The following is a 45,658-nucleotide window of genomic DNA, read 5'->3' on the forward strand; positions in this document are numbered from 1 at the left end:
TCTTACCTGGAAGTAATATATCGAGCTGAGAGACCACCTTACTCATCGATAGATGCCGATAAAGTGACATTCCCACGACGCTCCACACCATCAGTTCCATGGGGAGCCTACGCTTTCGAATCGTCGTGACGCCTGTGTCTTCAAGGCATTGATTAATGAGAGCGGGGCACAGGAGATCTGATAGGCCATTGAGTTGGTCAGCAGAAAATTGGTGTATTCGGTCGAGGGCTTGTCTTAAGAACATAAAAAAATCCGAGTGTAGAAATACACTCGGATTTTGCCAGCCTCTCAGGATCGTTCAACCGATCATTTTTTGCTTAACTGATCGGCATTACCTTTAAGGGCGTTTTTCTTTTCTAACCATGATCTTGGGTTATCGCTGAGAAGGGAACAGAGAGAACAGCGTAGTATCTAGCCATGTCATGACTTTGTCCCAGCCGCGCGCTTTACGTTTGATAACGCTCAGCGTGTATATGGGTGGGCTGGACAGTTCTTGTGTAGAGATGATTTTCACTTGGCCATGGTGCCATTCATACTTTGCAATGTGCTCAGGTACAAATGCCCAGCCGACGCCTCGCATGACCAAGTTAATGATGTAAAAGTAGCTATCAACGTGCCAATAACGCGGTGAAATGGGTTGTTCTTGTGAATACCCTAAACGGTCTCTGATGGCGAGCTGCCGATAGGTGATTAAATCATCTTCTTGAGGGTGTTCAATTTTGCTCAGCGGATGATCGCATGGCGCGATCATGACTTGTTTGAGCGTTGCTAAATCATACCAGTCTAACGATTCTGATAGCGGCTTCATGCGGAATATAAACCCAATGTCAGCACGGCCTTCGTTCACCCAAGTTGCAATGTCGTCTTGTGAACCATTGAGTATGGTGAGCTTCAAGTTCGGGAAATTATCAGCCAGCATTTCGAATAAGGTTTCGAACGTCTGAATAGGGACTGCTTCATCCATGGCGACGTTGAAAGAGACCGGGTCTCCTTCGGTGACAGCCATCGCACGAGAATTCATGCGTTGGCATTGGTGCAAGATGGCTTTTGCATCCACCAACATTTCTTTTCCCGCCTCTGTCAGCACGGGTAATTTGGCGCTGCGGTCGAACAATTCAAACCCTAAATCCACTTCAAGGTTCGAGATGGCAGTACTGATCCGAGACTGCGCTTTGCCCAAGCGTCTTGCTGCAGCAGAAAAAGATCCACTTTCAGCCGCTTCAACGAAGGCCTTTAATTGATCGAGTGTCCAGTTCATAACGGTAACCGAAGGAGTAATCCTAATAAGACAATGACTTAATCTATCTGATTTTCGGATAGTTTGTAACTTTATTCTATCAGTTTAGAAGAGATAATAGCCGCCTCCTTTTTTGATGAAACTTTTATGCATACTTCTTCTTTAGAACACAACGGTTCGATCAGTGGTACATTCTGGCGATATACCATTCCAGCGATTGCAGCAATGATCGTGAATGGCCTCTACCAATTGGTCGATGGGGTTTTTGTTGGCCACTACATTGGTTCAGAGGGATTGGCCGCGATCAATATCGCGTGGCCAGTGATTGCGCTAGTGAGCGGATTTGGCCTTCTGATTGGCATGGGTTCAGGCAGCCTTGTTTCCATTTATCGTGGTGAGGGAAAGATCCCTGCCGCTAGAACCGCCATGTTTACCGGCCTCATGCTGATCATCGTATTTGGTGTATTGGCATCCTTGTACCTGACATACCTTGGCAACCCCTTGATCGGTTTGCAAGGCGCGCAAGGCATGACTCAAGCCTATGCTGAGGATTACATCGGTGTGTTTTCTTTGTGTGCGGTTGCAACGGTAGCGTCGGGTGCATTGCCGTTTCTTATCCGAAATGATGATAGCCCAATTGTGGCAACGACCATGATGGTGGTGGGTGCGCTGACCAATATTGTTCTCGATTATCTGTTTATTGGCATACTGAATTGGGGACTAGCTGGGGCTGCCTGGGCAACCGTGATTGCCCAGTTAACAACGGTTGCCATGGCGTTTGTCTACTTGTTGTCGCGCCACTCTTACTTATCCGTCTTTTCTCATCCTCTGCAATTTAGCGTGAGTGATGCAAGAAAAAGTGTGGTAATGGGGGTGTCTTCGCTTGTTATGTACCTGTATTACGGTGTGCTGGTGGCATTCCATAACCGCTTATTTGTGGAATATGGCTCGCCAATCAGCATCGCGTCGTTCGCCATTGTCGGCTATTTGATGACGCTGTATTACGTGGTTGCAGAAGGCATCGCTGAAGGTATGCAACCGCAAGTGAGCTTCTATCACGGTGCTCGACAGTTCTCGAACATCGCTAAGGTTGCGAAACTTGCCACTGTGGTGTCTTTGGGGGCGGGATTGTTGTGGTTAGGTGTGTTGAATGCCTTCCCTGAACACGTCATTGGCTGGTTTACCACGGGTGATCCTGCGCTTGTGAGCGAAGCCACCCTAGGTATTCGTTTGCACCTTTCTGCAATGTATCTCGACGGGCTCATTATTTTGGCGTCGATGTATTTCCTGTCCGTTGGAAAGGGTGGAACGTCGCTCAGTATTTCCGTTGCAAATATGTTGGTTCAGTTTCCATTCCTTGCGATTATGCCAAAACTGTTCGGATTGCAGGGTGTGTGGATGGCGATGCCGTTATCAAACATTGTGCTGGCATCCGTTGTCATCCCATTGATGTGGCGTCATATCCAGCGTCAGCGTCGGGTTGAAACGCATACCGTGACGGCGTCACTTGCCACCGTTGGCTAGTGATTCAATAAATTAGCCAGTAAGTCGTCAATCAGTGATTCAATAAAAAAGAGGGAGCATTACGCTCCCTCTTTGGTATAAATTCATCGTTTAAAATTCATCCCACTCAACGTCGTCATCTTCAACACTCGGTCTTGTTCGTGTGACCGGTTTTCTCTGCGGTTTGGTTTTTTTCTTAAAGATCGGCGTTTTGATTTCTTCATCAATTTGAGTGACGGTAAAGAATTCCATCATCACATTCATGTCTTGCGCTTGTGAGAGCATGCTTTCGCCTGCGGTTGCAGCTTGTTCAACCAAGGCCGAGTTTTGCTGCGTCATGGTGTCCATTCTGGCTATGGCGATGTTCACCTGTTCTATGCCTGAGCTTTGATCTTGTGCTGCTTCGCTGATCTCGGCCATTTTGATGCCGACTTCTTCCACCATATTGACGATTTCTTGCAAGGTATCACCGGATTCGATGACCAATTCCGCGCCGTCTTCAACCTTTTTGTTGGTATCGCGGATCAGCTCTTTGATTTGCTTGGCGGCTTCTGCAGAGCGTTGAGCAAGGTTTCTAACTTCACCTGCCACCACCGCAAAGCCTCGGCCTTGCTCTCCTGCACGAGCCGCTTCTACGGCTGCATTGAGTGCCAGTAGATTGGTTTGGAATGCGATTTCGTCGATCACGCCAATGATGTCTGAAATCTTGTTGCTCGCTCCGCTGATTTGATCCATCGCCGTGATGGTGCGCATCACGACATTGCCGCCTTCACGCGCTTTTACGCGGGCCTCTTCACTCAGTTTGTTGGCTAGCATGGCGTTGTCCGCGCTTTGCTTCACGATCTCCGTCATGTTCTCCATGCTGGCTGCTGTTTCTTGCAGGGATGTTGCTTGATCTTCCGTTCGCTGGCTAAGGTCGCGGTTGCCAGATGCAATTTCGTTCGATGAACTTGAAATGGTGCTCGATGCTTGCCTGATATTGCTGATGACTTGGGTCAGTTTTTCGATGGTGGAATTGGTATCGATCTTTAACTGACCAAACCGACCTGTATAGCTCTTTTCAATGCGTTCGGTGAGGTTTCCGCTTGCAACAGAACCAAGGATTCGCTGCATGTCTGCCAAGGCTGTGTCTGTGTTTGATGTGAGGTTATTCAAACCTTGTGCGAGGTTAAGGAAGAAACCCTGCTTGTCTTGCAAAGAGAGTTGTTTGGTGAAATCGCCACGGCTTGCAGCGTCGACCATGCCATCGATTTCATGCTCGATTGCCACTTCTGCTGTGCGGTCTGTCCACTCAATCACCGTACCGATACGTTGGCCATCATCGTCAATGATCGCATTGGCAGCAATGGCCATTGTGCGCGTGCCTACGGGCAACTCGATATGATGTGTGCCATCTAGTTGGTCTAACATATTACGCTGATGCGCTGGGTTTTTATGGAAGAAGTCGATGTTTTGCCCAAGGATCTTGTCTGGATTAAAACGAGGCACCAGCGTGGCGAAATCGGCTTTGGCACTTTCCATTAACTCATGGGCTGTGCGGTTTAAGTATATGATATTGTAGTCTTTATCTGCAATCATGGTGTTAGTGGATACGTTATCGAGTGCCTGTCGAACACGCACGTTTTCCTCTGCCCGTATTTTGACGGTTTGTTCCATTTCTGCACGCAGGTTTTCAGAATGTTCAACGTTAGCCAGAGACGTGTTCGTCGCTTCTTTTATTGACAATAAATCCCCCTGGAAATCTGCTTCAATACGGTTGCTAAAGTCACCTTTCGCAAGGCCTTCCATGACTTTGTTGATTTCAGATAATGCTTGCTGTGTGCTTTGCATAAAACTATTGAATGCATCTGCAGATTGCCCTATTTCGTCTCGGCTTTTCACTTCCACGCGCGCAGAAAAATCGCCACTTACGGCAACAGTTTCGAGGTTTTTAGTCAGCTCGATAATCGGACGGGTAACCGATCGCGTAAAGACTGTGGCGATCACTGTGATGATCACGACACCGCTGAGTAGAATAAACCCAAGCAGCCATTTTAGGGCGATGATGGTACCGAAGGCTTCGGATTCATCTATCTCTGCTATCAATGCCCACGATGTATCCCCAAACGAAATGGAGGTGTATGCCGACAACACAGGAATATTTCGGTAGTCGAAAACCACTTCGTAGGCAGAGAGGCCGGCCAACGCATTGTGGGTCGCAACGGTTTTAATATTGCCACTTTCCGGATTGGCAAAAGAGGACATCACCGAGTGAGTGCTCTCTGCAAGGTAGGAGTCTGAACGCATCAAATAATCAGGGCCGACCAAATAGGTTTCGCCGGATTCTCCCATTCCGGTGCGTTGAAGCATGATCTTGTTTATTTCATCGACAGAGAGTTGAAGCACGGCGACGGCCAGTGTGTTTCCGCTTAAATCAACGATAGGACGACCGATGAAGGCGGTGGGGGCGTCGTTTTGTGGCGCGTAGCGCTGGTAATCTTGAACATGTGTTTCTTTTGACGCGATTACTTTTCGAAATAAAGAGGCGAGAGGGCTGTCTTTCAGTTCACCCGTTTTGAGGTTAGCGCCGAGGTCGCGGTTTCTGTTTGCTGAGAAAACCACATGCCCGCTGTTAGCTTGAATAATGAACACATCGGAATAACCATACACATTCACGTAATCACTCAGGGTGCTGCCTTGTGAACTCCATATTTCATCGTACTCATAGGTATCAGTAATGAAGGGGTCATTGTCGCTGATCTCTTCATCAACGGCGTAAAACTGGAGCAGCTTTTGAATTTTTTTGGTGTCTTCACTGCCCGCCAGAATTTGAATGTCGTCATAAGCGCGTTCAATAAAGGATTCAATTTGTGTTTTCTTGACTTCTCGCATGCTGACGAGCTGTGCAAAGGCTTGGCTTTGCATGGCTTCACTGGATTTAGTGAGTGCAGCATAACCGACAACCATGATCGGTACGCCCCCGATGAAAAGGAAGATAAGCAGCAGTTTTGTTCTTAACTTTCCAAACATGGTTAACCCTTCTTTCTCATCAAGCAGGGAGCGGATGCGCTCCCAGACATGGTTTTATCGTGGTGACTGAACGAATGTCTGCGTTCTTTCTAGCGAACCGACCAGTGATCATCTGACACTTCTATTTCCCAAAGCGGCATGTTTGCCATGCGGTACGGGGAGTACGTCACCTGTTTGTTGACGGCTAACACCTTGTTAGGCGTGGGCACGAACAACATGTATCCGTTGTCATAGACGTGGTACATGATCTTTTCTGAAACGTTGTCGAAAGCAGGAGAACCCACTGATTCACGGAACATCTCTTCCACGTAGTTATTAAGTTGCGGATCCGGTGAGATGGTGCTCCAGTAGTTGTGGGTGCGATAGACGAGGAACGCTGACCAAGGGTGGTTGTAGTACCAATCATCATCCCCCCAAGCGAGTAAGTCCCATTTTTTGGTGTTTTTACCCGCATTGGTACTGAGCAACTGCCCGAACACATCTTTTTCGCTGGTCGTAATGTCGAACTTGAGCTTTACGCCTACCTTACGCAGATCGCGATCGATACCTTTCCATATGTGCATGTACCTGTCTTGGGTATAAACGTTCAGCACTAAACCATCGAGGGTGCGCTTGAGTTGATCGCGAATGGCCTTTGGGTCTTCAACCTCTGAATAGGCTTTGAGTTTTTTGACGACTTTATCAACGCCGGGGTAGAGCGGGGCGGCGAGAGTCGGTTTGATTTGTCCTTCGCCATCGTAATATTTGCTAAGTAAACGACGTTGGTCGATGGCTTTATTCAGGGCGACACGCACAGCTCTGTCTTGCAGGCGTTTGTTGCCTGTAATCATGTTGATGTGAATAGCGATATTGTCGGTAGACGGCGCAGTCACCAACTTCGCGTAAAGTGATTCATTGACGCGGCGTTTCTCCGACACCGGGATTGGCATGATATCTAGTTCGCCGTCTCTGTCGATGGCCCTTTCTAGCGCGACTTTACTGTCAAGCTCAGTGTAGACGGTGACCTTTTCAATTTTTGGATACTCAGGGTTCCAATAGTTTGGATTGGCTTCAAGCACTGCGTTCGGCGTTTGTCGATCGCCTTCAATGTAACCCTCTTTTAAGATGTAAGGGCCAAGGCCATATGGGCCAGGCTCAGCCAAATTTGGGCACGTTGCTTTGCCGTTCCAGCCGAATTTTTCTAAGTACGTTCGGGTATAGAATTGAATCCAAATGGCATCATTTAAAAATTGACCGTATTTCTGCGTTAAATGAAAACGCACGGTGTAGTCATCAATCTTCTCTGCGCGATCAAATACCGTGTCTATTTTGGTGAAGAGAAAAGGGGCTTTTTTGAAATGTTCCATATTTAACAGCACGGCATCTGCATTAAATGGTGTTCCATTTTGGAACTTAACGCCCTTTCTTAATGTGAACTCGTAAGTGCGTTCGTCAATGACTTTATGGCTGGTTGCCATGTCATATTCCCAGCCCTGCTCGTTGTTTGCGGGGCGAAGAAGTGCGGCATTGATGGAGTGTGAAATATAGATATAAGGCAAGCTGGGAATAAAGACTTTTAAGTGCGACCCAGACACAGGCTTTGCCCAAACGATGCTAGGAGCAAAGACGAAAAGAAAAAAGATGGCGCTGACAAACCTGAGCAATATTTTCATAACGACAACCGTGTTCCTTGATTGTGAGTTCGAATTATTAGGAAGTTGCTGTTTAGTCATTGAAAAGTGTAGTTAAGTATTGACTCACTAATGAGACGTTTATTTCCAAAGTGAGGATGTGTACGGTTATATCTTTATAAACAAAGACTTTTTATTTTCTGAAGGCCGTTTTAATTTAAAACACGCAAAACAAAAATCGGTATTTTGTTAATAAAAATGCCACAAAAACAACCGACTGAGCAGCGGTACTGGCATGGGGCGATGGGAGTGGTATGCTGGCAGGGATATTGGTGAGGCATCACCTTTAAACCTTCAAGGAGAGAAAATGAAAGTATTGGCGTTTGCAGCTTCGAACAGCACCGAATCCATCAATAAACAATTGGTGACGTATGCAGCCAGTCTGGTTGATGGCGCAGAAACGGAAGTGCTCGACCTGAATGATTATGAATTACCGCTGTTCAGCGTTGATCAGGAAAAGGCGCTGGGTCAGCCTGATAAAGCAAAAGCATTTTTCGAGAAAATTGGTCAGTCTGATGCGTTAGTGATTTCTTTTGCTGAGCACAATGGCTCTTATTCTGCGGCTTACAAGAACCTTTTTGATTGGGCATCGCGCATTAACCAAAAAGTGTTCCAAGGCAAAAAAACGGTCTTGTTGTCAACGTCTCCGGGTCCAGGTGGTGCGCGTAACGTGTTGGCTGCTGCGACCACCTCTGCACCGCATTTTGCCGCGGACGTAACGGCCAGTCTTTCTGTCCCTTCTTTCTATGACAATTTCGATATGGAAACGGGGTCGTTGAAAGACGAAACGTTGAACAATGCATTGAAAACTGCCATGGCATCGCTGGCGTCGTAAAACACTACCTTTTCAACATGGCGGCAGAGAGGTCGCCATGCTTCTCTTTTAGACACATTTCGTCACACTTCTTCCTCACTTGTTACTGATTCTTTGCGTTTTTTGTTTGGCTGTACAGCTAACAGAAAGGATCGCTTGTCATACTTCTGCTGTCATGGCCGTATTTTCCAACATTCCTTATTTGTTTGTTATCAGTATGTGCAATCATGTGCATTTTTAGGCCACAAAGAATGTCGGCTAAACAATGACTTGAAGCACATTAAACGGCCTCAAGTGAAATGCGTTTTTATAAAGTAATCAGTAAACCTTGGTATTCATCCCATTAAGGGAGAGTGTTAAGGAAAAGGAGAGAAAAATGGTCAACCGGAAGTTACTGCTTCCTGCGCTGATTAGCGCAACACTATTGGTTGGTTGCGGCGGTAAAGAAGCACAACAAGGCGGCGGGTTTGTTCCTCTGGTGTCGGTCGAAGCTGCACAAGTGATTGATTATCAAGCGCGTCAAACCTTCGTTGGGCGAACGCAGGCCGTTGAAGATGTCAGCATTGTTCCGCAAGTGTCTGGTTACCTGAAAGAACGTTTTTTCAAAGAAGGTGAGTTGGTTTTTCAAGGTCAAAAACTCTATCAAATCGATCCTTCTTTGTATGAAGCCAAAGTGGCGAGCGCGGATGCCGCGATTGCGCAGGCAAAGGCAGGCGTAACCAATACTTCTTTGGATTGGGAACGCGGAAAAGATCTTTTGCCTAAAGGTGGCATTAGCCAGTCTGAATTTGATCGATTAACCGCGGTGAAACTGCAGGCAGAAGCGGCGCTAAAATCTGCGGAAGCGCAGTTGAAAGGCGCTGAAGTTGATATGGCCCATACCGAAATAGTTGCTCCTTTTACCGGCCGTATCAGTGAAAGTAATGCCAGTATTGGCGACTTGGTTTCACCATCAACGGGTGTGCTGACAACCATCGTCAGCCTTGACCCTATGCAAGCGGCTTTCTCCATGAGCGAGAAGCAGCGTCTAAACATGGGTGCAGATTTGATCTCGGGCAGTGGCGAAGGGCGCAGTGGAAATGCAGAAGTCTTCCTGAACCTTGGCAAAGGGCATGACTATAAACACGCAGGTCACATTGACTACATTGGTAACCGTATTGATCTAAAAACGGGCACCATTGCCCTACGCGCGAGCTTCCCAAACCCTGAATTTCGCTTGTTGCCTGGCCAATATGTGGAAGTCGAAGTGCGCGATAAGAAAGCCACCCCTAGCATTGTGATCCCACGTCTGTCGGTACAAACCGATCTGGAAGGGGATTACGTCATGGTGCTGAAAGAAGCGAACATTGTTGAACGTCGTAACGTGGTGTTAGGTGTGCAAACTGACGATGGCGTTATCGTCAAAGACGGCTTGCAGACTGAAGAGCAAGTGTTGGTGAAAGGTCTGCAACGTGTTCGTAACGGCATGACTGTACGTCTCCAAGATCAGGGAGCGTAATCGACGATGTTGAGCCGCTTTTTTATTCAGCGTCCAAAATTTGCGCTGGTTATTTCGATTATTCTGACGCTGGCGGGGGCAATCGCATTGCTCAATCTGCCCGTCGCAGAATACCCAAGAATCAGCCCGCCTTCCGTTAACGTGTCTGCGATTTATTCAGGTGCAAGTGCTGAAGTGGTAGAGCAGGCCATTGCCGATCCGATTGAAACCTCGGTCAACGGCGTAGAGAACATGATTTACATGTCCTCAAAAAGCGCCAATGACGGCTCATACAGCTTGAACGTGACGTTCGACATCGGCACTGACCCTGACATGGCACAGGTGAACGTGCAAAACCGCGTGGCGCAGATTGAATCTAAACTGCCGCCAGAGGTGCGCCAGGTTGGCGTGACGGTGAAGAAACGTTCTCCTGACTTGTTGATGGTGTTGAACTTCTATTCTCCTGAAGGGAAGTATGACGACCAATTTCTGGTTAACTACATCAATCTCAACGTGAAAGACCAACTGGCGCGTGTAAAAGGCATCAGTGAAGTGAACGTTGTGGGCGGTGGTGAATACGCCATGCGCGTATGGTTGAACCCAGAGAAAATGGCCAACCTTGGCATTACCACGTCTGACATTCGTTCCGTGCTTGCGGAACAGAACGTGCAAGTGGCTGCGGGTGATATTGGTGCTCCGCCATTTAACGACGCACAGGAAATGACCTTTAAACTCGTGACACAGGGCCGCCTTGGCTCCGTGGAAGAGTTTGAACAAGTGGTTGTGCGTGCTAACACCGATGGCAGCATGGTGTATTTGAAAGACGTTGCTGATATCTCTCTTGGCCGCAAGTTCTATTCGGGTAACGGTAAATACCGAGATCGCCCAGCATCTATCGTGATTTTGAACCTCCAGTCTGACGCGAATGCGCTGGAAAGTGGTGGTCTCATCATGGAGCGCTTGGACGATCTTTCAGAGAACTTCCCTGAAGGCATGGCGTATGAAGCCAGCTATGACACGACCTTGTTCGTTGCGGAATCCATCAAAGGCGTGGTCAAAACACTGATTGAAGCCGTGCTCTTGGTTATCGCCGTGACTTACCTGTTCTTGGGCAGTTTCCGTTCGACCTTGATTCCTGTCATTGCGATCCCCGTATCACTGGTGGGCACGTTTGCCATCATGTTGGCGGCGGGTTTTACCATCAATACCGTGACTTTGTTTGGTTTGATATTGGCCATCGGTATCGTTGTGGATGACGCCATCTTGGTTATCGAGAACGTTGATACCAACATGGCGAAAGACCCGAGTCTGACACCGCGACAAGCCACGTTGATCGCGATGAAGGAAGTGACGGGCCCGATCATTACCTCCACCTTGGTATTGTTGGCGGTGTTCTTGCCTGTGGCGATGCTACCGGGTATCACAGGTATCATGTATCGTCAGTTCGCACTGACTATCTGTATTTCAGTACTGATTTCTTCTATCAATGCGTTAACGCTGTCACCAGCACTGTGTTCTCTTGTCTTGAAACAAGGCGAAGACAACCATGCGCGTTGGTTTAAGAAGTTCAACCGTGGGTTAGAAAAAGTCACAAACAAATACGGCTCGGTCGCGGGTTTCCTCGTTCGAAAAACCGTGGTGCTAGGTACCTTGTTTGTTGTTGCTGTTGGAGCCGCGGGTTATTTCGCGAAAACCACATCAACTGGCTTTGTACCGCAAGAAGACAAAGGCGTGCTATTGGTCAACATTCAGTTGCCAGATGCTGCCTCTTTGTCGCGCACGGAAGAAGTGACACGCAAGCTGACGCAAATCGTGAAGAACGAGCCGGGCGTCGATGGTGCAACCGTCGCGAACGGCTTTGCGTTCTTAACGGGTGCTGCGGCATCGAACGGAGCTTCCATGTTCATCAAGCTAAAAGACTGGGAAACCCGTCAGGCGCTTGAGTGTGAGCATGATGCGTTCTCTATCACCAATCGCATTAACGGCGCAGCGGCAATGTATTTGCCTGAAGCGATCGTGTTTGCGATGGGGCCGCCAGCTGTTCCAGGAATGGGGGCCGCATCGGGTTTTGAGTTTGTGTTGGAAGACACGTTAGGCCGCAGCCGAAGTGACCTTGCCATGTTGATGCAGCAGTTGATGGTAAAAGCGAATGAGCAGCCTGAGATTGCGCGTACCTTCAGTACATTCCGCGCAAATGTGCCGCACTTTTATGTGGATATTGACCGAGAGAAAGCCAAGCAGTTAGGTATTCCACTTTCTGAAATCTTTACCACGCTTCAAGGTAACTTGGCGTCGATGTATGTGAACGATTTCAGCATGTACGGTAAGAACTACCGTGTCACGATTCAAGCAGACTCGGATTACCGTAACGACCTTGATTCCTTGGGTCGATTCCACGTGCGTTCAAACTCGGGGGATATGATCCCTCTCAGCACCTTGATTGATGTTGAGCAAGTGTTTGAGCCTGATGTGGCATGGCGTTACAACATGTACCGTTCAGCTGTCATTCAAGGCTCACCCGCTCCGGGTTATTCATCGGGTGATGCGATTGCTGCGATGGAGCGTGTTGCGGCTGAAATGCTGCCACAAGGCTACCAGTACGAATGGACTGGCATGGCTTATCAAGAAGTTCAGGCCGGTAACCTTGCTATCTATGCTTTCATTCTGGCACTGATCTTCATTTACTTGTTCATGGTGGCGCAGTATGAAAGCTGGAGTATTCCGTTAGCGATCATTCTCGTTGTGCCCGTCGCGACGCTGGGTTCCTTCCTTGCGCTTGCAATGACAGGCACACCGCTGAATTTGTATGCGCAGATTGGTTTGGTTCTCTTGATTGCACTGGCTGCGAAGAACGCGATTCTTATCGTGGAATTCGGTAAGTATGAGCGTGAAGAGAAAGAGATGTCGATTGCAGATGCGGCAGTGGAAGGCGGTAAGCTTCGTTTCCGCGCGGTGAACATGACGTCTTGGTCATTTATCCTCGGTATTATGCCGTTGATTTTTGCAAGCGGTGCGGGACATATCAGTCAGAACTCCTTGGGTATTTCTCTAACGGGCGGCCTGTTGTGCGTCTTGTTGGCCGGTACATTCCTGATTCCTGGCTTCTTTGCTTTGATTCAGCGCTTACGTGAAAAGCACCACGGCGGTTCGACGAAATTGGTAGAGTTAGACGACTAATCTCGTCAAAACGAAACAACATTGAAAAGCACCTTCGGGTGCTTTTTTTTGTACCCAGTTCGGTAGTTACAGAAAAAGGGCGTGTTCAGAGGGGTGTTAATGGCTTGTGGTTTAGTGCCAACGTGTGGAGAAACTGAAAGGTTGAGAAGGCGTTTGATGTGATTTTCTTCCAAATCTGGATTGATAATTTGGAATGGGACCTCAAAGAGTTAAGCGATGAACATCTCAGGTATACCCCATATCAATCTTCTAGCCGAGCGTGCTCACCAAAATGATGTTCATTGGCAACATACTGTCTTTATGTTCTCTCCGTCCAAGAACAAAATTATAAAAATCACAAAACGGCATGTTGCGGAACGTGTTTGTTTTTGATGCGAAATCATCTCATTGATACGATCAATAGATTCATCAATGGCTGATTTATTCATCAAGTTGAAAATCATTGTGTGTACTTTGGGGGACTGCTAGATATCTGCTTCTCTTTGATTCTTTGTGTGAATCAAAGAAGGAAATGACACGTTATGGACTGAATCTTTCCACGGTGTCCATAAGCCTTCGTGTCAATTTTTGTTTATGGAGAAGCATGAATGACAACGCTCTTTAGCTTGATAGTGATCTTTGCTGTCGGCTACCTCATCGTAAAACGTTACAACCCACAAACGACACTGTTTATCGGCGGTATGATCCTCATGGTCGCCGGCATTTTCTTCGAAACAGGCATGCCGTTACCTGAATCAGCATCAAGCGGCTCTGTTGCCCTCGATATATTCACCTTTGTAAAACAGACCACGAGTAAAACGGTTGCAGGTCTTGGCCTCATCATCATGGCCGTGGGTGGTTTCGCGCACTACATGGATCATATCGGGGCTTCCCGCGCGCTGGTGAGCATTGCGATTAAACCGCTGGAGTACTTCAAAGCACCCTATTTAGTGATGGCTTTGGGTTACTTGATAGGTCAATTCCTCAATATCTTCATACCGAGTGCATCTGGGCTTGGTTTGTTGCTGATGGTGACTTTGTATCCAATCTTGGTTCGCTTGGGCGTGAGCAAAATGTCGGCGACCGCAGTGATTGCGACTGCGGCCTGTTTGGACTTGGGGCCAGCTTCAGGGAACGCAAACCTTGCCGCTCGCACGGCAGACATGCCTGTGACGGAATACTTCATTTCTTATCAACTTCCCGTCGCGCTAATCACCATGGTCACGATTGCAATACTGCATTTGTTTGTTCAACGCTGGTTCGATAGACGAGAAGTGGAGAATAACGACACTGAAATCAGCGCAAGCGAAAGCGAGTGTAACCCTCCGATTTGGTATGCTTTGCTGCCCGTTATTCCTTTGGCGTTGTTGCTGATTTTCAGCCCGATGGCGATTGAGTCCGTGAAGATCGATGTGGTGACAGCAATGTTCGTCTCGATTGCAGTTGCGATGTTGTGTGAAACCTTCCGTCGTAAACCAAAATCTGTTTTCAGCGATATTTTGGTGTACTTCGATAGTATGGGTCGCCAGTTCGCTCGCGTTGTTACCCTTGTTGTTGCGGGTCAAACGTTCGCACACGGCCTGAAAACCACAGGTTTGTTGAACACCGTCATTGATGGTGCGTTGGCGGCAAGTGTTTCTCCTGCACTGATGGTTATCTTGATGGTACTGATCATTGCACTGGCTGCCATCATCATGGGATCGGGCAATGCGCCATTTTTCTCCTTTGCTGCTATCGTGCCTGACATCGCGGGTAAAGTGGGAATTCCTGCCGTGGCGATGTTAATGCCGATGCAGCTTGCGTCTGGTATTGCGCGCTCAATGTCGCCGATTACGGGTGCTGTTGTCGCGGTGGCGGGAGTGGCAGGTGTATCACCGTTTGAACTGGTAAAACGTACTGCCATTCCAATGGTGGGCGCGTTGATCGTCTCAACGGCAGCGTCACTTGTCATTGGCGTATAATGTGATGTAGCGATTACAGATAAAACGGAGAAGCCCAGTGGTAGTTCACTGGTTTTTTTTTCGTCTTTTTTCTGTGAGTAGTTCAAGAACAAAAAACGTGTGGTTTTTTGTTTATTTCTCTAAAGAGTTAATTCAACTGTAACGATAATGAGCCGGAATTCTGTATTTACTAAGAAACAGTAAAAATTATAGACGTGTAATTTTCGGTGTATGTGTGATTCTTTTAATTTTTCACGTTTTAATTTTCTTTAATTTAATTGCTAATGGTTGTTTAATTAAACCATTTTTAAATATATTTTCATTCTTTAATAATGTTTCTTTTATAATTTTTTGGGTGTGTGGGTAGGGGGTGTGTTTGTTTTTAATAATTCTCGTAAAGTGGACATGAGGCAATGGTAAGTTTACGTTTACCATGTGCGGGTGAAAATAAAGGTCTGAATGAAGAGGTGTGTTTATTCCTTCCGGGATTGTGCTCTTTTTTTTGAGAATGATAATGGGAGAGGTGCATGTTACGCGCAGTCAATGTCCTATCTGTACCTAAAATATTTTTAGACTCTCTTAGAGAAGCAGTGCTCGCTCTTCTTCCTTTTATGTTTTTGCGCTCCGTTTGGATATTGTTCAATATTATCAATGCGCATTTTTTGTTTATGGAACCCAGCATGGCTGGCTTGTTGTCACAGCTATTTGGGCTTGTTTTCCCTCTGTTGTTGACGATATCACTGGCTTATCACCTTGCGCTCGGTTTTTCTTATGAACGGATCCACGCCACTATTTTAACCTTGCTGTTGTTTCTCAAGTTCTCTGGGTACATTCAATTTTCAGAAGACGGTATCGCGCTTTCCAGTGACTTCGTTTTGCCACAAGCGATTGCTATTCCCGTCTTTGTGAGTGTGTTTTATGTCGTTCTACGTCGTGTTTTCACTTTTACTATCGATCGAAAAGGGGTCTTGAATCGGTCTTTAAAACGGCATATCGATGCGACGTTGCCGTACATCGTTATCTACCTCATTGCTTTGTTAATAGCGCCTATCATGCACCACTTTTCGCTTACGCCATTTGTCAGTTGGGTCGCTGAACTCTCTATGCAGTGGCAAAGTGTGTTGTGTAACTTCTTCATTCATTTGTTCTGGTTGGCGGGTATTCACGGGGCTGCCGCATACTACACCTTCTTTGACGCCCAATTTGTCACAGACATTTACGTTTCGAATATTCCGTTCACTCAGTTTTTTGATTTGTTTGCCGTACCAGGCGGTGCGGGTGGTACTTGGTCTTTGATCTTGGCGTTACTTCTCTTTTCACGTAATCAACATGGCCGTGCTATCGCAAAAATATCGCTGCCTTTTGCACTGTTGAACATCAATGAAATTTTGCTGTTTGGGCTGCCTGTCATTTATAACCCCATGCTTGCCATCCCTTTCATTTTAGTGCCGCTTGTTAATCAATTCCTGGCATTCATGCTGTTTTCTGTGTTCCCCATTAGCGTTGTGAATCTCGACCTTAGTTGGATTACGCCAGTGTTTGCGAATGTGTGGTTGGCGACGGATGGCAATGCCATGGCGGTGTTGGTGCAAGGTTGTCTTATTGCAATTGGCGCACTGATATATCGGCCTTTCATTCGGCGTTTTGAGGTGGACAGCAATGAAATGCTCGGCGATAAGCTTGCGCGGCGGTTGCGTCTTAATGGCAGAGTGTTGGCACACGGCGACATGCTGCTGAACAAAGCACAGAACGAATTGGGCGAGCAAGTTGCAACGGTGAATGATCACATGAAGCAACTCTTAGAAGGGGATTTGAAAGTCTACTATCAACCGCAATACAACGTGAAAACGGGCGCGTTGTCAGGGCTAGAAGCCTTGTTGCGAATTGAAAAAGATGGCGTGGTAAGTAGTCCCGCTTTTTTGAAAGACTTCATTTCTGCAGGTATGGCCAGTTCCATTGATGTGTGGGTCTTGGAGCAAGTGGCGTTGGATATGAAAGATTGGAAACAACGCGGCCTTCTCCATACCAAAGTCAGCATGAACCTGACGGTGGAATCGTTGTTGGATTCAGAGCATATCGACAATATTAAGGCGATGTTAGGTGGCCTTCCCTTAGTGGTTGAAATTACCGAATCGGGCTACATCCAAAACCAAGTTGAAGCACAATCAGTGATCTTACAGCTTCAAAAGCAAGGTTTTCATGTGGCCATTGATGATTTTGGTTCCGGCTATGCCAGTCTCTCTATGTTGGCAAAACTGAAGGCTGATTTCGTTAAACTCGATCGTCAGTTCTTAGAAAACGCCTCATCACCTGAAGGTAAGATTTTGTATCACCACATAAGTAGCGCACTGAATGAAATGGGATACACCGTGATTGCAGAAGGCGTGGAAAGTGAAGAAGAAAGGGCGTTCATTCGAGAGTGTGATATTGAGTTTGTACAAGGGTATTTTTACCAGCCTGCGCTAAGTAAACAGCACATTGAAGAAGTGCTTGAAGGTGCGGGTAAGGGGTGAAAGTAGCGCGAGGCCTGAACGTGGATTGGAGTGCGAAAGTGTAGCGGAAACATTGATATAGCGCAGAGACCAAGAAGCTCGACCTCAAGCGCTTATCGATGTTGATTATTCATGTTAATGCTGGGGTAAATCTGGTTTCGGCCTTACTGTCACAAGACCCTCGATAATGGTGATCGCCAGACCAAACCAAATCAGGCCAAAACTCACGGTTTTTATGCTATCAAACGCTTCGCCAAACAGAACCACTGCCAATACAAATTGCAGACTGGGTTCAATGTATTGCATGAGACCAACCATCGACATTTTGGCGTGTTTCACGGCTTCAGAGAAGAAGAACAAAGGCAAAAGCGTGATAGGCGCAGCCCCTAAATACAGCAAAAGTGTCGAGAAATCCCCAGATACCGCAACACTGGTGCCAGCGCCGATTTTGTAAGCCATATATATGGCGGCAATCGGGAACAGCACGATGCATTCAACGAACAAAGACGTGATCGCATCATAATTCACGTAGCGTTTGCACCAACCATACATCGCAAAAAATATCGCCATTAGCATGGCTGCAATAGGTACTTCACCGTACTGGACAATCTGATAGCTCAAACCGAGTGCGCCAAAAACCACGGCGGCTTTTTGACCGAGTGTCAGTGTTTCTTTGAATGCGAGCACACCGAGAGCAATCACTAAGAGTGGATTAATGAAAAAACCCAAACTTGCGTCTAACACGCGATCGTTGGTCATTGCCCATGTAAATGCACTCCATGAGATACACATCATCAAAGAAGCAATCGCAGAGAAGCTAAAAGAACGTTTGTCTGCAGTAAGCGTTTTCCAATTCGGCGTTTTGCCTTTCCGACACTGCAGCATTAACAAGAGGAAAGGCACCGATGCAGCGATTCTTAGGGCAAGCAGCTCATCCATAGCGGCGTTAGGCATAAATTGGTAGTAAAGCGGCATGGCTCCCCATAAAAGAAACGCTATCGCTGCCATCACGTTACCAAAACGTGTCGGATTCATTGAAGTACCTGAATGGAAAATAGTCAGAAGATGCGGGATTCTATAACCAGAACGGCATTTGTAAAGCGATAAGGGTAGAATAAAAACGCTGCCATGCTCATTGTTTTTTCAAGTGATTGAAAAAACACCTTATTGTGAGTGCTTTAAATGTATTTATTGCATTAATACAAGGTTTTAATAGCATTTATTTAACATTTATTCCGGGCGGAAAGTGACAGTTTTATTTGGCGGATACGGCAAGACTTTACAAATTAACAATGAGAAATTGGCCACGCTTTATCTTAACGTGACCAAGTGGTGGTTATGGCAAGTTTTTAATATTGTCAGCCATACTGATTAGGCGGTCTAAAATTCTCTCGCCATCTGCACGAAGACCATTGTGTTCATACTCATTGGTGATCCATGCGCGGCTCTTCGGAATGCCTTTGAGTGTCTCGCACGAGTAATCCATTTCTACATACATATCATCTGCATACACCGCACAAACGACAGGTACGGTGTTGCTGGCCAAAGCATCAACGTCATACAGTGCTGGCCAATCTGCTTTTGATGCCAATCGATCTGCAGCGCCTTTCAATGATGTTAGGTTCTCCATCTGATCAAACATCCACGGATACACCATCTCACCGGTAAACAAGAAGGGTTTGCCTTGTTCATAGTTGAACTCTGGGAAAGCGTGGTGACGAACGCGGTGTGCAGACCAATTTGACGCATCGCCTTGGTTATAAATAGGCTCATGCAAAAAGGCATAGATAGGATTGGTTTGATAGCTTTGCTCGGCAAGCATGGCGTGCAAGAAGGTATCGCTTAGTATCTTGCCCTGCGCGGTCTCAACAAATGCCTCTTCAAGCAAATAGTACATGGGCAGGTTGGCGCCGCTGCGACCCAGATTAATCCCGATCTGCTGGAATTGCTCCACGGTAAAGCGTTGCCCATTGGCAAGCGTGACATGATTATCCATCAGGTAATCCGCGATTTCCGCGCAGCGCACTTGTGCAGATGGGAATTGCGCAAACAAGGCGTGGTTTTTATCGAGTACTCGCTGATAGGTGGCACGATATACATCGTCAGCAGGGCGCGTTAGAGAGGGAACACCCCCCGTGATATAGGCACAGGTAAGGCTTTTGGGATAGAACGATAGGTACGTCAACGAGCAAAAGCCGCCAAAGCTTTGCCCAAGGGTTGACCACTGTTTCACGCCGAAGGCTTCACGGATCGTTTCTGCATCATGGACAATGTTATCTGCGCGGAAATGCGAAATATAATTCGCTTGTTCTTCGTCCGTCATATGAGCAAGGGTCTGATGGGTCAGTGGTGAGCTCAACCCTGTGCCACGTTGGTCTAGTAGAAGAACGCGATACTGTTGTAATGCGCGTTTTAGCCAACCGCTTCGTGCATCAGGGCGTGGAGAAGGAAACCCCGGACCGCCCTGGAAATAGACTAACCAAGGGAGTGTGTCTCCCTCACGATCGAGATCGACCACTTCACGCGCGAACACAGAAAGCGTGGCACCATTTGGCTGTGTGTAATCAAGGGGAAGATCGAAAGTATGTTGGCGAAAAAGCAAATCACCGTCGATAAATGTTTTCTGCATGAGGGTCTTACTGCCATTTGTGAATATGACACCACGTTAGCAGATCATGACGTGGATTTACCGAAAAAACATCATGCGACGGTGCTTTCAAGCTGGTCGTAGATATCGGTCAACTCTGCCTGTGCCAGTAAATGCGCGATGGCTTCGCGAATGCGGTGAGGCGGCTTTTCACTGAAACACACGCCAAGTTGAAGGCCTTCCCCGCTGTTTTGTAAGTTAGCGATCTCACCGGAAAACGCGAGAGGCGAATCAAACAGCTTGTTGAACACCACACGAATGGCTTGGCCTTTTTCGACGAACAAACTGCTGGTGACTCTAATGCCACAGCCTGTGAGCGAAATATCGGATAGCTTTGCAATCGTCATGCGATCATCCAATTCAATCTGAACGATGCGAGAAATCGAAAAACGTGGATTCTTCCGCATTCTATGTATGCCAATAGATGGTGGGATCGCAATCGCGAGCATTTTCTCGGGGCGATGCATAACGCTCAGAATATGACTTTGGAATGCGAATATATCGCCAAACTTAGATGCTGATAATCCGCGAACCACGACATGAAACATCGAAGGATCTTCCAGCAGTTTCCCCAGCTCGCGATCGGCAGGCATTTCAATCAATACATATTTCTTGTCACGATAACCAATCACACGCGACGCACCGCCAAAGGCCTTGGATTGGTCTTTGTATCGAAGCTCAAGCGTCAATGGCGTGCCAACAGGGAGCATGGGCAGGAATTGTGAAGGGGTCAGGGTATCGGTCGTTTTCATGTCTATTGCAAACGGTAATTATTGATGGTCGCCGTCTTACGCTTTTCGTTGATCGTGTTATAACGCGATTGATAAATGACAAAGCAATGCGGCGGGATTCGCTAAACAAGGATGGTGCGACTAATCAATAATTAAGTCAATAATTTAAGCCATAACAGCGTGTTAACTGAATACCCATTAATCAAATCAGGTTAAAATCCTCGTCAATTTGGTCATTTCGACGAAGAGCGAGGAAGGTCACACGCACCTTTGGTGCAAGGCTCACAGCGAGATTTTCCTGTGAATAGGAAAGAAATGCGGTAGCGATTGCGCGCAAAGAACAAATACGCGTGATCAGCAAACCAGCGAATAAAGGGCCAGCGTAACACGCCAATCCAACGCTTTTTACCCACCAAAGCCCATGCCTTGTGCGTGACGTCTAAACCCAACAGCAATCGTTCGTTTTCGTTGGGAGTATTACTTTCACTAAGAATGCCATGAAGGACATTACTCGCTGCCACAGGGTCGATAGTTGGATAACGCGATGGAAAGTCAGGCGCGAGAATGTCTTCAAACCGCAGATGATTGTCAGTGTTCAGGGCGCGAAGCTGATCCATTTCTGCCACGCAAAGAGGGCAGCTACCATCGTAGAAAACTGTGAGCGTCATTCAACAAGTTCCTGTAACGTTATTTATTCACTAATACGTGGTTGAATTCATTTCAGATCGGCAGAATATCACTCGTTGAACAAGAAACAATCAGAAGGGAGTGAAAGTATGGAATTTTATCAGGCGTTTTTAACCTTAACGCTGGTGCATTTGCTAGGCGCAGCTTCGCCGGGGCCAGATTTCGTGATGGTGTCACAGCAGTCTTTGGTGCATGGCCGCCGGGCAGGGCTACTTGTTAGCCTCGGTATTGCACTTGGTCTCTCTGTACACATTGTTTACTCCTCTATTGGCTTGGCGACGGTGATCAGCGAATCGTCTGCGATTTTGACCGTCATGAAATATCTGGCGGCTGCTTATTTGATTTACCTAGGATGGAAGGGCATTCGTAGCAAAGCCTCGGTCGGTGATGACGAGCAACAAGCCGATATCAAACCGCGTTCTGCGGGCAAACTTATCTCGATGGGATTTGTGTGTAACGCACTCAACCCTAAAGCGCCACTTTACTTCCTTTCTGTGTTTACCCTTGTACTTTCTCCTGATATGCCGATTATCGAACTGGCATTATTGGGCGCATGGATGATGTTTATACAAATGGTGTGGTTTGGGTCTGTGGCCTTGGTGCTTTCGAAGCCATCAGTGCAAGCGAAGTTCAAGAAAGTCGGCCACTGGGTTGATAGGGTGTTGGGTTCAGTGATGTTGGTGTTTGGCTTGAAACTGCTTTTCACAAGCACAACAAAATAGAGTGACAAAGACGTTCACTCACACACTGGCACAAGCAAAAACGAAAGAAAAAGGGAACATCACAGCGCCCTTTTTTGCGTCCAAAATGCAGTGATGCGTCTTAATAAGGCGCAGTACCACGGATGGGGTAGTTGTTGTCTGGGTTGCGTATCCACGTCAAACCGTTTACTAAGGTCTGTAAGTCTGGTCGGGAGAACGGGTTATTGGCGATATCGACCACTTGCACTGTGCCTTGTTCATTGATGACAAAGAGACCAGGTTCCGCGAAGTGATGGTCTGTTTCCTGCTCTGAACGCGGCAGCGACACATACAAGCCTAACTCACGCATTTGTACTTCGGTTAGGCCATAGACAAACGGAAACGATACCTCCATGCGAGACAGGTGTTCTTCAAGCTGTGCTTGACTGTCGCCAGAAACGGCCAGAATGTCCACCCCAATGTCGGCAAGGGCCGACTTGAAGGTTTCGAGCTGATTAAGGTATTTGGTACATAAGGGACAATGGCGACCTCGGTAGACCACCACCATCTGCCATGTTGCGCCTTCGCGCGGCTTTCCTAAGGTGTGCGCATTGCCATCCAGATCTGACAGTGTGATGGCCGGGAATGCGCCACCCGCTTGAAGTTTGTTGGTATAGCTCATTATCAGGCTCCTCGTGTAATTGTTATCGCTGTTTTTGATTTTCTTGCGAGCTTGGGTTTCACCTCTTTTCCCCACCTACTTTGTTGTTGAACTGCTAGGCTGTCAATCAGTGTACTTTTTGTAACCTAGTTACTTTTTTCGCAAGCCGACAACATAGGCTTCTCCAGAGTTATGTCTGCGATTGAATATGTCTTTATCTCGCCAAGTATCAAAGAGAACCCTAAATTAGCTCTTTTTTTAGTAGTCCCATTTTTGCGACGACATACTTTTCAAAAAACCGATATAAATCTCTGACTTTACTCGTTCTATTTGTTTTCAGTGATTACCTAACTTAACACTGAGTACCAATGTGTGTGGTTGAAAATTGAGCGGCCCCTTTGTTACCATTGGTTACATATGTTAACCAGGTTACTTTTAGTCACCTGTTGGTTGAGCAAGGTGTAAAGGTAACGATGACGGGTAGGCATGAAAAAATGGGAAATACGAAAAAAGTGCATGCTGAAATAGCGGCAAAAGCGAAACCTGCCGTTTGCTTAGAACCCTGCCCCATAGAGCGGGGTATGCGGATTATTGGCGGAAAATGGAAGGCGTCTATCTTATGGCATTTAAAAGATGAGCCTGTGAGGTTTAACGACCTTTGTCGCCAATTGGGGGGTGCGAGCAAAAAAATGGTCGACCAACGGCTCAAGGAAATGGAGCAATATGGATTGGTCAATCGCAACGTACTGAGTACTCGCCCAATCGCAGTGAGTTATGAAATTACGGATTTTGGCCGCTCTGCACTGTGTGTGTTGGAAAAGCTGAGAGACTGGACGGAAGAATATGGGGTCTAGTTAACCCCTGTCACAGCCATGTTTTTTATGCGCCTGCCTTGCGGGGTAGACAGAGTAAAAAGACATCTAGCGTGATGTAAAAAGGACAAACCATGGAAAACGATAAAAATAATGACCTCGGCACGACACCTAAGAAGGTGTTGGTGCTATTTGCACATCCCTCGCTGCGCCGCTCTGAAGTAAATGCACCTTTATTTAAGGTGGCTCAACAAGCAGAGGGTGTCACCGCTGTCGATCTTTATGCAGAATACCCGACGTTACACATTGATATTGATCGCGAGCAGAAGCGTTTGTTGGCGAACGATATCGTGATCTTCCAATTTCCCCTCTACTGGTATTCGACACCTTCTATTTTGAAAGAGTGGCAGGATTTGGTACTGGAATATGGGTTTGCGTATGGCTCTCAAGGAACCGCGCTTCACGGCAAAACCTTTATGTGCGCGATTTCTGCCGGTGGTAAAGAAGAGTTTTATAAAGCTGATGGGTATAACCACTTTAAAATTCGTGAGCTTTTGCATCCGCTAGAACAGATGTCGAATCTCGTGGGTATGCGTTATATGGCACCGTTTTCTTTATTCGGGTCTCGCACTGCGCTAGAGGATGGAAAAGTTGCCAGCCATACCGAAGGCTATCGCCAGCTGTTATCGGCCTTAGTGAGTGACACGCTGGATCTTGATGTTGTCGCGAAACGTGAAAAAGTGACGGCAGCCAACCTCAGCACCATGATGAAAGGAGCGACATCATGACGGGTATTTTTCTGCAAGCGTTCATCTATTTGGTCGCAGCTGTTATCGCAGTACCAATCGCAAAACGCTTGGGCTTAGGCTCGGTACTGGGCTATCTCATCGCAGGCGTGGTGATTGGCCCTGTTGTGGGTCTTGTGGGGGATGAAACCACCACCATTCAGCATTTCGCAGAATTCGGTGTGGTGATGATGCTGTTTTTGGTCGGCTTGGAGCTTGAACCAAAAATGCTGTGGGCGATGCGTAATCGCTTAATGGGATTGGGTGGCCTGCAAGTCGGTTTAACGACGGTAGCGGTCATGGCCATTGCGCTTAGCTTTGGTTTACAGTGGAGTATCTCTCTGGCAATTGGTTTGATCTTCGCGCTGTCTTCAACAGCGATTGTCCTTCAAACGTTTAATGAGAAAGGGCTGACCAAGACAGAAGGCGGACGCAATGCGTTTTCTGTTCTCTTGTTCCAAGATATTGCCGTGATCCCAATGCTGGCGTTTATACCGCTACTCGCGCTGCCTGAGCTGGTGGCTGCGGCGCAAACGGCAGCAGCAAACGCAGCAGAACACCATGAAGAAATGAGTTTGGTTGCGGGCCTACCGGGTTGGGCGATGGGCTTAGTGATCACAGGCACCATTGCGGGGGTTGTGGTCGGTGGACATTTCTTGAGCCTCCCATTGTTCCGCTTTGTAGCAAGCTCCGGCCTTCGGGAAATATTCACGGCAACCGCATTGATGCTGGTCATTGGCATCGCGGCTTTAATGAGCCTTGTGGGGTTGTCGCCAGCTCTAGGTACATTCCTTGCGGGTGTTATCTTGGCGAACAGCGAATTCCGTCATGAATTGGAATCTAACATCGAGCCGTTTAAAGGGCTGTTGCTAGGGCTCTTCTTCATCACGGTAGGTGCGGGCATCAACTTTGGTATTTTGTTCGAAGATTTCTTCTTGATCATTGGCCTCACCATTGGGTTGATGGTGTTGAAAGCCCTCATTTTGTTGCTACTGAGCTTTATTTTCAAAATCAAAGGGAGCAGCCGTTGGTTGTTTGCATTGAGCCTTGCGCAAGCGGGTGAGTTTGGTTTTGTTCTTTTGAGCTTCACTACACAAAACCATGTGTTGCCGATGGACATCGCTCAGTTGCTATCGCTGGTGGTCGCAATCTCTATGTTCCTAACACCTGGGTTGTTCATCTTGTATGACAAAGTCATCTTGCCACGCTATGAAAAAGCGTCGAATAATCGGGAAGCGGATGAAATTGACGAGCAAGGCACTGCCATCATTGCAGGTGTCGGTCGTTTCGGTCAGGTGGTTAACCGCTTGCTGACGGCAAATGGCGTAAAAACGGTTGTTCTTGATTACGAAGCCACCCAAGTGGAAAACCTTCGTCAAATTAACATTAAGAGCTTCTTCGGTGATGCGACACGTCCTGATCTGCTGCACACCGCGGGCATTGAAGAAGCGTCGTTGTTGGTGGTGTCTATGGATAATCAAGAAACCACGACCGAGCTGGTGAGATATGTGAAGCATACGTATCCACATGTGAAGATCATTGCGCGCGCGTTTGACCGTGGGCATTCCTACATGTTGAGAGCGGCGGGGGCAGATCATGTCGAGAAGGAAACATTCCACTCCGCGATTGAAGTCGGTGCAACGTCACTGCGCTGCTTGGGTGTGCACCCGTTTTTGGTCGAGCAGCAAAAAGCCAAGTACCTTCGCTTAGAAAATAGCAGCTCTGAAATGTTGTATGAAACTTGGATGGGCGGCGAAGAAACAGAATCGTACGATAACCACTATCAACATTTGTTTATCCAATTGGAAGAAACCATTCGTGATGCCATGGATGAAGATCGTATGGATCGACACGGGTTGACGGAACGTGAGTGGACGCCACCGCCGAAAGATTACCTTGATGATTTTACCGATCACCCATTGGACAAAGTGATAGATGATGCCGTGGATGATGAGGATGATATTTCCGGTAGTGAGAAGCCAGCATAATGGAGCTTGTGCCCTTCAGTGAAAATGATGCGGCGCAGCTTTGCGCTTGGATCCCTGATGCCAAGGCAAATTTTCAGTGGGGTGGGCCAGCGTTTTCTTTCCCACTGACGCCTGCTCAGATCTGTACGCACATTGCGCGTGAAGAAGTAGCAGCGTATTTGGTAAAGCATCATCAAGAAGCGGTGGGCTACATCGAGCTGTTTCGTGTGTCGGACAATGAGTACCGTTTGTGTCGTGTGCTCATTGCTTCACCGACGCAAAGAGGTAAAGGTTTAGGGCACCAATTGGTTGCGCTGGCGTTGGAAAAAGCGCGGGTGATTCCGAACGTGTATAAAGTCTCCTTGGCGGTGTTTGCGCATAATACAGCGGCGATTTCCTGCTATTCCTCTTTGGGGTTTGTCGTATTGCCTGATCACACCAAGACACGTTTCTTTAACGGAGAATCGTGGACGTTACTCCGTATGGAACGTTGGCTGTAGTCGGCACCTATACAAACCAGTAGGTAGACAGTCGCCATTAACAGATGGTGTTGAAATCAAGGCTAAGTGAAAGAAAAGCCAGACATGCTGTCCAGTATGTCTGGCTTTTTCATGTGTAATCAATAGAGTATGAAATATCGCCACACTGCTTGATATGTCATCAATGCAGATTGCGCACACCTTGAGTTAGTGTGATTTAAATCACATTTATGGATCTGTGTGCTGTTTGTATGCAGTAAATGTTTGTCTCGACGCGTTTTCTGAATACTCTGGCGACCTTTCCACAATCATCGGCAAACTGCTTGAAAAAGCAGGACGCAAAGCTTCCGGTCTAAGGGCAATTACCCAATAAGAGGTAACAGCTTACGACAGCGGGGCCGCCATTTTCTGGGTTCACGAAGAACCTGCTCGTTAAGACGCGTTTTCGTAGAAAGCGATGTTCCACAACACGAGTCTCCGAGAAAATGTTCCGTTGCGACATTTGTCAGTGCTGTGGGTGAATTTATAAACACTCAGGAAGTACAAACATGCTCAAACTACGATCGACACTTCTTCCCCTTTCGGCTGCATTGTTTAGTGCGGGCGCGATGTCTCATGGTTATATCAGTGCGTATGATGGCGGCGTGGCTGCGGGTCGTGCTGCTTTGTGTAAAGCGGCAACCGCTGATACAGGCGAACAAAACGCGAATTGTGGACAAGTACAATGGGAGCCTCAAAGTGTTGAAGGCCCTGAAGGATTCCCGGAATTTGGCCCAGAAGATGGCAAGCTTGCAAGTGCTGGCCTGATCCAATTTTCTCCGCTGGATGAGCAGACGGCATCACGCTGGGTTAAGCGTCCTATTACTGCGGGCATGAATGACTTCGAGTGGACGTTCACCGCGAATCACGTGACCCGTAGCTGGAAATATTACATCACCAAGCCAGACTGGAACGTCAATCAGCCGCTTTCCCGCAACCAACTCGACTTAACGCCTTTCTGTGTGGTTGAAGGCAACATGCAAAAGCCACCTAAGCAGGTCCTTCACGCGTGTGATGTGCCTGTACGTGAGGGTTACCACGTTATTTTGGCCGTATGGGATGTGGGCGATACTGCAGCCGCGTTCTATAACGCGATCGACGTACAGTTCGATGGCGACCAACCTGTATTACCTGAGTGGTCAGTGGCGGGACAAATTTTCCCTGGCATGAATTTGGCGAAAGGTGACAAAGTGTTCACCCGGGTGTTTGACAACGAAGGCGAGCGCCCTGAATTGACCACACGCCTTGAAATCAACTCTGAAAAAGCGGGCATTGCGAACAATTGGTCGCACGATCTTGCCGCTAAAATTAACGATTCAAACAATGACGCGATCAAAGCAGGTCAGCCTGATGGCAAAGGTAAATTTGTCCCTGTTTACGGTGCAAACCCGATTTACCTGAACGCTGACAGTGGGCTAGCGCGCGTTGAAGTGGGCTACGAGATTGCCTCACCAGAGCCTGACTACAACATCACGATTGAGGGCCTGAAAAACGAATACATGATAGGCAGCAAGCCCGTTATGCTAGATCTTGCAGTGACAGCATCCGGTGATCTAACGGTTGAAATGACCGTGTATAACCATGCTCAAGAAGCACTAGCAAACGAGCGTTTGGCATTGAAAGATGGCGCAACCGCCTACGTTGATATGGTGCTAAAGAACCCGACAGCGGGTCATCACATGCTGGTATCTCGCCTGAAAGATAAAGACGGTAACCTGGTTGATCAACAGTTATTGGATTTTCATTTGATTGAGCAGAGTGATCAATGTGGTAGTGATCCTGATGCGGTTAACTTCCCTGTGTGGAATACGGCCAGCATTTATACAGGTGGCGACAAAGTCAGCTACAACGGCTTGGTATGGCAGGCGAACTACTGGGTAACAGGTGCAGAACCTGACAACAGTGATGCGTGGTCGCTTGTGAGCAACATGCCTGTGCCATGGACACAAGGCAAAGCCTACAACGGCGGCGAGCAAGTGATTTTCGATGGTGAGCTGTATCAAGCAAAATGGTGGGTGAACAGTAGCCCTGCATCTTCCCCAGAAGCGTGGGAGCACAAAGGTGCGTTTGTTTGTGAATAATCGCGATTTGCTGTGAAGATGCAGAGTGTAGAACTCTGAATACCATCGTAAAAACCACACGCTAAAAGAATGAAAAAAGCCCGACACGGGGATGTGTGCATCGGGCTTTTTTGTTTTGCTCTTTCTCGTGTCGATTGACCACTATTTTGTGACGTACTTAGTGATGCATTTTGTTGTGCATTTTTTCAACCAATGCCTTTAGTTCGCTGGCAGCGAGCTTGGCAAAGGTTTGTAGATTTGTTGCGTTGTGTTCAGTGTCTTCGTAAACCGCTTCAAGGTTATCGATCATTAAATGTTGCTCACGTTCGATTTCCGCTGCGACTTCGACTTTCTTTTCTTTGTTCTTTTTTGCCGCTGCTTCGAGTTCAGAAAGCAGCTTGCGCGCACGACTGATTTCTTCCATTAACTCGTCATACGATAATTTTGAATCTGGCATCTTGGCCTCCTAGCTAAGCAAGATTAGGAATAATGGGACAACGAAGAACACAAACACGATGTAGGCCAAAGGATATAGCTTGCTTCTTGCTGCGAGATCGCCCATGTAGGCGGCGCCTTTGAGTGGTATTTCCCGTAAGAACGGAATACCAAATATGACGGCCACGGCTAATACATTATAGACAAGGTGTACCAGTGATATTTGGAGTGCAGCATCCGCGAGCTCACCACTCACCGCGGTAGCAGCCAGCAATGCGGTCACACAGGTACCGATGTTTGCGCCCAAGGTGAAAGGATAAATCTCACGTACCTTGAATACCCCAGAACCTACCAATGGAATCGCAAGGCTGGTCGTGGTCGAGCTAGATTGCACAAGAATCGTCATCAATGTACCGGAGAAAATGCCTGAAATGGGGCCTTTACCGATGGCATTGTGAAGCAGCTGCTTCGCTCGTCCTACCATCGCGACCTTCAGCAATTTTCCGATGATGGTGATGGAAATGAAGATGCACGTGATGCCCAACAAAATCATGATGATGCCACCTGTTGGCTCACCCAAAGATTCCAATGCGCCTTTCACTGAATTGATCACAGGTTTGGTGATGGCTTTCATGAAGTTGAAGCTGCTCAAACTCATGCCGTCAGAACCTGATAGTGGTGACACCATCCATGCACTAACCTTCTGCAAGAAGCCTGTCGCGATTTCTAATGGCAGGAAGATAACAACCGCCATTAAGTTAAAGAAATCGTGAATGGTGGCTGCTGAGAATGCACGTTTGAATTCTTCTTTGTCACGCACGTGGCCCAAGCTCACTAAAGTGTTAGTGATGGTTGTACCGATGTTGGCACCCATGACCATCGGGATTGCAGTTGCGAGAGGCAAACCGCCTGCAACCATGCCCACGATGATGGAGGTTACAGTGCTCGAACTTTGAATGAGGGCAGTACATACCGTACCAATAATGAGGGCAGTAAAAGGGTTTGAAGCAAATTCAAAAAGTTCTTTAGCTTGTCCGCCTGTGGCCCACTTAAATCCTGAACCAATCATGCCGACGGCTAAAAGTAACAAATAAACCAGACCTACGATCTTAATCCAGACCATAAAGTCAGCGCGTTTACCTGTTTGTTTATTTTCGGCTTCTAACTGTGCCATATCCTTTCCTTGTGATGGAAACCAACATATTTATCGTTGTGGTTTTCTGTACGCACGCAGAAGGTAGGATCGAAATATGACATTTATCTTACAGCCAGATGACAGTCACTACTGATGGGGTGCAATATCAAAATTGAGACGAATTTGTAACTGTTGCACTTTTGTTGCGCTAAATTCTGAGGTGGGGCGTCAGTAAATATAATCATCCAGTCTGGGAATGTGTGCATCTTGTGTTCAGTGAAAACAAGTGAGTATCCGCGGGTTTTGCCGAGCACAAAGGGGAAGTCGTAGAGGAAATTTCGGGGTAAACGGTTAGGAGAATAGGGACTATGAATTGCGGCCTGAACAGAGGCAGAGAACGAGAGTGAATAAAGAGTGACTAAATGAAGGCGTGACTATAGAGGGCAAGGCCCTGCACCTACCAGAGGCGCAGAGGCTACACTACCATTCTATTTCAATGGGGGTTCCTATGTTGACCAATGCCAAGAACTCATCCATCTCTTTGTTTGAAATTGCAACGCAGCCGTCAGTCCAATCTTTGCCTCGGTTCAGGCTTGGGTGCGGGCCGTTACCGTTCTTTTGCCCGTGTATCATGATTTGACCTCCCGGCGGAAAGCCCAGTAACTCCGCGCGCGCGAGATCATCTTTACTCGGGTAGTTGATGCGAATTGAACGGTAAAAGCGCGATCGCTCGTTAATCAAATCCAACGTGTAGCGGCCTTCAGGTGTGCGCTTGTCACCTTCCCGTAATTTATGGCCTTTAGGGTTCGCGCCTAGTGCAATGCCATAGGAAGCTACCACTTCTTCCCCTTTGAGCAGAAACATCTTTCGCTTTGATTTGTCTATTTTGACCAAATCGACTTTTGTCGATGCTATCGGTTCGGGTGGCTTTTCAGGCACCGTGTGCTTGTTGTCGGTTGTGGCGGTGTTTGTGTCAGCGCGTTGGCTTTTTCCCAAAATCTCATCGATGGAAGAGCGGGAATAACGCGCGGCAGATGATGACGTGGAAATGATGCGGCGCACGGCATCAATGGACGACGTATCGCTGGCTTGCGATACCGACGGAAGTGCGGTTGCGTCTGTCTGATCATCGCTAAACGGTGCGATAGTGTTTTTCGAGGAGGTAGACGCGGTCAGTATCCCCGTCTGCGCTGAAAGTAAGTTTGCAGAGGCTGTGCTTGTTTGCGGTAGCGCCCACAACATGGTTGCGGCTATCGCAATCCCAAAAAACGTTTTCATGAATGTCCTGCTTTGTTTCTGGTGTCCATACCGTTTGTCTTTCAATCTTGTGTTTATTCTGCCCGACACGTTTCTTCGACGCGTCTACTTCATCCCTCTCAATCGATGTCGCCCCCTCGATATGCGCTCGCTATTCTGAATTGCAATGCTTTTTCTGAGTGAACAAGTCGGCGGAGATATAAGTAAGTATTGGCGATGAACACTAGTAGAACGGGATTTTTCAGGAATTTTTGTTTCATAACTGAAAATTCAATTGATTAGCGCTTCTGGATTCTCAATTTTCCACGAATTTGACACCAACCCCGATTTTACAAGGGTTTCCGAAGATCTATGCGCGTGGAAACAACGACATAACAAATTAAAATAATATATCACTTCGACAAGAAAACTTGCTCTTTGTCGCAAAAATCTCTGATTGGAGGTGATTTAGGGGCTTCCGTATACTCGGGTCATCTTTGAATTTTTAGTCACTGATAACACGTAAAATTACAGATCGTGTAGAGAGCCCTTATGATTGATTTTTGGCCATTGATTGGCATTGTGATAATAACGGTGGGCTTAGCATTAAAGCTAAACACCTTGTTGGTAATTTTGGTTGCGGGTGTTGCGACTGGCCTGGTCGCAGACATCGCGGTAATGGATATTCTGTCTACCTTAGGCCAATCCTTTACGCAGAACCGCTACATGTCCCTGTTCATCCTTATCCTTCCTATGATCGGTATTCTTGAGCGTTATGGCCTGCGCCAACGTGCAGAAGCCTTGATCGGTGCAATGAAAAAAGCCTCTGTTAGCAAGATCTTGATGACATATTTGCTACTTCGCAAAGTGACCAATGGCATGGGGTTGAGCATTGGTGGTCACCCATCCATGATCCGTCCTCTGATTGCGCCTATGGCGGAAGCGGCTGCAGAGAAAGCCTCGCCAAATCTATCTGATGAAAAACGCCAAGGCATTCGTGCGTTATCCGCAGCCAGTGAAAACTTCGCCAATTTCTTTAGTCAACTGCTGTTTATTGGTACAGGCGGCATCTTGCTGATTAAAGGTGTAATGACCGATAACCAATTGGATGTAAAACTCGAAACCATGGCACTGTGGGCACTGCCGACCGCGATTGCTTCTTTTGTTGTTTTCGTGATTTTCAGCAAAATCATGGAAACCCGTTTGTTGAAAGCGGGTGCATCGTCTGCTGCTGTAACAGCAAACGTTCAAAAAGAAGGGCAGTAAGCGATGCTAGAATACATTTACCAAACCACAGGCTTGCTGTTGCTGGCATTCTCCCTGCAAAGCTTCCTTGATAAAGACAACCCAAAACGCATCGGTTCCGGCTTGTTTTGGATGATCTACGGCATCACCTTTATCTTTGGGTCAATGATCCCGAACTGGGTAACCGGTGTGATGGTGCTAGCGCTAACGGCGTTAGCTGCTGGCGGCTTCATGGGCGTGGGCAACTATGGCACTACCTCTGAAGAAGAGCGTCATAAAACAGCCTCTGTGCTAAAAAACAAACTCTTCATTCCTGCGGCCATTGTACCTGTGGGTACGGTTGCGATTAGCCAATTCACCTCACTCGGTGCGCTGGTGGGTCTAGGTTTAAGCTCCATTGCATCCATCGTCGTGGCATTGCTACTGACCAAAAGCAAGCCAATGCACAGCTTGAACGAAGGCCGTCGCTTGATTGACTCCATCGGTTGGGCTGCCATTCTTTCGCAATTCCTTGCTGCACTGGGCTTCTTGTTCAATCAAGCGGGCGTGGGCGATACCGTGGCGCAAATCGTAAAAATGATGATCCCTGAAAACATGCTGCTGGTGAACGTGATTGCTTACTGCGTGGGCATGATGATCTTCACCGTGGTAATGGGCAACGCATTCGCCGCCTTTGCGGTGATCACGACGGGTATCGGTATTCCACTGTTGGTGATGGAATACAGCGGAAATGCAGCAATCATCGGTGTAGTGGGTATGCTTTCTGGCTACTGCGGTACGCTTATGACGCCAATGGCAGCCAACTTTAACGTTGTACCTGCGGCCTTGCTTGAATTAAAAAACAAACACCATGTTATTTTGATGCAAGTTGCCCCCGCGATGATCATTCTCGCGTTTAACATCTTCATTATGTACAGCTTTGCTTTCTGAGAATCCCAATGAAAAAAGTACTGATTACTGGTTTTGAACCTTTTGGTGGCGCTGCCATTAACCCTGCACTAGAAGCCGTAAAAAAGCTGGATGGCGTGAAGCTAGATGGCGGAGAAATCATCATTTGTGACGTGCCAGTAACACGTTATGAAGCCATTGATGCGGTTATAGCAGCGATTGAAACGCACAAGCCAGATTACGTTATTACGGTGGGCCAAGCGGGTGGACGTTTCGCCATCACGCCAGAGCGTGTCGCGATCAACATGGATGATTTTCGCATTCCAGATAACGGCGGCAACCAGCCTATCGACGAGCCAATCTATGAAGATGGCCCAGATGCGTACTTCTCTACCTTGCCAATCAAAGCCATTACTGCGGCGCTGCAGGCGAAAGGCATTCCTTGCCAAGTGTCTAACACTGCCGGTACGTTCGTGTGCAACCATCTGGCTTACGGTGTTCAGCATTATCTGCGCGATACAAACATTGGTCATGGTTTTATTCACATTCCATTGCTGCCAGAACAAGCTGCAACGGGTGATCAAGCATCTATGGCGTTGGACGTGATTGCAGAAGGCTTGCGACTTGCAGCCCAAGCCACCCTTGATAACCAAACCGACATTGCAGTCGGTGCAGGTAAAATCTGCTGATTGCATGGTTAACGCAATGAAAAGCGCCGAGCATTGCTCGGCGCTTTTTTACATCCATTTATTTTTTGCTTTTATACCCAAGTAACCTGAAATCGAGCATCTTCAGGCTACTTGGGTATATCGTTTTATTACGCTTCTTCAACGAGCACATAGTCATCTTCATACCATTCCAGTTCTACAGGAGCATTCAGGCCTAAGAATGGCAAAATGGCCGGATGAAGTGCTGCTAATTTTGACGCGCTATACAACACGAAGTTTTCTGCATTATCAACAAACTCTTGGGTTTCTTCACCAGTGAAAAATCGCCATCCACTGTCTTCGCTACTGTCAGGTGTTTCACGATAGAAATAACCAATGGATTTGCCGTCATCAATGAGTTTTTTATTCACAATGACATAGCCAAGTAGGATAGGGGAATGGCTACTATTTCCATTCAATTCTGTGTGTTGCGTCATTTCTACGTCCTGTTGAAATCGTATGCCGATGATTCAATATCAACGGCTTAGTTTTTCTTTGAGTATACCCAAGCAGCGTCAAATTACAGGGTGAACTCGCCATATTCGCACTCATAGAGCCAATGTCTTATATCAATGAATTTGTGTTAGAAAATAGCAAATCCAACGCTTGAAAAACCACGTCGTTGTTACTTTGAACGATAGTAAGGTAAGTCGCGCCAACTGAGGGCGTATTTACGTGGAGGGATAGCCATGGAGACGCGTATTCACAGCGCTTATAAAGGTGAAGTATACGGCATTTCTTTCTTCACCTACTTTGCTGATCATTATTCAGATTCCTCTGCTAATGTCGCAACAGAAAATGCACGAGAAGCGCTTTGGGAAGCGCTCGTTCTTGTCGAGGCACTCACGGCCGATTTACTGGAAGAAACGCTCAAAGCGCGCGGTGTGAGCTTTGATCGAAATGATGAAGAGATGCGGCGAAAAGGTGAGGAAGATGCCCATGCATGGGTAGTGTTACCCTGGAGTGAATTGGTAAAAACATTGATACATTGGGTTGCTCCTTGGGAGCTGAAATATCGCGAATGGCTAGACGATGCTCCCGCCGATTGTCATGCCGTATTTTTATTGATTGCTGAGCATGAAACGGCAATTTATCAATGCTGGGAAGCAGAGCAACGTGGTGAAACTGGCGTAGACATTCTTAATGACTTTATTCGGAAATACACCGCTATTTAGCCAATATTTTTTACAGCCTGTCTCATTATGAATTCAGATTCAAAGGTGTGAGCCTCGGTAGAATTGCAGAAGAAAAGGGATGTTTTGCAGTCTTTCGAGGTGAGTATGAAAAGGTCTTTCTTTTGCGTGGCGTTAGTGTTGTTGAATGGTTGCGGTGGCAGCGGAAGCGATACCAATAGCAACAATAGTGGAAACAGCACAAGTGCCACAGCATGTTTTAATGCAGATCTTAATGCGATTGGTGCGGATGTAACGGTGGTTAATACTCGGGTGGTCAATGGACAAAGCGAACCGAATTACACGGAGCGAGACGTGGTCAGCGGTCAAGTCACGTACGAAGGTTATACTAACGCACGTGAAGTCTTGTTGTATGAAGATTCGGTGGTGAATAAAGCCTACATTGTGTCCGACGAGAGCCAACAACAGGTTATCACTCTTGGGCAGATTATTGATGGCGAAGAGATTATCTACAAGCCCAATGGTATCCAATTAGATTACAACTTGCGTGCAGGAGAAACGCGAGAGTATCCGACGGTATCAGTGCTTACCAATGGCACGCAAACGGCAACTTACGATATTTCCTTTACGTTTGAAAAGAATGAAACCATTACCGTTCCAGCAGGTGAATTTAATACCTGTTTAATGACATTAACCTTTGATGTTGTCGAAAACGGTGTATCAACAAACGCGGTGTTTACTCAAAATATTGGGGTAAGCAACGGGTTAATGATTCGAGAGGAAACGAACTCGACAGCAGGCAATAGTACTTTCACAGAGGTCAACGAGTTGGTGTCCGCAACGATCAATGGCGAAATTGTCCAGTGATTCTATTTCCATAAAGAAATACTCACTCGCAGTATTCAACTGCTGGATGTTAGAAAATGCGCCAAGTTTTAGTTACTTGGCGATAATCGAGCAAAAATGGAAATACTAAATGGCGGGCGTGATAACGCCATCTTCAAACAAGGCAACCATGTGTTGAGGCCATTAAATCCATGGTCGCCTTCTGTTCATCAACTGCTCACGTTCCTTTATAACAATGGATTTCATGCCTGCCCAGAGGTTATCGGCATTGAAGGCGGACAAGAGATACTGCGCTTTGTCGAGGGTGATACCTCGAATTATCCGTTAGCTGGTCCGATTGCCACTGATACAGCCTTGATGTCGGCAGGTGCTTTGCTGCGTGATTTTCATGATGTGTCGGCACAATTTCTCGTGTCTGAATCCGCACAACACCTACCTTGGATGCTGACACCTAGACCACCTTTTGAAGTGATCTGCCACGGTGATTATGCGCCTTATAACGTGGCGTTAGACGGTGAGCATGTCGTGGGAGTCTTTGACTTTGATACCGCACACCCTGCGCCAAGACTTTGGGATGTGGCGTATGCGGTATATTGCTGGGCACCGTTCAAAACCAACGAATACGACAAGTTGGGTGATATAAATACTCAGGCCAAGCGCGCTGCATTGTTCTGTGACGCCTACGGATTATCGGCACCGGAAAAGGCGGGCTTGGTTGATGCCATGATTGAGCGCCTGCAAGCGCTGGTTGATTTCATGATGGGGGAAGCCGAGAAGGGCAATGCCGCTTTTGCAGACAACATCGCGGATGGACACCATCTCAGTTATTTGGATGACATCGCGTATCTCAACACGCATCGAGAGCAGATTGAGGCTGCACTGAAGTAACAAGGCGTGAGTAGAATAGAATGCCGTAGACAATAAAAAACCGCTCAATTGAGCGGTTTTTTTAGTTTACAGCGCGGGCTTATTCGCCAGTCTTCAAACGTAGGAAGTAGTTTTCGTACTTCTCAGTCAGCTCGCCAACGGCATCTTGCCACTCACCACGATCAAGGTCATCTTGTGGTGGGAACAGAGCTGGGTTGTCTTTGTACGCGGAGTTTGATTTCTCAACGGCAGTTAGGTAACCCGTGTCAGCACTGATTTTCGCTGCCACTTCAGGACGCAGAAGGAAGTCGATCATCTTGTGTGCCGCTTCGACGTTCTTCGCGTTCTTTGGAATAGACAGGCTATCTACCCAGAAAATGCCGCCTTCTTTTGGCCATACCAATTCAATTGGTAGACCTTCTCGTTGTGCCGCTGCCGCAGAACCGTTCCACAGCATCCCTAGGCCAACTTCGCCAGACATGTATGGGTTGGCTGGGTTATCAGAGTTAAATACCAGTACGTTTGGCATCAGTTTTTTCAACTCTTCGTAGGCTTCATCGATCTGCTTAGGATCGGTCGAGTTACCCGAGTATCCCAGCTTACGCAATGCAATGTGGAAGACTTCGCGGGTGTCGTCCATCAGCATGATTTGACCTTCCAACTCTGGGTTCCACAGATCAGCCCAGCTGGTGAAATCGTCAGGGTTGTACATGTCAGTGTTAACGGCCAAGCCCGTCATCGCAATAACGTGAGGGATTGAGTAGTCATTGTTTGGGTCGAACGGCTTGTCGAGGTAGTTTTTGTCTAGCTCGTTAAAGTTGTTCAACTTAGAAAGGTCAAGCTTCTGCAACATACCTTCATCGCGCATTTTGGCAACGAAGTACGTTGATGGCACCACAAGATCATACCCTTCAGGGTGCGTCTTCATTTTTGCATACAGGGTTTCGTTTGACTCATAGGTTGAGTAAATAACCTTGATGCCCGTTTCACGGGTGAATTGCTCAAGCAGTTCGGTGGAGAGGTAAGGTCCCCAGTTCGCGAAAATAAGTTGATCGTTTTCTGCTTTCGCAGGTGTGGTGAACATAGCAACTGCACATGCAGCGCTGGCCAGAATTGCAGACCATTTCTTCATTGGTGTTATCCACTCCAAGTCCCGTGTGTCGGGAGCATTCATACAGCGAAAGGAGATCGTTCTCTTTCGCTTAGTGTTTGAAAATGACAGCCATTTTCGTTAGTTGTTTGGGCATAAAACCCTTCGCATCGCGTACCAGTTGGGCGCTGTGGGCGAAAAGTCGCGGGATATTACCCATGAAATTCTGTTCAGGCAATACAAAAGCAACACGGTAAAGAACAAATTTAAGGGAAATGAAAAAGGGAGACGGATTATTACCAATGAGTAAGGGTGATTTATCAGAATTGGCGATTATCTCGCCGATGAAAAAGACTACAATTTGACCACCAAATGAGGGAGGTATCGCTGATGAATCAAGACCGCGCAGAGAACCTTTACTACTTCCTGCGAGAACAAAACACGCCCCAAGCCGAAATCAACACGGTGATTGAACGCTTATTCGACACCCACGGCATTGATTTGAGAAAACTGGATCTGCATTACCGCATGAGCCGTGGCTATTCCCCAAACCGCTTCGATATCAACACCTATGGTGGCGCAGGGTCGCGCACCATGAATCAAACCAGACAGATGCAACGGACTGAACGTTAAGTCATCGTCATGTAGGTTGTGTACCGAAGACACAGAAAACGCCGAACACAAAAACAAAAAGAGGATCACGGTTTACCCTGAGCCTCTTTTTTTTGGAGCGTCCGCTTTAAACAGCGCTAGTGATCCAAATAGAGGTAGTTCTGCCAGCTCTTCATTCTCAGCAACACTTTTCGCATGATAGCCAAATGTTCAATACTGTCGGAATACACAGCGATTTCGGCATATGCACCATCGGGTAGGGCGTATTGGCGCATGTCTTCGTTGATTTTGAGGGTCACGAGTGCGCGACCTTGCTTATCAAGCAATCGGCTGCCGTACAGGGTGCCCTGTGCCTGACTTTCACCAATAGCATGCAGTACTTCAACGATTTCACCTTGGAATACTCTGCCAGGAATGGCTTTGCTGTTTCATAAGCCGCGTTCAGTTCTAGAGATGATTGCTTCGCCGACTGGAGCGCTGCTTTACCTTCTTTGCCATGGGGGTCAATCATGCATCGGTTTTCAAAAATCCAATTAACCCTTCACTCAATACCTGTCATCAACCTCGTTACATCTTGGTTTTGTTTCGGCTACGAAGTGTCGAAATTGTGTGCTGAAAATCTGATTCAGAGACATCGCTTTTTTTGAAAAGAAGGAGTGTGAGATGTTGTTTAGAAAATATTGAAAGATAAGCGGAAAATACAAATAGCCATAAATTTTAAGAGGTTATTGGTATGTTGTACTTGGAATTTTTATTCCTGCTGTTAATGCTTTACATCGGTTCACGGTATGGTGGTATTGGCCTAGGTGTGGTCTCGGGCATTGGTCTGGTGATTGAAGTCTTCATCTTCAAAATGCCGCCAACATCGCCACCTGTTACCGTTATGCTTATCATCCTTGCGGTGGTCACTTGTGCGTCGATTCTTGAAGCCGCTGGTGGCTTAAAATACATGTTGCAAGTTGCTGAGCGTGTACTGCGCAAGAACCCAAAACGCGTCACCTTGATTGCGCCATTCGTGACCTATGCAATGACGTTCCTGCTTGGTACTGGTCATGCTGTGTATTCCATTATGCCAATCATTGGCGACGTGGCGTTGAAAAACGGCATTCGCCCAGAGCGCCCAATGGCGGCATCGTCTGTCGCATCTCAAATCGCGATCACTGCATCACCGTTGTCTGCGGCCGTGGTGTATTACTTAACGCAGCTTTCTGGCATTCAAGCTGACATTACCTTGCTTTCAATCTTGCTCGTTACCGTGCCTGCAACCTTGTTCGGTACGTTACTGATGTCTCTATACAGCATGAAGCGTGGTAAAGAGCTGGATGACGATCCTGAATATCAAGCCCGATTGAAAGACCCAGAATGGCGAGAGCGTATTCTCAACACCACAGCAACGTCGCTGGATGAAGTGCTTCCTAAATCAGCACGTAATGCTGTGCTTATCTTCCTTGCTTCTATCGTTACTATCGTTGTGATTGCGATGGTGCCTGAAGTGCGCACCATTACTGAAGGTTCAAAGCCTATCAGCATGTCTGTCATCATCCAGATGATGATGCTGTGTTTCGGTGGTGTGATTCTGTTAGCGACCAAAACTGACCCGCGTGACGTGCCAAACGGCGTGGTATTTAAGTCAGGTATGGTGGCAGCGATTGCGATTTTCGGTATTGCATGGATGTCAGACACCTACTTCCAATATGCCATGCCGCAGTTCAAATCGGGCATTGTTGGCATGGTGACAGACTACCCTTGGACATTCGCACTCGCGCTGTTCATTGTTTCTGTGGTGGTGAACTCTCAAGCAGCAACCGCACGTATGATGCTGCCTGTTGGCCTGGGTTTGGGCTTAGACCCTGCATTGCTGATCGGTATTATGCCGGCGGTATACGGTTACTTCTTCATTCCTAACTATCCATCAGACATCGCGACTGTGAACTTCGATACGTCGGGTACAACCAAAATTGGTAAGTGGTACTTCAACCACTCATTCATGTCTGTTGGCCTGATCGGTGTTGTCGGTGCATGTTTGCTGGGTTATGTGCTTGGTCAGATGATCATCGCATAATCACTTTCGGCATAAGTCAGACTTTGAAGCCCTCTTTTAGAGGGCTTTTTGGTGCGAGTTGAATATAGAGTAAAAGAATGAGGATTTTTCCTTGGATTTTTCTTTACCTACCCATCTTTATCGTTTTAACCATTTATTTTATAAATAATCATTTAATATCACATGGATACAACGGTATCTGAGGTTTTTTTGCGTGTTGGATAAAGTAACGTAATTACTCTAAACACATTGTTTCTGTAAAATTAAACGACACATGTGTTTTGTATGTGAGTCGTTAATTCTTTAAAGAACACATTTGTACTTTTAAAAAATCACATTCTGGTCAAAGCTAAAAGCGTAGAAAGAAAACGCGATTATTTAATAGGGGAAATAATCGTGTTTTATAAGAACATTGGGTTTCCACTCCTTTTCCTGATGTTCTTTATATTTGACGGCAATTGGCTAGGTTGTCTTTCTGCGGGGAATGGCTCTTTTTATTTAGATTCAAGCTTCATATTAAAAGAAAAAAATAAAAGACCAGTAATACTGGTCGACAATAGGACAAATGAAAAACAAACGATTGCTTAAATATCATCGTTCACTGGGGAGTGTTTCCCATGCAAATGATAAAGTGTGTAATAGTACCATTGTTAGGGTTAGCAATTTCTGCATGTGTTAATCAGGATGGCGTTAAAGAAGACAAACTGAACGCGACATTGAAAATTGACGGGTATTACCATTCAGAGTTTGACCAAGATTCAACACTGGCGAAGGAAACGCTGCGGTTTGTTGATAAGGTTAATCGAAGGGTTGTTGTATCCAAAGTGTTGATGATACCAGGCGCGGGGGAGTCCGGGCTGCATGTTACAAAGACACAAGAATCTGGTAACTATCACATAGATTGTCGGCAAGGTCGTCAGTTTTGTTTCTTAACCATTGATGGCGAGCTGGATGGAGACGAATTTAAATACACTTATCGACTCAGTTATAGCGGTGCATTGGTTAGGGGAAATGGTATCAGGAAAAGGTTTATCTCTGACACGTTAGATAATATTTAATGTATGTAGACAGAAAATAGTTACGTATTCAGTTTTGGACAGGCATATAACAGCAACAGCACGACTCCATTTTGTCTGTCCATTTTTATTCATTAAACGCACAGTGCGTTTAATCTACAGAGTTCTCGTTGACACGGATAGTCAGAATGTGTGTGTTCTCAAGACACATTTGAAATAGGTTTTTCTGAGTGATGCAGTGTAGTGTTTACCTATTTCATCTTTTATATAGAATTGTGCTTGTCGGCAGCGAGCAATATAGCCCTCTTTATGAGGGCTTTTTTTTCATTTGATGATTATTTTCTGCGTTAGTTTGCGACGCCACCTTTCGTGAGTGCTGTTGGGTCAAGCAGGCGCTCAAGTGTCGCTCTGTCTAATTCCGTCTCTTCTTCAGCCACATCAATGATCGCACGCCCTTCTTTATAAGCTTTCTTCGCGATTTCAGCGGCTTTCAAGTACCCGATCACAGGGTTGAGTGCCGTGACTAAAATCGGATTTTTTGCCAATGCGATGTTGAGGTTGTCCTCTCGCACGGTAAACGTCTTGATGGCTTTGTCAGCCAATGCGTTTGCGCTATTTGCCAGTAATTCAATACTTTCCAGAATGTTATGCGCAATAACAGGCAGCATAACATTGAGCTGGAAATTACCTGATTGCCCAGCAACGGTAATGGTTGCATCATTACCAATCACTTGTGCAGAGGCCATGGCTGCTGCTTCCGGTATGACAGGATTCACTTTCCCTGGCATGATCGACGAACCAGGCTGCAAAGCTTGGAGTTCAATTTCCCCCAGACCTGCCAGCGGGCCTGAGTTCATCCAACGTAAATCATTGGCGATCTTCATGATGGCGACAGCGGCGGTTTTTAATTGCCCTGAAAGTGCCACAATGGCGTCTTGGCTGCTGAGATTAAAGAAGAAATTCACGCTCGGTGTGAAAGATGCCTTCGTCAGTTGCGACAAGTTGTCTGCGAATGTTGCTGCAAAACGAGGGTCTGCATTGATCCCTGTACCGACGGCAGTACCACCTTGGGCAAGGGCGCGAACCGCAGACAAGCTCTGTTCAATGGCACATTTTGCATGGTCAATTTGGTATTGCCATCCTGCCAGTTCTTGGTCGAACGTCACGGGCATTGCATCCATTAAATGGGTGCGACCTGTTTTTACGGCATCGCCAACTTCAATGCGCTTTTCACTTAAGGTTGAAATCAAATGTTCTAGGGCTGGCAGTAGCTGTTTTTCAACGCTCAATACGCTGCTGATTTGAATCGCCGTTGGAATGACGTCGTTACTGCTTTGGCCCATGTTGACGTGATCATTCGGGGAAACATCGCCACCCAAGGCTTTGCTCGCAAGGGTAGCGATCACTTCGTTGGCGTTCATGTTCGAGCTCGTACCAGAGCCGGTTTGGAACACATCAATCGGAAATTGATCCAAATGCTGGCCGTTGATGATGTCTTGCGATGCTTCCGCGATCACTTGTGCAATATCACCTTCCAGCAGACCAAGCTGCGCATTGGTCAGTGCCGCCGTTTGTTTGATGTAGGCGAGTGCTTGAATAAATGAAGCTGGCATTGTGTGCTTACTGAACGCGAAATTGTCTACAGCACGTTGAGTTTGTGCCTGATAAAGCGCATTTTCTGGGACTTTTACATCGCCCATGCTGTCTGTTTCTGTGCGGAATGTTTGCGTCATGTCCTTTCCTTTTGAATCAATCTAGCGGTGCTTGAAGGCGTTGTAGCATCAGCTGAAGTTGGGCAAATTTTCTCTCGCCGTCCGGTACTTGTACGTAATGACGTTGCAATGCGTAGAGCGGGCTATGCACCCCATCTAGGCAGACTCGACGAAAACTGTGGGTTCTGTAAGGGCTTTGAATCGCATCAAGTAGCTTAAAATACACCTGACGAAGAAAAAGTTCGTTCAGCAACACGCTTTCGTTCTCGGCACCAAGCTCGTGGTAAGACGCCAGCATTAATCCTGTTTGCACAAATCCCTGCACGATATCAGGCTCGTAACCAAATGCACTTCTGTCCTCATCGAACTTATCTTTCGCTTTGAAATAGGCATTATAGATGTGTCGTCTGGAATCCATAGCCAACCCCTTGTATGTATGATTCGCCGTGTAATGATAATTATTACCATTTAGTGCGTTCTATAACAACCCTGAGTTTGCTATGCCTACTGGTTTGCATACGTAAGCGTTAGAAAATAATAAAGGGCACATGATGCCCTTTATTGGTTTGTGTTTTTCAAGGGTATAACAACCCTCACGGAACATTTACACAGCTTCATCTAACCATGCCGTGAATTCTGACAGTGGCAGTGCACCGTTGATCTGCTTCACCATTTTTCCTTCGTTAAACACCATGATGGTTGGAATGCTGCGAATGCGGTATTTCGCCGCCAGCGTTTGCTCTTCCTCGGTGTTTATTTTTACAAAGATCACATCATCAGCTTTGCTCGAAGCAGTCGCTTCAAAGACGGGTGCAAATCCTTGGCACGGGCCACACCACGGTGCCCAGAAATCGACAACAACAGGCTTTCCTGACGACAACAGCGCATCCATATTCGCTGCAGTGCCTTCAACTGGTTTGCCATTCACTAACGGTGACTTACACGCGCCACACTTCGGCTGATCATCAAGGCGTTCAACCGGAAATTGGTTGTTTTTATGGCAACTTGGGCAACGAACAGTAATTGAACTCATAATCTTCCCTTTGTTTTTTTATTCTGTTTTTCTTTGTTGATTGAACAGTATTACGGATGAAGGGAAAAGGCTATGTGGTTCTGGCTATTGGTGTGATTGGTAGGTGCGATGGAAAGGAAGGAAGGGCAGGAAGAGCAGGGGCGAGATAAGAGAAAGAGCAGACTTGCTTATACCCTCACCTAGAAAGCCCGCCCTTAAACCCATTAACAGGGCGGGTGATCTGATTACTTATCAACGTCGCCAATCACGCCTTCATGAGAAAGGTCGCCAGAAAGCTCCGCTTTAATTTCTGCAAGGCTTTCTTCTTCAGCCGCAACGATTTTGCCGCTTGCGGCGTCGACTTCCACTTCATACGCTTTTTCGCCTGACTTAACGAATACATCCCACTGCGAGTCTGGCTCGTCAAAACGGATACCAAGCACTTCTACGCCGACTTCTGCCAGTGCTGCTTTGATCGCGTCTTGCTCGCTGATGATGTTGGCGTCTTTTACTGCGAAACTTGGAACACTGAATGCACTCAACGTCGTCAATACAACACCACTTAAGATCATTTTTTTCATTTGTCTTTCCTTAACATCAGAGTAAATGTGTACCTGTCACCCTTTCAGCCTTGTCATTGTTGAGTCTGAAAGAGCCGTCGATCTCAGGCTGATAGCGTAAGGACTGTGATGTCGAAAAAATGTGAACGCGAAATGTGATGTGCTGTTTACGTCTTTTTGGGTGTCATTGTCATTGAATTTTTCCTTGAAAGCATCGACAAGAAGACCACCATGTTTTGCTTTGTCTGCTTTGTCTGCTTTGTCTGCTTTGTCTGCT

At 46.9% G+C, this 45,658-nt stretch carries 40 protein-coding genes, 1 pseudogene and 1 riboswitch; of the genes and pseudogenes, 21 read left to right on the top strand and 20 right to left on the bottom strand.

Annotated features, from left to right (window positions below; genetic code table 11):
- Both BM082_RS00005 and BM082_RS00010 read right to left on the bottom strand, forming a co-directional pair.
- Positions 1–244: transposase domain-containing protein (locus BM082_RS00005; protein WP_208862506.1), on the bottom strand; the 244-nt coding region annotated here is incomplete at its 3' end.
- A 129-nt stretch (positions 245–373) separates the two neighbouring features.
- Entirely contained in the window at positions 374–1,258 is an 885-nt protein-coding gene (locus BM082_RS00010) for a LysR family transcriptional regulator (protein WP_017011408.1), read from the bottom strand.
- 126 nt (positions 1,259–1,384) lie between these two features.
- Here BM082_RS00010 and BM082_RS00015 point away from each other — a divergent pair, with 126 nt between their 5' ends.
- A complete protein-coding gene (locus tag BM082_RS00015) occupies positions 1,385–2,761 on the top strand; it encodes an MATE family efflux transporter (RefSeq protein ID WP_074924770.1) in 1,377 nt (458 codons plus the stop codon).
- Positions 2,762–2,851: 90 nt separating this feature from the next.
- On the opposite strand, the gene BM082_RS00020 is transcribed toward BM082_RS00015, so the two are convergent.
- Positions 2,852–5,749 (bottom strand): methyl-accepting chemotaxis protein, encoded by a 2,898-nt coding sequence (locus BM082_RS00020; protein WP_017016547.1) that lies wholly within the window; start codon positions 5,747–5,749, stop codon positions 2,852–2,854.
- Between the two features lie 89 nt (positions 5,750–5,838).
- Positions 5,839–7,401, bottom strand: a complete 1,563-nt coding sequence (locus BM082_RS00025; protein WP_017016546.1) for an ABC transporter substrate-binding protein — start codon at positions 7,399–7,401, stop codon at positions 5,839–5,841.
- 325 nt (positions 7,402–7,726) lie between these two features.
- Here BM082_RS00025 and BM082_RS00030 point away from each other — a divergent pair, with 325 nt between their 5' ends.
- From BM082_RS00030 to BM082_RS00050, 5 genes are all read left to right on the top strand, one after another.
- The gene (locus BM082_RS00030; protein ID WP_017011412.1) at positions 7,727–8,254 is read left to right on the top strand and encodes an NADPH-dependent FMN reductase; all 528 of its coding nucleotides are present in this window, start codon (positions 7,727–7,729) and stop codon (positions 8,252–8,254) included.
- A 355-nt stretch (positions 8,255–8,609) separates the two neighbouring features.
- Positions 8,610–9,731 (top strand): efflux RND transporter periplasmic adaptor subunit, encoded by a 1,122-nt coding sequence (locus tag BM082_RS00035; protein WP_017016545.1) that lies wholly within the window; start codon positions 8,610–8,612, stop codon positions 9,729–9,731.
- Between the two features lie 6 nt (positions 9,732–9,737).
- On the top strand, positions 9,738–12,887 hold the full coding sequence (locus tag BM082_RS00040) for an efflux RND transporter permease subunit (protein ID WP_074924772.1): 3,150 nt from the start codon (positions 9,738–9,740) through the stop codon (positions 12,885–12,887).
- Positions 12,888–13,474: 587 nt separating this feature from the next.
- Complete coding sequence (gene dcuC, locus BM082_RS00045; protein WP_017016543.1) at positions 13,475–14,827, top strand: C4-dicarboxylate transporter DcuC; 1,353 nt, start codon at positions 13,475–13,477, stop codon at positions 14,825–14,827.
- Positions 14,828–15,486: 659 nt separating this feature from the next.
- Positions 15,487–17,319, top strand: a complete 1,833-nt coding sequence (locus BM082_RS00050) for an EAL domain-containing protein (protein ID WP_074924774.1) — start codon at positions 15,487–15,489, stop codon at positions 17,317–17,319.
- A gap of 114 nt (positions 17,320–17,433) precedes the next feature.
- On the opposite strand, the gene rarD is transcribed toward BM082_RS00050, so the two are convergent.
- From rarD to BM082_RS00070, 4 genes are all read right to left on the bottom strand, one after another.
- On the bottom strand, positions 17,434–18,333 hold the full coding sequence (gene rarD, locus BM082_RS00055) for an EamA family transporter RarD (RefSeq protein WP_074924775.1): 900 nt from the start codon (positions 18,331–18,333) through the stop codon (positions 17,434–17,436).
- A 301-nt stretch (positions 18,334–18,634) separates the two neighbouring features.
- The gene (locus BM082_RS00060; protein WP_074924776.1) at positions 18,635–19,927 is read right to left on the bottom strand and encodes an alpha/beta fold hydrolase; all 1,293 of its coding nucleotides are present in this window, start codon (positions 19,925–19,927) and stop codon (positions 18,635–18,637) included.
- A gap of 71 nt (positions 19,928–19,998) precedes the next feature.
- Positions 19,999–20,697: a PilZ domain-containing protein gene (locus tag BM082_RS00065; RefSeq protein WP_074924777.1), complete on the bottom strand. Its 699-nt coding sequence runs from the start codon at positions 20,695–20,697 to the stop codon at positions 19,999–20,001.
- Positions 20,698–20,909: 212 nt separating this feature from the next.
- Positions 20,910–21,344, bottom strand: coding sequence for a thiol-disulfide oxidoreductase DCC family protein (locus BM082_RS00070; protein ID WP_017015325.1), 435 nt, complete (start codon positions 21,342–21,344; stop codon positions 20,910–20,912).
- Positions 21,345–21,452: 108 nt separating this feature from the next.
- On the opposite strand from BM082_RS00070, the gene BM082_RS00075 reads away from it, so the two are divergent.
- Positions 21,453–22,085, top strand: coding sequence for a LysE family translocator (locus BM082_RS00075; RefSeq protein WP_017011421.1), 633 nt, complete (start codon positions 21,453–21,455; stop codon positions 22,083–22,085).
- A 100-nt stretch (positions 22,086–22,185) separates the two neighbouring features.
- Here BM082_RS00075 and BM082_RS00080 read toward each other — a convergent pair whose 3' ends face one another.
- Entirely contained in the window at positions 22,186–22,725 is a 540-nt protein-coding gene (locus BM082_RS00080; protein WP_017016536.1) for a redoxin family protein, read from the bottom strand.
- 473 nt (positions 22,726–23,198) lie between these two features.
- Between BM082_RS00080 and BM082_RS00085 the strand changes: the two genes are divergently transcribed.
- The 5 genes from BM082_RS00085 to gbpA all read left to right on the top strand — a co-directional run bounded on the left by BM082_RS00085 (position 23,199) and on the right by gbpA (position 28,867).
- Complete coding sequence (locus BM082_RS00085; protein ID WP_198928626.1) at positions 23,199–23,558, top strand: winged helix-turn-helix transcriptional regulator; 360 nt, start codon at positions 23,199–23,201, stop codon at positions 23,556–23,558.
- Positions 23,559–23,650: 92 nt separating this feature from the next.
- Complete coding sequence (locus BM082_RS00090) at positions 23,651–24,304, top strand: NAD(P)H-dependent oxidoreductase (protein ID WP_017016535.1); 654 nt, start codon at positions 23,651–23,653, stop codon at positions 24,302–24,304.
- Positions 24,301–26,289 carry a monovalent cation:proton antiporter-2 (CPA2) family protein gene (locus BM082_RS00095; protein WP_074924778.1) on the top strand — a complete coding sequence of 663 codons (1,989 nt, stop codon included), beginning with the start codon at positions 24,301–24,303 and terminating at the stop codon, positions 26,287–26,289. The genes BM082_RS00090 and BM082_RS00095 overlap by 4 nt, the downstream gene beginning before the upstream one ends.
- Entirely contained in the window at positions 26,289–26,768 is a 480-nt protein-coding gene (locus BM082_RS00100; RefSeq protein ID WP_017016533.1) for a GNAT family N-acetyltransferase, read from the top strand. Before BM082_RS00095 ends, BM082_RS00100 begins: the two co-directional genes overlap by 1 nt.
- 282 nt (positions 26,769–27,050) lie before the next feature.
- A riboswitch (cyclic di-GMP riboswitch) is annotated at positions 27,051–27,153 on the top strand.
- 142 nt (positions 27,154–27,295) lie between these two features.
- Positions 27,296–28,867 carry an N-acetylglucosamine-binding protein GbpA gene (gene gbpA, locus BM082_RS00105; protein ID WP_074924779.1) on the top strand — a complete coding sequence of 524 codons (1,572 nt, stop codon included), beginning with the start codon at positions 27,296–27,298 and terminating at the stop codon, positions 28,865–28,867.
- A 157-nt stretch (positions 28,868–29,024) separates the two neighbouring features.
- Here gbpA and BM082_RS00110 read toward each other — a convergent pair whose 3' ends face one another.
- The 3 genes from BM082_RS00110 to BM082_RS00120 all read right to left on the bottom strand — a co-directional run bounded on the left by BM082_RS00110 (position 29,025) and on the right by BM082_RS00120 (position 31,694).
- On the bottom strand, positions 29,025–29,303 hold the full coding sequence (locus BM082_RS00110; RefSeq protein WP_017016531.1) for a hypothetical protein: 279 nt from the start codon (positions 29,301–29,303) through the stop codon (positions 29,025–29,027).
- A 9-nt stretch (positions 29,304–29,312) separates the two neighbouring features.
- The gene (locus BM082_RS00115; RefSeq protein WP_017016530.1) at positions 29,313–30,455 is read right to left on the bottom strand and encodes a Na/Pi symporter; all 1,143 of its coding nucleotides are present in this window, start codon (positions 30,453–30,455) and stop codon (positions 29,313–29,315) included.
- 441 nt (positions 30,456–30,896) lie between these two features.
- The gene (locus BM082_RS00120) at positions 30,897–31,694 is read right to left on the bottom strand and encodes a L,D-transpeptidase family protein (protein ID WP_017016529.1); all 798 of its coding nucleotides are present in this window, start codon (positions 31,692–31,694) and stop codon (positions 30,897–30,899) included.
- 510 nt (positions 31,695–32,204) lie between these two features.
- On the opposite strand from BM082_RS00120, the gene BM082_RS00125 reads away from it, so the two are divergent.
- The 3 genes from BM082_RS00125 to pcp are packed head-to-tail and all read left to right on the top strand — an operon-like array spanning position 32,205 to position 34,474.
- Complete coding sequence (locus BM082_RS00125) at positions 32,205–32,918, top strand: DUF969 domain-containing protein (protein WP_074924780.1); 714 nt, start codon at positions 32,205–32,207, stop codon at positions 32,916–32,918.
- Positions 32,919–32,921: 3 nt separating this feature from the next.
- Positions 32,922–33,827, top strand: coding sequence for a DUF979 domain-containing protein (locus BM082_RS00130; RefSeq protein ID WP_074924781.1), 906 nt, complete (start codon positions 32,922–32,924; stop codon positions 33,825–33,827).
- 8 nt (positions 33,828–33,835) lie between these two features.
- Positions 33,836–34,474 (top strand): pyroglutamyl-peptidase I, encoded by a 639-nt coding sequence (pcp, locus tag BM082_RS00135; RefSeq protein ID WP_074924782.1) that lies wholly within the window; start codon positions 33,836–33,838, stop codon positions 34,472–34,474.
- 128 nt (positions 34,475–34,602) lie between these two features.
- Here the strand turns inward: pcp and BM082_RS00140 are convergent, their stop codons facing one another.
- Entirely contained in the window at positions 34,603–34,929 is a 327-nt protein-coding gene (locus tag BM082_RS00140; protein ID WP_074924783.1) for a DUF2185 domain-containing protein, read from the bottom strand.
- Positions 34,930–35,181: 252 nt separating this feature from the next.
- Here BM082_RS00140 and BM082_RS00145 point away from each other — a divergent pair, with 252 nt between their 5' ends.
- The 3 genes from BM082_RS00145 to BM082_RS00155 all read left to right on the top strand — a co-directional run bounded on the left by BM082_RS00145 (position 35,182) and on the right by BM082_RS00155 (position 37,359).
- The gene (locus BM082_RS00145; RefSeq protein WP_074924785.1) at positions 35,182–35,667 is read left to right on the top strand and encodes a hypothetical protein; all 486 of its coding nucleotides are present in this window, start codon (positions 35,182–35,184) and stop codon (positions 35,665–35,667) included.
- Between the two features lie 105 nt (positions 35,668–35,772).
- Positions 35,773–36,492, top strand: a complete 720-nt coding sequence (locus BM082_RS00150) for a hypothetical protein (protein WP_074924787.1) — start codon at positions 35,773–35,775, stop codon at positions 36,490–36,492.
- A 96-nt stretch (positions 36,493–36,588) separates the two neighbouring features.
- Positions 36,589–37,359, top strand: a complete 771-nt coding sequence (locus tag BM082_RS00155) for a phosphotransferase (protein WP_017017820.1) — start codon at positions 36,589–36,591, stop codon at positions 37,357–37,359.
- A gap of 79 nt (positions 37,360–37,438) precedes the next feature.
- On the opposite strand, the gene BM082_RS00160 is transcribed toward BM082_RS00155, so the two are convergent.
- Positions 37,439–38,470, bottom strand: a complete 1,032-nt coding sequence (locus BM082_RS00160; protein WP_017015337.1) for an extracellular solute-binding protein — start codon at positions 38,468–38,470, stop codon at positions 37,439–37,441.
- A 348-nt stretch (positions 38,471–38,818) separates the two neighbouring features.
- Here BM082_RS00160 and BM082_RS00165 point away from each other — a divergent pair, with 348 nt between their 5' ends.
- Positions 38,819–39,061 carry a hypothetical protein gene (locus tag BM082_RS00165; RefSeq protein WP_017011439.1) on the top strand — a complete coding sequence of 81 codons (243 nt, stop codon included), beginning with the start codon at positions 38,819–38,821 and terminating at the stop codon, positions 39,059–39,061.
- A 116-nt stretch (positions 39,062–39,177) separates the two neighbouring features.
- On the opposite strand, the pseudogene BM082_RS00170 reads toward BM082_RS00165, so the two are convergent.
- Positions 39,178–39,462, bottom strand: a pseudogene (locus BM082_RS00170) (hypothetical protein); the annotation flags it as partial.
- 311 nt (positions 39,463–39,773) lie between these two features.
- Between BM082_RS00170 and BM082_RS00175 the strand changes: the two are divergent.
- Positions 39,774–41,102: an anaerobic C4-dicarboxylate transporter gene (locus tag BM082_RS00175; protein WP_017011441.1), complete on the top strand. Its 1,329-nt coding sequence runs from the start codon at positions 39,774–39,776 to the stop codon at positions 41,100–41,102.
- Positions 41,103–41,698: 596 nt separating this feature from the next.
- Positions 41,699–42,139, top strand: a complete 441-nt coding sequence (locus BM082_RS00185) for a hypothetical protein (protein ID WP_017015339.1) — start codon at positions 41,699–41,701, stop codon at positions 42,137–42,139.
- Between the two features lie 305 nt (positions 42,140–42,444).
- On the opposite strand, the gene BM082_RS00190 is transcribed toward BM082_RS00185, so the two are convergent.
- From BM082_RS00190 to BM082_RS25160, 5 genes are all read right to left on the bottom strand, one after another.
- A complete protein-coding gene (locus BM082_RS00190; protein ID WP_074924789.1) occupies positions 42,445–43,830 on the bottom strand; it encodes a class II fumarate hydratase in 1,386 nt (461 codons plus the stop codon).
- 16 nt (positions 43,831–43,846) lie between these two features.
- Positions 43,847–44,227 carry a hypothetical protein gene (locus BM082_RS00195; RefSeq protein WP_017011445.1) on the bottom strand — a complete coding sequence of 127 codons (381 nt, stop codon included), beginning with the start codon at positions 44,225–44,227 and terminating at the stop codon, positions 43,847–43,849.
- A 186-nt stretch (positions 44,228–44,413) separates the two neighbouring features.
- Positions 44,414–44,842 (bottom strand): thioredoxin TrxC, encoded by a 429-nt coding sequence (trxC, locus tag BM082_RS00200; RefSeq protein ID WP_017015341.1) that lies wholly within the window; start codon positions 44,840–44,842, stop codon positions 44,414–44,416.
- 224 nt (positions 44,843–45,066) lie between these two features.
- Positions 45,067–45,402: a PepSY domain-containing protein gene (locus BM082_RS00205; protein WP_017015342.1), complete on the bottom strand. Its 336-nt coding sequence runs from the start codon at positions 45,400–45,402 to the stop codon at positions 45,067–45,069.
- Between the two features lie 36 nt (positions 45,403–45,438).
- Positions 45,439–45,658, bottom strand: a 220-nt coding sequence (locus tag BM082_RS25160) for a hypothetical protein (protein ID WP_208862507.1), incomplete at its 5' end; no start/stop codon positions are given.

It is taken from the genome of Enterovibrio norvegicus DSM 15893, from assembly GCF_900115495.1.
GTDB lineage: Bacteria > Pseudomonadota > Gammaproteobacteria > Enterobacterales > Vibrionaceae > Enterovibrio > Enterovibrio norvegicus.

Coding starts and splice junctions, on each gene's coding strand:
- BM082_RS00190 (WP_074924789.1), bottom strand. CDS start 43,830: ATGACGCAAACATTCCGCACAGAAACAGACAGCATGGGCGATGTAAAA.
- BM082_RS00070 (WP_017015325.1), bottom strand. CDS start 21,344: ATGACGCTCACAGTTTTCTACGATGGTAGCTGCCCTCTTTGCGTGGCA.
- BM082_RS00100 (WP_017016533.1), top strand. CDS start 26,289: ATGGAGCTTGTGCCCTTCAGTGAAAATGATGCGGCGCAGCTTTGCGCT.
- gbpA (WP_074924779.1), top strand. CDS start 27,296: ATGCTCAAACTACGATCGACACTTCTTCCCCTTTCGGCTGCATTGTTT.
- BM082_RS00195 (WP_017011445.1), bottom strand. CDS start 44,227: ATGGATTCCAGACGACACATCTATAATGCCTATTTCAAAGCGAAAGAT.
- BM082_RS00145 (WP_074924785.1), top strand. CDS start 35,182: ATGGAGACGCGTATTCACAGCGCTTATAAAGGTGAAGTATACGGCATT.
- BM082_RS00125 (WP_074924780.1), top strand. CDS start 32,205: ATGATTGATTTTTGGCCATTGATTGGCATTGTGATAATAACGGTGGGC.
- BM082_RS00050 (WP_074924774.1), top strand. CDS start 15,487: ATGGCTGGCTTGTTGTCACAGCTATTTGGGCTTGTTTTCCCTCTGTTG.
- BM082_RS00085 (WP_198928626.1), top strand. CDS start 23,199: ATGGGAAATACGAAAAAAGTGCATGCTGAAATAGCGGCAAAAGCGAAA.
- BM082_RS00130 (WP_074924781.1), top strand. CDS start 32,922: ATGCTAGAATACATTTACCAAACCACAGGCTTGCTGTTGCTGGCATTC.
- BM082_RS00035 (WP_017016545.1), top strand. CDS start 8,610: ATGGTCAACCGGAAGTTACTGCTTCCTGCGCTGATTAGCGCAACACTA.
- BM082_RS00095 (WP_074924778.1), top strand. CDS start 24,301: ATGACGGGTATTTTTCTGCAAGCGTTCATCTATTTGGTCGCAGCTGTT.
- pcp (WP_074924782.1), top strand. CDS start 33,836: ATGAAAAAAGTACTGATTACTGGTTTTGAACCTTTTGGTGGCGCTGCC.
- BM082_RS00065 (WP_074924777.1), bottom strand. CDS start 20,697: ATGAAAACGACCGATACCCTGACCCCTTCACAATTCCTGCCCATGCTC.
- BM082_RS00115 (WP_017016530.1), bottom strand. CDS start 30,455: ATGGCACAGTTAGAAGCCGAAAATAAACAAACAGGTAAACGCGCTGAC.
- BM082_RS00080 (WP_017016536.1), bottom strand. CDS start 22,725: ATGAGCTATACCAACAAACTTCAAGCGGGTGGCGCATTCCCGGCCATC.
- BM082_RS00175 (WP_017011441.1), top strand. CDS start 39,774: ATGTTGTACTTGGAATTTTTATTCCTGCTGTTAATGCTTTACATCGGT.
- BM082_RS00010 (WP_017011408.1), bottom strand. CDS start 1,258: ATGAACTGGACACTCGATCAATTAAAGGCCTTCGTTGAAGCGGCTGAA.
- BM082_RS00205 (WP_017015342.1), bottom strand. CDS start 45,402: ATGAAAAAAATGATCTTAAGTGGTGTTGTATTGACGACGTTGAGTGCA.
- BM082_RS00025 (WP_017016546.1), bottom strand. CDS start 7,401: ATGAAAATATTGCTCAGGTTTGTCAGCGCCATCTTTTTTCTTTTCGTC.
- rarD (WP_074924775.1), bottom strand. CDS start 18,333: ATGAATCCGACACGTTTTGGTAACGTGATGGCAGCGATAGCGTTTCTT.
- BM082_RS00015 (WP_074924770.1), top strand. CDS start 1,385: ATGCATACTTCTTCTTTAGAACACAACGGTTCGATCAGTGGTACATTC.
- BM082_RS00020 (WP_017016547.1), bottom strand. CDS start 5,749: ATGTTTGGAAAGTTAAGAACAAAACTGCTGCTTATCTTCCTTTTCATC.
- dcuC (WP_017016543.1), top strand. CDS start 13,475: ATGACAACGCTCTTTAGCTTGATAGTGATCTTTGCTGTCGGCTACCTC.
- trxC (WP_017015341.1), bottom strand. CDS start 44,842: ATGAGTTCAATTACTGTTCGTTGCCCAAGTTGCCATAAAAACAACCAA.
- BM082_RS00140 (WP_074924783.1), bottom strand. CDS start 34,929: ATGACGCAACACACAGAATTGAATGGAAATAGTAGCCATTCCCCTATC.
- BM082_RS00110 (WP_017016531.1), bottom strand. CDS start 29,303: ATGCCAGATTCAAAATTATCGTATGACGAGTTAATGGAAGAAATCAGT.
- BM082_RS00075 (WP_017011421.1), top strand. CDS start 21,453: ATGGAATTTTATCAGGCGTTTTTAACCTTAACGCTGGTGCATTTGCTA.
- BM082_RS00120 (WP_017016529.1), bottom strand. CDS start 31,694: ATGAAAACGTTTTTTGGGATTGCGATAGCCGCAACCATGTTGTGGGCG.
- BM082_RS00090 (WP_017016535.1), top strand. CDS start 23,651: ATGGAAAACGATAAAAATAATGACCTCGGCACGACACCTAAGAAGGTG.
- BM082_RS00060 (WP_074924776.1), bottom strand. CDS start 19,927: ATGCAGAAAACATTTATCGACGGTGATTTGCTTTTTCGCCAACATACT.
- BM082_RS00155 (WP_017017820.1), top strand. CDS start 36,589: ATGGAAATACTAAATGGCGGGCGTGATAACGCCATCTTCAAACAAGGC.
- BM082_RS00150 (WP_074924787.1), top strand. CDS start 35,773: ATGAAAAGGTCTTTCTTTTGCGTGGCGTTAGTGTTGTTGAATGGTTGC.
- BM082_RS00030 (WP_017011412.1), top strand. CDS start 7,727: ATGAAAGTATTGGCGTTTGCAGCTTCGAACAGCACCGAATCCATCAAT.
- BM082_RS00185 (WP_017015339.1), top strand. CDS start 41,699: ATGCAAATGATAAAGTGTGTAATAGTACCATTGTTAGGGTTAGCAATT.
- BM082_RS00040 (WP_074924772.1), top strand. CDS start 9,738: ATGTTGAGCCGCTTTTTTATTCAGCGTCCAAAATTTGCGCTGGTTATT.
- BM082_RS00165 (WP_017011439.1), top strand. CDS start 38,819: ATGAATCAAGACCGCGCAGAGAACCTTTACTACTTCCTGCGAGAACAA.
- BM082_RS00160 (WP_017015337.1), bottom strand. CDS start 38,470: ATGAAGAAATGGTCTGCAATTCTGGCCAGCGCTGCATGTGCAGTTGCT.